The organism is Streptomyces sp. NPDC058579, from assembly GCF_042718575.1.
Classification (GTDB): domain Bacteria; phylum Actinomycetota; class Actinomycetes; order Streptomycetales; family Streptomycetaceae; genus Streptomyces.
Map to the genome: position 1 here is coordinate 115,529 of NZ_JBHXPI010000007.1, position 56,685 is coordinate 172,213.

Below are 56,685 nucleotides of genomic sequence, written 5' to 3' on the forward strand. Positions count from 1 at the left end.
TGCCCCGTACCGCGGTCGCGCACCTGGTGGGGGGCCGCCGGGCCCCGCCGTTGCACCCGCCCCACCCAACGGGGGGGCCCGGGGGGCGGCGGCCCCCGGGGGCCCCTCGCTCTGCCCGTGTCAGTTGCCGGTGAGGTCGGCCACGAGCTGGTCCGCCGCCGCGTACGGGTCCAGTTCGCCCGCCACGATGCGTTCCGCCAGGGCGTCCAGGCGGCGGTCGCCGTGCAGGTCGCCGATGCGTTCGCGCAGGGCCGTGACCGCGATCGTCTCGACCTCGCGCGCCGAGCGCGCCCGGCGGCGCTCCGCGAGGACGCCGTGCTCCTCCATCCACGCGCGGTGCTTCTCCAGCGCCTCGACGACCTCGTCGATGCCCTCGCCGCGCGCCGCGACCGTCTTGACGATCGGCGGCCGCCAGTCGCCGGGACCGCGCGCCTCGCCGAGGCCCAGCATGTGGGTCAGCTCGCGGGCCGTCGCGTCCGCGCCGTCCCGGTCCGCCTTGTTCACCACGTACACGTCGCCGATCTCCAGGATGCCCGCCTTCGCGGCCTGGATCCCGTCGCCCATGCCCGGGGCGAGCAGCACCACCGACGTGTCGGCCTGGGAGGCGATCTCCACCTCCGACTGACCCACACCGACGGTCTCCACGAGGATCACCTCGCAGCCCGCCGCGTCCAGGACGCGGATCGCCTGCGGCGCCGACCAGGCGAGCCCGCCCAGGTGCCCGCGGGTCGCCATCGAGCGGATGTAGACGCCCGGGTCCGAGGCGTGCTCCGACATCCGGACCCGGTCACCGAGCAGCGCGCCCCCGCTGAACGGGGACGAGGGGTCGACGGCCAGGACGCCGACCCGCCTGCCCGCCCGCCGGTACGCCGCGACCAGCCCCGACGTCGAGGTGGACTTGCCCACGCCGGGCGAACCCGTCAGGCCCACCACGTACGCGCCGCCGGTCAGCGGGGCCAGCGCCGCCATCACCTCGCGCAGCTGCGGGGACGCCCCCTCCACGAGCGAGATCAGCCGGGCCACCGCGCGCGGCCGGCCCTCCCGTGCCTGGGCGACCAGTTCGGGGACGTCCACCATGTGCCGTAACTCCTTGCTCGACGGGAACTACTTGCCCGGGACGCTGATGATCAGAGCGTCGCCCTGACCACCGCCGCCGCACAGCGCCGCCACGCCGGTACCGCCGCCGCGCCGCTTCAGCTCCAGGGCCAGGTGCAGCACCACACGGGCGCCGGACATGCCGATGGGGTGGCCCAGCGCGATCGCGCCGCCGTTGACGTTCACCTTTTCCGGGGTCACGCCGAGGTCCTTCATTGACTGCACGGCGACCGCCGCGAAGGCCTCGTTGATCTCGATCAGGTCGAGGTCCTCGACGCCCAGGCCCGCCTTCTTCAGGGCGTGCTTGATCGCGTTGGAGGGCTGCGACTGCAGCGAGTTGTCCGGTCCCGCCACGTTGCCGTGGGCGCCGATCTCGGCGATCCACTCCAGGCCGAGCTCCTCGGCCTTCGCCTTGCTCATCACGACGACGGCGGCGGCGCCGTCCGAGATCTGCGAGGCGGTGCCGGCGGTGATGGTGCCGTCCTTGGCGAAGGCCGGACGCAGCTTGCCGAGGGACTCGACCGTCGTCTCGGGGCGGATGCCCTCGTCCTTGGCGAAGACGACCGGGTCGCCCTTGCGCTGCGGGATCTCGATCGGGGTGATCTCGGCCTCGAAGATGCCGTTCTTCTGCGCGGCGGCGGCGCGCTGGTGCGACAGCGCGCCGATCTCGTCCTGCTCGACGCGCTGGAGGCCGAGGCGGGTGTTGTGCTTCTCCGTCGACTCGCCCATGGCGATCTTCTCGAAGGGGTCGGTCAGACCGTCGTACGCCATCGCGTCGAGCATCTCGATCGCGCCGTACTTGTAGCCCTCGCGGGACTTCGGGAGGAGGTGCGGGGCGTTGGTCATCGACTCCTGGCCGCCGGCGACGACGATGTCGAACTCGCCCGCGCGGATCAGCTGGTCGGCGAGCGCGATGGCGTCCAGGCCGGAGAGGCAGACCTTGTTGACGGTCAGCGCCGGCACGTTCATGGGGATGCCCGCCTTGACGGCGGCCTGGCGCGCGGGGATCTGCCCGGCGCCCGCCTGGAGCACCTGCCCCATGATCACGTACTGCACCTGGTCGCCGCCGATGCCGGCCCGGTCGAGCGCGGCCTTGATGGCGAAACCGCCCAGATCGGCGCCGGAGAAGGAGGAGAGGGAGCCGAGCAGTCGGCCCATGGGCGTGCGGGCGCCCGCGACGATCACTGAGGTGGTACCGGTCGTTCCAGACATGAGGCACGGCCCCTTGGGATGAGGAGTGAACGAGGGTTTACCTTCAATGTACTGAGCGGTCACGCGCACGGTCATCGGCCAGTCGGTGTGACGGCGCGCACGTTGCGTAACCACCTCCGTGGCGCTGCACTGGAGGAATGCTGACGCGAATCGACCACATCGGGATCGCCTGCTTCGACCTCGACAAGACCGTCGAGTTCTACCGTGCGACCTACGGTTTCGAGGTGTTCCACTCCGAGGTCAACGAGGAGCAGGGCGTCCGCGAGGCCATGCTCAAGATCAACGACACCTCCGACGGCGGCGCCTCGTACCTCCAGCTCCTGGAGCCCACCCGGGAGGACTCCGCGGTCGGCAAATGGCTGGCCAAGAACGGTGAGGGCGTGCACCACATCGCCTTCGGCACCGCCGATGTCGACGGCGACGCCGAGGCCATCCGCGGCAAGGGCGTCCGAGTCCTCTACGACCAGCCTAGGACCGGCTCCATGGGCTCCCGTATCACCTTCCTCCACCCCAAGGACTGCCACGGCGTACTGACCGAACTGGTCACGTCCGCCGACCCCTCCTCTGCTGAGCACTGACCTCCGGATTCCTGGCCCGGTAGAGTGGGCGACTCCGGGCCGGGGCCGGTCGACGCCGCATGCCATGCGGCGTCGAAGTCGGGGTATCCGATCTGCCACGATTCCCGGGGGGCCGTTCTCCGGGGAACGGTGCTCGTTGGAGTGTGCGACCAGGGTTGGGGTCTCCCCTGCTCGAACGCGTTGAGAGCTCGGGGAAGGATGGGACCGCGCAGTGCGGGGCTACGAACGCCAGGAGAGCCACCGAGCTGAAGACGACCATCTCTCGCGGTTCGAAGCCGAGATGGACCGGCTGAAGACCGAGCGGGAGAAGGCCGTCCAGCACGCCGAGGACCTCGGTTACCAGGTCGAGGTGTTGCGCGCCAAGCTCCACGAGGCGCGCCGCACCATCGCGACCCGTCCCGCGTACGACAGCGCGGACATCGGCTACCAGGCCGAACAGATGCTGCGCAACGCGCAGGTCCAGGCCGAGCAGCTGCGCCAGGACGCCGAGCGCGAGCTGCGCGACGCCCGCGCCCAGACCCAGCGCATCCTCCAGGAGCACGCCGAGCACCAGGCCCGGCTCCAGGCCGAGCTGCACGCCGAGGCCGTCCAGCGCCGGCAGCGCCTGGACCAGGAGCTCGCCGAGCGCCGCCAGACCGTCGAAGCGCACGTCAACGAGAACGTCGCCTGGGCCGAACAGCTGCGCGCCCGTACGGAGTCGCAGGCCCGCCGCCTCATGGAGGAGTCCCGCGCCGAGGCCGAGCAGTCGCTCGCCGGCGCCCGCGCCGAGGCCACCCGGCTCGCCGAGGAGACCCGCCACCGGGTGGGCACGGACGCCGAGGCGGCCCGTGCCGAGGCCGAAGCGATTCTGCTGCGCGCCCGCAAGGACGCCGAGCGGCTCCTCAACGCCGCGTCCACGCAGGCCCACGAGGCCACCAGCCACGCCGAGCAGCTCCGGTCCTCCACCACGGCCGAGACCGAGCAGGCCCGCCAGCAGGCCACCGAACTGTCCCGCGCCGCCGAGCAGCGGATGCACGAGGCCGAGGACCGGCTCCGCGAGGCCCGCACGGAGGCCGAGAAGGCGCTCACCGAGGCCAAGGACGCGGCGGCCAAGCAGCTGTCGTCCGCGGAGTCCGTCAACGAGCAGCGCACCCGTACGGCGAAGGCCGAGATCGCCCGGCTCGTCTCCGAGGCGACCAAGGAGGCCGAGACCCTCAAGGGGGCGGCCGAGGAGAAGCTCCGCGAGGCCACCGCCGAGGCCGAGAAGCTGCTCTCGGAAGCCTCCGACAAGGCCCGTACGGTCGCGGCCGAGGACTCCGCCGCCGCGCTCGCCAAGGCCGCGCGGACCGCCGAGGAGGTCCTGACCAAGGCGTCCGAGGACGCCCAGGAGACCACCCGCAAGGCCTCAGAGGAGGCCGAGCGCATCCGCCGCGAGGCCGAGACCGAGGCCGACCGGACGCGGACACAGGCCGAGGAGCAGGCCGACGAGCTGCTCGGTTCGGCCAAGGACGACACCAAGGAGTACCGCGCCAAGACCGTCGAGCTCCAGGAGGAGGCGCGCCGGCTGCGCGGCGAGGCCGAGGGGCTGCGGGCCGAGGCGATCGCCGAGGGCGAGAAGATCCGCGGCGAGGCCCGGCGCGAGGCCGTCGGCCAGATCGAGGAGTCGGCCGGCGCCGCCGAGGAGCTGCTGACCAAGGCCCGTACGGACGCCGAGGAGCTGCGCGCGAGCGCGGGCGCCGAGGGCGAGCGGGTCCGCGCCGAGGCCATGGAGCGCGCGCAGACGCTGCGTACGCAGGCCGAGGAGACCCTCGAGCGCACGCGCGCCGAGGCCGAGCGGATGCGGACGGAGGCCGAGGAGCAGGCCGAGGGCGTCAAGGAGGCGGCCGAGCGGGTCGCCGCCGAGCTCCGCGAGGAGGCCGAGCGGGCCGCCGTCGCCCGCCGCGAGGAGGCCGCCGATGAGCTCACCCGGCTGCACACCGAGGCCGAGACCCGGGTCGAGAGCGCCGAGCAGGCGCTGACCGACGCCCGCGCCGAGAGCGAGCGGCTGCGCCGCGAGGCCGCCGAGGAGACCGAGCGGCTGCGCACCGAGGCCGCCGAGCGGATCCGTACGCTCCAGGCGCAGGCCGAGCAGGAGGCCGAGCGGCTGCGCACGGAGGCGGCGCAGGACGCGTCGACCTCGCGCGCCGAGGCGGAGGCCGCGGCCGTACGGCTGCGGACGGAGGCGTCGACGGAGGCCGAGCGGCTGAAGTCGGAGGCCCAGGAGACCGCCGACCGGGTGCGCGCCGAGGCCGCGGCCGCCGCCGAGCGGGTCGCCGCCGAGGCCGCCGAGGCGCTGGCCGCCGCGCAGGAGGAGGCCAACCGGCGGCGCCGGGAGGCCGAGGAGACGCTGGATTCGGCCCGCTCCGAGGCCGACCGGGAGCGCGAGCACGCCCGCGAGCAGTCCGAGGAGCTCCTCGCCTCCGCCCGCAGGCGGGTGGAGGAGGCGCAGACCGAGGCGCAGCGCCTGGTCGAGGAGGCGGACCGGCGGGCCACGGAGATGGTCTCCGCCGCCGAGCAGACCGCCAAGGACGTACGCGACGCCGTCGCCGGGCTGCACGAGCAGGCCGAGGAGGAGATCGCCGGGCTGCGCAGCGCCGCCGAGCACTCCGCGGACCGTACCCGTACCGAAGCACAGGAGGAGGCGGACCGGGTCCGCTCCGACGCGTACGAGGAGCGGGAGCGGGCGACCGAGGACGCCAACCGGGTCCGGGCGCGCGCCCAGGAGGAGACCGACGCCGCGAAGTCGCTGGCCGAGCGGACGGTCGCGGACGCGCTCGCCGAGTCGGAGAAGCTGCGCGCGGACACCGCCGAGTACGCCCAGCGGGTACGGACGGAGGCGTCGGACGCGCTGGGTTCGGCCGAGCAGGACGCGGCCCGTACTCGTGCGGACGCCCGCGAGGACGCCAACCGGATCCGTTCCGAGGCGGCCGCCGAGTCCGAGCGGCTCACAGCCGAGGCGGAGGAGCTGGTCACGCTCGCCCGCACGGAGGGCGAGCAGATCCTGGACGAGGCCCGCAAGTCGGCCGACAAGCGGCGCACGGACGCCGCCGAGCAGGCGGACACCCTCATCACGGAGGCCTCGGGCGAGGCCGAGCGGCTGACCGTCGAGGCGGAGGCGCTGCGCGCCGAGGCCGAGCAGCTGAAGACGGACGGCGAGGCGCACGCCCAGGCGCTGCGGGTCGCCGCGCTCGCCGACAGCGAGCAGGTCCTCGACGAGGCGCGCAAGGCGGCCGACAAGCGGCGTTCCGACGCCGCCGAGCAGGCCGACGCGATCACCGCGGAGGCGGTGGCGCTCCTGGAGTCGACCGAGCAGGACGCGCGGCGGCTGCGCGCCGAGGCCGAGCAGGTCAAGGAGACGGGCGAGGCCGAGGCGGAGGCCCTGCGGGCCGCCGCGCGCGCGGACGGCGAGCAGGTCCTCGACGAGGCCCGCAAGGCCGCCGACAAGCGGCGCGCGGACGCCGCCGAGCAGGCGGACTCGCTCATCACGGAGGCCACGAACGAGGCCGAGCGGATCACCGGCGAGGCGGGCCAGGAGGCGGAGCGGCTGCGGGCCGAGGGCGCGGAGAACGTGGGGCAGGCCCAGCAGGCCGCCGAGCGGATCCGGGTCGAGGCCGAGCGGGTCAGGTCGGACGCCGAGGCGGCGGCGGAGCAGATGCGCTCCGAGGCCCGCGAGGAGGCCGACCGTACGCTCGACGAGGCGCGCGAGGCCGGTGCCAAGCGCCGCTCGGACGCGGCCGAGCAGGCCGACCAGCTGATGGCGAAGGCCCAGGAGGAGGCGCTGCGCGCCACCACCGAGGCCGAGTCGCAGGCCGACACGATGGTCGGCGCGTCCCGTCAGGAGGCCGACCGGATCACGGCCGAGGCGACGGTCGAGGGCAACTCCCTGGTGGAGAAGGCCCGTACGGACGCGGACGAGCTCCTGGTGGGCGCGCGCAGCGACGCGACGGCCATAAGGGAGCGGGCGGAGGAGCTGCGAACCCGTATCGAGGGCGAGATCGAGGAGTTGCACGAGCGGGCGCGGCGCGAGACGGCCGAGCAGATGAAGACGGCGGGCGAGCGGGTCGACAAGCTGGTGAAGGCCGCCGAGGAGCAGCGGGCCGAGGCCGAGGCGAAGGCCAAGGAAATGGTCTCCGAGGCGAGTTCGGAGGCGAGCAAGGTCCGGATCGCCGCGGTCAGGAAGGCCGAGGCGCTCCTGAAGGAGGCCGAGCAGAAGAAGGCCTCCCTGGTCGCGGAGGCGGAGAAGGTCAAGTCGGAGGCCGAGCACGAGGCCGAGACGATGATCTCCGAGGGCAAGCGCGATCTCGATGTGCTGGTGCGCCGTCGCGAGGACATCAATGCCGAGATCTCCCGTGTCCAGGACGTCCTCGAGGCGTTGGAGTCTTTCGAGGCGCCGACCGCGGGGACGAAGGCCGCCGGGGCAAACGGTGAGAAGGCGGGTGTTCCGGCGGGGGCTACACGTTCGAGTGGCAAGTCCTCCGACGGCTAGCCACTCAAAAGGCTGGACATTCTCCAGATCAAACGGGCATCCGCTCGATGACACGCCGCTTCGGCCCCTAGGATTCCCCCTAACACCTCACCGGTCTCATTCGACAGGAACCCCATGAGCGACACTTCCTCCCCCTTCGGCTTCGAGCTCGTGCGGCGTGGTTACGACCGCGGTCAGGTGGATGACCGCATTACCAAGCTCGTCGCCGACCGAGACAGTGCTCTAGGACGCATCACCTCTCTGGAAAAGCGCATCGAGGAGCTCCACCTCGAGACGCAGAACGCCCAGGCCCAGGTCACCGACGCCGAGCCGTCGTACGCCGGCCTCGGCGCGCGTGTCGAGAAGATCCTCCGCCTCGCCGAGGAGGAGGCGAAGGACCTGCGCGAGGAGGCCCGTCGCGCCGCCGAGCAGCACCGCGAGCTGGCCGAGTCGGCCGCCCAGCAGGTGCGCAACGACGCCGAGTCGTTCGCGTCGGAGCGCAAGGCGAAGGCCGAGGACGAGGGCGTTCGGATCGTCGAGAAGGCGCAGGGCGAGGCCAACTCGCTGCGCGGCGAGGCGCAGAAGGACGCGCAGTCCAAGCGCGAGGAGGCGGACGCCCTCTTCGAGGAGACCCGCGCCAAGGCCGCCCAGGCCGCCGCGGACTTCGAGACCAACCTGGCCAAGCGCCGGGAGCAGTCGGAGCGCGATCTGGCCTCGCGTCAGGCGAAGGCCGAGAAGCGTCTCGCCGAGATCGAGCACCGCGCCGAGCAGCTCCGCCTGGAGGCCGAGAAGCTGCGTACGGACGCGGAGCGCCGGGCCCGTCAGACGGTGGAGACCGCGCAGCGCCAGGCCGAGGACATCGTGGCCGACGCGAACGCCAAGGCCGACCGGATCCGCTCGGAATCGGAGCGCGAGCTCGCGGCGCTGACGAACCGCCGCGACTCGATCAACGCCCAGCTGACCAACGTCCGCGAGATGCTGGCCACGCTGACCGGTGCCGCCGTGGCGGCCGCCGGCTCGCCGATCGACGACGAGCCCGCGCCCCGTGGCGTCCCGGCCCAGCAGACCCGCTGAGGCCCCGTGAGCGCCCGCTGAACGCGCGGCGCGCACCCGGTGAAGGGCCCGCTCGGTAACGAGTGGGCGACGCGCCTGAAAACCCTCCGTCATTCCGGTGGCGGAGGGTTTTTCGCGCCCGTAGGTTGTACGCATGATCGAGCTCGAGGCCCTGACGAAACGGTTCGGATCGAAGACCGCGGTCGACCATCTCTCCTTCCAGGTACGGCCTGGCATGATCACCGGCTTCCTCGGGCCCAACGGCGCGGGCAAGTCGACGACCATGCGGATGATGCTCGATCTGGACAACCCGACGAGCGGGACGGTCCGGATCGACGGCAAGCACTACCGGGAGCTCCAGGAGCCGCTGAAGTACATCGGGGCGCTCCTCGACGCGAAGGCGATGCACGGTGGCCGGTCGGCGCAGAACAATCTGCTCTGCCTGGCCCAGTCGAACCGCATTCCGTCGAGCCGGGTCGGCGAGGTCCTCGACCTGGTCGGTCTGACCTCGGTCGCGAAGAAGAAGTCGAAGGGCTTCTCCCTCGGCATGGGCCAACGACTCGGAATCGCCTCCGCGCTGCTCGGTGATCCCGAGATCCTGATGTTCGACGAACCCGTCAATGGTCTGGACCCCGAGGGAATTCACTGGATCCGCAATCTGATGAAGGCGCTCGCGGCCGAGGGCCGGACGATCTTCGTTTCCAGTCACCTGATGAGCGAAATGGCCCTGACGGCCGATCACCTCATCGTGATCGGGCAGGGAAAGCTGCTGGCCGACACGTCGATGGCGGATTTCATCCAGCAGAATTCGCGGAGCTTCGTACGGCTGCGCTCGCCGCAGCAGGAGCGGCTGCGGGACATCCTGCACGAGAGCGGCTTCACGCCCGTCGAGGCGGGCAACGGGACGCTGGAGGTGGACAACGCCACCACCGAGAAGCTCGGTGAGCTGGCGGCCGAACACCGGCTCGTCCTGCACGAGCTGAGCGCGCAGCGCGCCTCCCTGGAGGAAGCGTTCATGCAGATGACCGCCGGCGCGGTGGAGTACCACGCGCACGGCACGAACGTACACGCGGCGGACGCGCCGGGCCCCCGCTGGGGCGAGACCACCAAGGGAGCCTGAACGATGGCAGCGGTATCGGCGGTCCTCCAGTCGGAGTGGACCAAGATCCGGACGGTCTCGTCGACGGTCTGGACCCTGGCGAGCGCGCTCCTGGTGACGGTGGCGATGGGCGCGGCCATCTCCGCGGTGGTGAAGGCGACCTACACCGATCTGAACGAGGCCGAGCAGGCGACCTTCGACCCGACGTTCGTCAGCTTCTCCGGGATGGTCCTCGGGCAGCTGGCGATGGTGGTCTTCGGCGTGCTCGTGGTCGGCACGGAGTACAGCTCGGGGATGATCCGTACCTCGCTCGCCGCCGTGCCGCAGCGGGCGACCTTCCTCTTCTCCAAGATCGCGGTGGCCGGGGGGCTCGCGTTCGGCGTCGGTCTGGTGACCAGCTTCCTGTCGTTCTTCCTCGGGCAGGCCCTCCTCGGCGACCACCACACGACGCTGGGCGCGGACAACGTGCTGCGCGCCGTGGTCGGCGGCGGGCTCTACATGGGTCTGATCGCGCTCTTCTCGATGGGCGTGGCGACGATGCTGCGCTCCTCGATGCTCTCGCTCGGCATCCTGATGCCCTTCTTCTTCCTGGTCTCGCAGATCCTCTCGGCGGTCCCGAAGGCCAAGGAGGTCGCGCGCTACTTCCCCGACCAGGCCGGTTCCAAGATCATGCAGGTCGTTCCGGACGCCCTGAACACGGAGGAGGCGCCGTACGGCCCCTGGGGCGGGCTCGGGATCATGGTGCTCTGGGTGGCGGCCGCGTTGCTGGGCGGCTACCTGGTCATGAAGAAGCGGGATGCCTGAGCCTTCGCGACCCTTGGTCACGATTTCGACTTGGCCGGAACCGTCAACCCCTGGATAAGCTCCTAGCTCATACGGGGGCCCCGGCCGTCGGCCACGGCCCCGACAAGACCTGACCTGTCGATGGGGCTGGAGAATGATCGAGGCAGTCGGCCTGACGAAGCGCTACGGCGCCAAGACGGCCGTGTACAACCTTTCCTTCCAGGTGAGGCCGGGTACCGTCACCGGCTTCCTCGGCCCCAACGGTTCCGGCAAGTCGACCACGATGCGCATGATCCTGGGGCTCGACCGCCCCACCTCGGGCCATGTCACCATCGGCGGCCACCCGTTCCGGCAGCTGCCGAACGCTCCCCGCCAGGTGGGCGCGCTGCTCGACGCCAAGGCCGTGCACGGCGGGCGGAGCGCCCGCAGCCACCTCCTCTCGCTCGCCCAGCTCGCCGGCATCCCGGCGCAGCGGGTCGACGAGGTCCTCGGGGTCGTCGGCCTCCAGGACGTCGCCAAGCGCCGCTCCAAGGGCTTCTCGCTGGGCATGGGGCAGCGCCTCGGCATCGCCGCCGCGCTGCTCGGCGACCCGCAGGTGCTGCTCTTCGACGAGCCGGTCAACGGTCTCGACCCCGAGGGCATCCTCTGGGTCCGCAACCTCATGAAGAAGCTGGCCGCCGAGGGCCGGACCGTCTTCGTCTCCAGCCACCTCATGAGCGAGATGGCGCTGACCGCCGACCACCTGATCGTGATCGGCCGGGGCCAGCTGATGGCCGACATGAGCGTCAAGGACTTCATCTCGGCGAACTCGGCGGACTTCGCCCGGGTCCGCACCCCGCAGGAGGAGCCGCAGCAGCGGGAGAAGCTGACGGCGACGCTGATCGAGGCCGGCGGCCGTGTGATGTCCGAGCCGGACGGCGCGCTGCGGGTGACCGGTCTGGCGCTGCCCAGGATCAGCGACCTGGCGCACGACGCGGACGTCCGGCTCTGGGAGCTCTCCCCGCACCAGGCCTCGCTGGAGGAGGCGTACATGCGGATGACGCAGGGCGCCGTGGACTACCGCTCCACCGACGACCAGCTGGCGCACCTCCAGCAGCCGCAGCCGCACCAGCACCCGCACCTCCAGCCGGCGCAGCCGGTGGTGCAGGACGTGCCGCAGCAGGGCTGGTACGCCCCGCCGCCGCCCGGACAGAACCCGTACGCGACGCAGAGCGAGCCCGCCAAGAACGCCGAGGACGCCCGATGACCGCCCCCGCCCCGCACTCGTACGTCTCCCCCATCCCGGTGCGCCGGGCGCACCTCGGGGACGCGCTCGCCTCGGAGTGGACGAAGATCCGTTCCCTGCGCTCCACGCTGTGGACGCTGGGCGTGATGGTGCTGCTGATGCTGGGCATCGGCCTCGCCGTCGCCGCGGTCGTGGCCACCACGGAAGGGGCCGACGGGCCGCCGGCGAGCGAGTCGGCGCTCACGCTCGGCTTCTTCGGCGTGCTGCTCGGCTCGATCTGCGTGATCACGCTCGGGGTGCTGACGATCGCCTCGGAGTACGGCACCGGCATGATCCGTACGACCCTGACGGCCTGCCCGAGCCGCGGCCGGGTGCTGATGGCCAAGGCCGTTGTCTTCTTCCTGCTCGTCTTCACGATCACCACGGTCACGGCGACGGTGGTGGGCGTGGCACAGGTCGCGATGGTGTCCGCGGCCACGGAGCCCACGTCCGCCGAGTGGCTGCGCGCGACGGTCGGCGTCGGCCTGTTCCTCGCGCTGCTCGGTCTGCTGTCGCTGGCCATCGGCGCGATCATCCGGCACTCGGCGGGCGCGATCACGATCATGATCGGCGTCCTGCTGCTGCCGCTGGTGGCGGCCATGTTCATGTTCTCGGAGTCGCTCGCCAAGGTGCAGCAGTTCCTGCTCGACTACGCGGTCCCGAGCCAGCTCATCGCGCTGTACGCGGGCAAGTCGACGATGGGCCAGTCCGGCCCCTCGGGCTGGGACCCGGTCTGGATCATGGCGGTCCTGGTGGCGGCGGCGTTGGGCGGCGCCTACGCCCTGCTGAACAGCCGGGACGTCTGAGGCCTCCGGCGGAGAGCCGCTAGTACTTCGGCGCGTTGCGGGACCGCTGCACCCTTGAGGTGCGGCGGTCCTTCGCGTTCCAGCAGGCCTTGTGCCAGTGGCGGCGGTCGTCGACCCCGCCGTACTCCGGCCAGGCCACCACGTGGGGGGCGCCGCCCGGGATCTCCTGGTCGCAGCCGGGGCAGCGGTAGCGCTTGCCGGGGGCGCTGGCGCCGGCCACGTGCCGGACGAACCACTCCTCGCCCTGCCAGGACTCACTGCGCTGCGATCCTCCGTACCGCTCGCCGGACTCAGCCTGAGGATCGGGCCTATCGCCGCCCTGGGGGCGGTTGCGACGCGGGGACACCTGATCACCTCACGGGTCCGGGGACACAGAACGTTCTCTCAAGCCTACGGGCCGCGAAAGAGTGACCTTCCCACCCCACAGGCCCAGTTAGCGGAAAATCGCAACAACTTCATCAGAGGCCGTGCCTTTGGCACGTGTCAGACGTTGTTGCCAGTGGAGGGGGAGAACCGCGTCGGCCGCAAGGAGGCAGAAGGCGATGCGCGTGGGTACGTTTGTTCTGGCCGCCCAGTTCCCGGGCCAGGGCCAGGGCGAGGCACTGCACCGGGCGGTGCGGACCGCCGAGGTCGCCGAGGAATCGGGGCTCGACTCCGTCTGGCTGGCCGAGCACCACTTCGTCCCGTACGGAGTCTGTCCGTCCGCCGTGACCCTGGCGGCGGTGTTGCTGGGCAGGACCCGCCGGCTCCGGGTCGGTACGGCGGTCAGTGTGCTGCCGACGGTCCATCCGGTCGCCCTGGGCGAGCAGGCCGCCCTGCTCCACCTGACCTCCGGCGGCCGCTTCACGCTCGGCGTCGGCAGGGGCGGGCCGTGGGTCGACCTGGAGGTGTTCGGCGCGGGCCTGAAGGCGTACGAACAGGGGTTCCCCGAATCCCTCGACCTTCTGCTGCGCTGGCTGACGGAACCCCGGGTCTCCGCCGAGGGAGAACGATTCGCCTTCCGCGAGGTGGCCGTCGTCCCCCGCCCCGGCGAGCTGATCGGCGGGGACGCGTCGCCCGAGGTGGTGGTCGCCTGCACCTCGCCCAAGAGCGTCGAGCTGGCCGCCCGGCGCGGGCTGCCGATGCTGCTCGGGATGCACAGCGGCGACGAGGAGAAGGCCGAGATGGTGGCCGCGTGGGAACGTTTCTCCCGGGACGCGGGGCGCACTCCGGACGAGATCGCGCGGATCGGCGCGAACCATGTCTCGGCGGGCGTCGCCCAGCTCGCCGACCGTACGCGCGAGGCGACCGAGGCACTGGTGAAGGCGATGCCCGGCTGGCTGAAGCAGGGCCTGGACGCCCATGTGACCGTGGACGGCCGGCACCGCGCGATGCGGGACCCCGTCGCGTACACCGAGTTGCTGTGCGGGCTGCACCCCGTGGGCACGCCACGGCGCGCGGCGGACCGGCTCGCGGCGACCTCGGAGCGCACGGGCATCACACGCTTCGCGCTGCTCGCCGAGGGCACGGGCGACCTCGCGGCCACCGAGGAGAACGTACGACGGCTCGGCGCCGAGGTGCTTCCCCTGCTGGTCTGAGGCCATGGACCCGAGTGCATGGTGAGGGGCGGACGTGCTGGGGCTCGTGGCGATGCCGCCGCTCCGCATCTCCCGCATCGTTCGCGTCTCCCGCGATGCGGAGCGGCGGCACCCGCCGTGCCTCAGCAGTCGCGCAGTTCCGGCGACTGGTTGAGCAGCTGACCCCGTACGGAGGTGAAGCGGGCGAGCCGCTCGTCGACCGCGGGGTCGAGCGGGAACACCGCGAGGCGGTGGCAGTTCTGGAAGGCCAGACGCACCCCGAAGTGCCGCTGCAGCGCACCACGGATGGCATCACTCGCGAGTGCACGCAACAGCTGACCACGTGCCTGCTCGTTCGGCGGCGGCGTCTGGTTGTCGGCGAACTCGCCGCCGTCGACCTTCAGCTGAGCCACCAGAGAACTGATCATCTCCCATGCGTAGGGCAGGGAGGTCCGGACGCAGTCGACGAAGTCGGCTTCGTCGACCTCGCCTCGCTCGGCCTGTTCCAACAGCGCCGGTGAGACGTCGAGCGACATGGGTTCTCCTCTCGCGACCCCGACGGACGGGGTCTTACGGGCAGGGATGAAGGAACCCCCGTGCGACACGCTGCGTGCACGGACGGCGACCTCCTGCTTCCACGGTAAGCGCGTCCTTCGGAGCGCACCAGGAGATTGGGAACACAACCGGCCAATAAGTGACCCTCGTCCAGCGGGCGTTAAGAGCCGAATCGCGCGGAAGAGCATGCGTCTTGTAGCGTTGCCGACCATGCGTCTCGTCATCGCCCGCTGTTCCGTGGACTACGCGGGCCGGCTCACGGCCCACCTGCCCTCCGCTCCCCGTCTGATCCTGGTCAAGGCAGACGGCAGCGTCTCCATCCACGCGGACGACCGGGCGTACAAACCGCTCAACTGGATGTCGCCGCCCTGCACCCTCAAGGAGGGGGTCGACGGCGAGGCCGGCATCTGGACCGTGATCAACAAAGCGGGCGAGAAACTGATCATCACGATGGAGGAGATCCTCCACGACTCCTCGCACGAGCTGGGCGTGGACCCGGGCCTCATCAAGGACGGCGTGGAAGCGCACCTCCAGGAGCTGCTCGCGGACCGCATCGAGACCCTCGGCGACGGCCACACGCTGATCCGCCGGGAGTACCCGACCGCGATCGGCCCGGTGGACATCCTGTGCCGGGACGCCGACGGGGCGACGGTCGCGGTGGAGATCAAGCGGCGCGGCGAGATCGACGGCGTGGAGCAGCTGACCCGCTATCTGGAGCTGCTCAACCGCGACCCGCACCTCGCGCCCGTGAAGGGCGTCTTCGCGGCCCAGGAGATCAAGCCGCAGGCACGCGTGCTCGCGACGGACCGCGGCATCGACTGCGTGGTGCTCGACTACAACGCAATGCGCGGTATCGAGGACGACAAGCTGCGGCTGTTCTGACCCTTCGTACGGTCTTACGCGTACGGCCCCGGGTGCGGTGATCGCACCCGGGGCCGTTCGTCGTGTTCGGCGGCCTCGCGTCAGGCCGGGTTGCCGGTCGAGCCGGTGGAGTCGCCCGAGGCTGAGTTACTGGGAGCCTCCGGAGGCACCGTGGTGCTCGGGGTCGATGTCGGGGACTGCGACGGCGTCTGGGACGGCGACGGAGACTGCGAAGTCGACTGCGAAGGCGTCGGCCTCGTCGTCCGCGTCGGGCTCGTCGTCGGGCGCGGGGGCGTCGTCGTCGGGACCGGGGAGCCCGTCGGGGGCGCCGTCGTGGTCGGGGCGCCCGACGGCGTGGTGGACGGACTGCCGGACGTGGTGGGCGTGCCCGGGCTCGTCGAGCCGGACGGGGTGGGCGAGGCGCTGCCCGAGGGGCCGTTCGTCGCGCCGTCGGTCGGCTCGTCGGCGTCCAGGACGGTGTCGCCGGTCTCCTCGTCGGCCGTGCGGTCGGAGGTGACGCGTCCTGTGCCCGGGTCCTCGGAGTCGCCGGAGGTGGCCCCGATGGTCACGACGGTGCCGAGCACGGCGGCCAGGAGCGCTCCCGTGCTGACGGCGACCACGTTGCGCCGGGCCCCGGCGAGGATGCCGGCCCGGCGGCTGCGCTTCGTACCGCCGTCACCCGTGAGGGCGTCCGGGCGCGTGATGAGGGTCGGGCCCTCGTCGGCGAAGTCCGGGAAGGGCGGGACGGCCGCAGGGGCCTTGGCAAACGGAGACGCCGCGGCCGCCGCCCGGGAGGCCGGGAGGGCCGCCTTCGGGATGCCGCGCGGCGGGGAGACGGGCCCCTCGTGGCGCGCGGCGGACGGCTCGTCGCCGTGCGGGACTCCGGCGCGGTCGGCGACCAGGGCGAGCGCCCGGCGGCCCGCGACCGTGCCGCGCTTGTCGGCGAGGACGCCGCGCATGCCGATCGAGGCCTCCAGCTCGGCGCGGGCCCGCTCCAGGTTCCCGGCGCAGAGCGCGAGGACGCCCAACTCGTGGTGGAAGTACGCCTCTTCGGCGACCTCGCCGGCCAGCCGGGCGGCCTCCTGGCCGCCGCGCAGGACCCGCTCCCAGGCGCCCCAGTGGAGGCCGGCCGCGAAGGCGGGCGCGGCGCTGCGGGCAAGCAGGACGGCGGTGGCGGGGTGCTCGGGGTCCGAGCCCGGGACGATCGCGGCCAGGGCCGCGAGGACGGCATCGGCCTCGGCGACGGCGCGGGCGGGCGTGACGGAGGGGTGTCCGGCCCACCAGGCGTAGTGCTGGGCGACGGTGTGGGCGCGCGTGGTGGCGTCCTCGTCGTAGCCGTGGGCGAGGAGCTGGGTGAGGACTCCGGCGGCGAGGCGGTAGCGGGTGCCGACCGGGGAGAGCAGTCCGCAGGCCATGAGTTCGCCGAGGGCGGCGTCCGCGTGGGTGTCGCCGACGAGCGCGGGCAGGTGGGCCTGGTGCGGCACCTCGCCGCCGAGGGCGACGGCGAACCGCAGGGTGTCCTGGGCGGAGCGGCTGAGCCGGGAGGCGAGCAGGGCGGCGGGGGCGGCGCCCTCGCCGAGGCTCGGCAGCGGTATCTCGCGCAGCTCGATGTCGGCGGGGTCCTGCTGGGGCGCGGGGGTCTCGGCGGCCGGGCCGAAGGCGTCGTCGAGGGCGCCGAAGGCGTCGAACTCGTTGGGGACGGTCTCCTCCTGGGCGGCCGCCCCGAAGGCGTCGAACTCGGCCGGGGTGACCCGGAGCCGGTCGCGCTGCCGGAGCAGGGCGCCCGCCTGGACGAAGCGCAGCGGCAGGCCCTCGGACTCGAACCAGAGGTCGCCCGCCCAGTTGGCCTCGTCGTCGGTGAGCGGCCGGTCGACGACGCGCTCCAGGAGTTCGAGGGAGGCGGCGCGGCCGAGGCCGGCGAGCGCGACCTCGTCGAGGTGGGCGTCGGCGGAGGGGGCCTGGACGTCGGGCGTCGCGGCGAGCAGGAAGGCGCACTCGGGCGCGGCGGAGAGGAGCTCGTCCAGGGTCGCGCCGCCGAACTCCAGGTCGTCGACGAGGACGACGGCGCCGATGTCGCGGACCAGGTCGAGCAGGCCCGGGCGGTCGGGGCGGTGGTCGGCGGCGTGCCGGACGGTGCCGAGGAGTTCGTACAGCAGCTCGGCGGGGGTCCGGTGGTGGCCGGAGAGCCGGACGACGCCGTCGGGCGCGAGGTCGGCGCAGTCGGCGGCGACCGCGTCGAGGAGGGCGGTGCGGCCGGAGCCGGCGGGTCCTGTGACGCGGACGGAGCGGCCGCGGGCGAGGAGCTGGACGAGGCGCTCGTGCTCCTCCTGCCGTTCGAGCAGGGGCAGCCGGGGGGAGGCGGGTCCGGCCGGTACGGGCGGGGTGGCCGCGCGGGCGGCCTCGGCGCGCTCCTGGGCGGTACGCCGGCGCGAGGGCGCGGGCTGCTCGCCGGGCGGGCAGGCCTCGATCTCGCTGCCGTCGACGGGGTTGACGGTGAGCAGCAGGTCGCCGGAGACGACGCGGGCGGTGCGGGCACGGGTGGCGGCGGCGGCCGGTCCGCGGTCGCCCGCGGGGCCGCCGCGTCCGTCGCGGGCGTCGTCACCCTCGGTGTCGTGGCCGTAGTCTTCCGGCCCCCGGTTCATCGGGTCCATGGTCAAAGCCCCCCAAAAGCGGCGCGTGCGGAAGCCCCTCCGGCCGATCTGCACGCTCGCTGTCGCTTCTGGTCCGGTGCCCGCCGGGTGGGTTCGTCAATGGGCGGGCGACCGAACCCTAGACCTTCTTCGGGATTCCCGGAACATCCGGGGTGCTGCCCCGACCAAGACGTCACGGTCCGTCGAGATTGGGACGGGTCGCCGGTTTCGCACAACAGCTTCACAACCGCCGTGCCGACGTTCAGACATGCCGACATGCCGACGTGTCGACGGTTCAGACGCACTGACCGTTCAGACGTGCCGCCGGTTCAGACGCGCGGCAGCGACTCCGCGGCGAGCCCGCCCTCGATGGCGAGGATCCGGTGCAGCCGGGTCGCCACGAGGAGACGCTGCATCTGGGGCGGCACCCCGCGCAGCACGAGCCGCCGTCCGCAGCGGCCCGCCCGCCGGTGTGCGCCCATGATGACCCCGAGTCCGGTGGCGTCCCAGGAGTCGAGACCGGTCAGGTCGAGCACCAGATCGCCGACTCCGTCGTCGACGGCCGAGTGCAGGACCGTACGGGCGTCCGCCGCGCTACGGACGTCGAGGCGGCCCCCGACGACCAGCTCGACATGGTCGCCCCTGATGTGCATATGCGCTCCCCGGGAGTGCTCCGTCTTTGCAACAACTGACTGTCGTTGGCGCAGAAGCGTTGCGCCTTGTAAGCGAACTGATACCGAATTCACCCGATGGGGTGTGGGCCGAACACCCGTCGGTGATCAGTGTTCGTAGAAGCCCTGCCCGCTCTTGCGGCCGATGTCACCGGCGTCCACCATCCGGCGCATCAGCTCCGGGGGCGCGAACTTCTCGTCCTGCGTCTCCGTGTAGATGTTGGAGGTGGCGTTCACGAGGATGTCGATGCCGGTGAGGTCCGCGGTGGCAAGGGGCCCCATGGCGTGGCCGAAGCCCAGCTTGCAGGCGATGTCGATGTCCTCGGCGGAGGCGACGCCCGACTCGTAGAGCTTGGCGGCCTCGACGACGAGCGCGGAGATGAGGCGGGTCGTGACGAAGCCGGCGACGTCGCGGTTGACGACGATGCAGGTCTTGCCGACCGACTCGGCGAACTCCCGCGCGGCGGCGAGGGTGGCGTCGCTGGTCTTGTAGCCGCGGACGAGCTCGCAGAGCTGCATCATCGGGACCGGCGAGAAGAAGTGGGCGCCGACGACGGCCTCCGGCCGCTCCGTGACCGCGGCGATCTTGGTGATCGGGATCGCGGAGGTGTTGGAGGCGAGGACCGCGCCGTCCTTGGCGATCTTGTCGAGGGAGCGGAAGATCTCGTGCTTGACCTCCAGCTTCTCGAAGACGGCCTCCACGACGACGTCGGCGTCGGCCACGGCTTCGAGTTCGGTGGTGGCGGTGATCCGGCCGAGGGCGGCCTCGGCGTCCTCCGCGGTCAGCTTGCCCTTGGCAACGAAGCGGTCGTACGACGCCTTGATGCCGTCGGTGCCGCGGGTCAGCGCGGCGTCGGTGACGTCACGCAGCACGACGTCCCAGCCCGCCTGGGCCGAGACCTGTGCGATTCCCGACCCCATGAGTCCGGCTCCGATGACGGCAAGCTTCCTGGCCACGTCTTCCACCCCTCAACGCCTGTTCACATCTGGCTCTCCGGCGGAGATTAGCGGTCGGGGAGCGCGAAGTGACCGTGAAGTAACGCGCGTCACGCCCGGTTTGACGGACGTCACACTCACGACAGGCCGGTTACCCCCGTACGGCGTACGTGAGGACCCGTTCGCTCAGCAGCTCCTCGATCTCGTCGAGGAGGACGAGCGCTTCGCGGGAGACCCGGGTCGCCTTGCCGCCGGCCGACATCTGGCGGGTGATGTAGCCGACGACCGTGTTCTCGATCCAGGCGAGCTGACCGCCGACGAGCAGGGGCAGCGGGTCGTCTTCGGCCGCGCCGGTCTCCTCGCGCAGGGTGGCGACGACGGCGTCGTGGACCTGCTGCTGGAGGTAGAAGAGCCGGGCCTTGAGGGTGGGGGCGTGCTCGATGACGTTCATGAAGGCGTCGAAGCCGTCCATGAGTCCGTACGCGGGTGAGACGGCGCCGATCTGCTGGCGCAGCTCGCGCAGGACGGCGTCGGCCGCGGACTCGCCCGTGTCGCGGCCGCGGATCATCCGGGCGACGCGGAGGGTGACGCCTTCCATCCGGTCGAGGAAGAGGTCCTCCTTGGCGGGGAAGTAGTTGTACACCGTGTTGACGGAGACGTCCGCGGCCTCCGCGATCTCCGCGATGGTCACGGTCACGAAGCCGTGCTCCAGGAAGAGCCCGGTCGCGATGTCGGAGATCCGCTGCTTCGTCTGGCGCTTCTTGCGCTCCCTCAGCCCCTCTGCCATGGCGTCATTCTAGGTCCGCCTGAAATTTTGGAGGCGTTGCAAAATTTCAGTGACTCTGTTTTTGTAGTCACCATGCCCATCATCAGTACGGCCGGGCTCACCCGGACCTTCTCGACCAAGAACGGCCCCGTGGAGGCGGTCCGCGGGATCGACCTCACCGTTCGGCGCGGCGAGATCCTCGGCCTCCTCGGCCCCAACGGCGCGGGGAAGACCACGACCCTGCGCATGCTCACCACGCTGCTCCCGCCCACCGGCGGCGCGGCCACCATCGCCGGCCACGACCTGCTCACGGACCCGGCGTCCGTACGGAGCCGGATCGGGTACGTCGCCCAGTCCGGCGGGGTCGACCCGCAGGAGACCGTCCGCTCCGAACTCGTCATGCAGGGACGCCTGTACCGGCTCTCCAAGGCGGACGCCGTCGCCCGCGCCGCGGAGCTGGCGGAGGAGCTCGGCCTCACCGAGGTCCTCGACCGCTCCCCGTCCGCGCTCTCCGGCGGTCAGCGCCGCCGCCTCGACATCGCGCTCGGCCTCGCCCACCGCCCCGACGTGCTCTTCCTCGACGAGCCGACGACCGGGCTCGACCCCGGCAGCCGCGCCGACCTGTGGGCGCTGGTGCGCCGGCTGCGCGACGAGCACGGCACGACCGTCGTGCTCACCACGCACTACCTCGACGAGGCCGACGCCCTCTCCGACCGGCTGGTCATCGTCGACCGGGGCGTCGTCATCGCCGAGGGCACCCCCGCCGGGCTCAAGGCCGAGCACGGCGTGACCACCCTCCAGGACGCCTTCCTCGCAATCACCGGGCGCGGCCCGGCCCCCGTCGACCCCACACCCGTAACCGTCTAGGACCCAGGACTCGCCTTGCTGCTCCACGACACCGCGCTCGTCTTCGGGCGCTACGCCCGCCAGACCCTGCGCTCGAAGTTCCAGATCTTCTTCGGCGCCCTGATGCCGCTGCTGTACCTGCTCTTCTTCGGACCGCTGCTCAGCGATCTGCCGCTCGGCCGCGAGGGCGACTCCTGGCAGATCCTCGTCCCCGGCCTGCTGCTCCAACTCGGCCTGTTCGGCGCCTCGTTCGCCGGGTTCTCGCTCATCATGGAGAAGAACTGGGGCGTGGTGGAGCGGATGCGCGTCACCCCGGTCAGCCGGCTCGCGCTGCTCCTCGGCCGGCTCCTGCGCGACGCCTCGCTCTTCGTCTTCCAGGCCGTGCTCCTGGTCCTCGCCGCGCTGGCGATGGGGCTGCGCGCCCCGCTCGCCGGGGTCCTCATCGGCTTCGTCTTCGTCGCCCTGCTGACCTTCTCCCTCGCCGCGCTCTCGTACGCGCTGGCGCTGAAGGTGAACACGCCGACGGAGTTCGGCCCCGCCGTCAACGCGCTCACGCTGCCGGCGATGCTGCTGTCCGGTCTCATGCTGCCGATGGCGCTCGCGCCGACCTGGCTGAACGTGCTCTCGCACCTCATGCCGTTCCGCTATCTGGTGGACGCGGTACGGGACGCGTACGTCGGGCAGTACGCGACGGCGACCATGCTGTACGGCGTCCTGGTGGCCGTCGGGTTCACGCTGGTCTCCGTGACGGTGGGCACACGGACCTACCTGAGGGCCGGAGCGTAACTACGCTGGACCCATGGTCAATCTGACGCGCATCTACACCCGTACCGGCGACCAGGGCACCACCGCGCTGGGCGACATGAGCCGGACCGCCAAGACCGATCTGCGGATCTCGGCGTACGCCGACGCCAACGAGGCCAATGCCGTCGTCGGTACGGCCATCGCCCTCGGGCAGCTGGACGAGGAGGTCGTGACGGTCCTCGTCCGGGTCCAGAACGACCTGTTCGACGTCGGCGCAGACCTCTCGACGCCGGTCGTGGAGGACCCGAAGTACCCGCCGCTGCGGGTCGAGCAGTCCTACGTCGACAAGCTGGAGGCGGACTGCGACCGCTTCCTGGAGCGGCTCGACAAGCTGCGCTCCTTCATCCTGCCGGGCGGCACGCCCGGTGCGGCCCTGCTGCACCAGGCGTGCACGGTGGTCCGCCGTGCGGAGCGCTCCACGTGGGCGGCCCTGGAGGTCCACGGCGAGGCCATGAACCCCCTGACGGCGACCTACCTGAACCGCCTGTCGGATCTGCTCTTCATCCTCGCCAGGACGGCGAACAAGGACGTCGGCGACGTGCTCTGGGTCCCGGGCGGGGACCGCTAGACGCGGTCCCGGTCCGGGTCCCGGGCGGGGAGTTTCCCGGCCTCGCCCTCCGGCGCCTTCTTCGGCCAGATCGTGTAGCTGAGCGCGATCAGGCCGTGGATGCCGGCCGTCCGCCAGGCGATGTAGATCCAGCTCTTCAGCGAGTCCGTGTCGCCGTCGTCGCCGACGTACCAGGTGGCGAGGAGCAGCAGCCCGGACGCCACGGCCGCGGCCGTCACCGAGCCCAGCCAGACCTTGCCCTCGTGGCGGGCGCGCGCCATGCCGTACCGGGGCGGCTTCACCGGCGGCGGCCCGCCGCCGAGGCGGTGGGCGGCGTGGCCGTCGAGCCACTTCACGGTGCGGTGGCCGTGGCCGACGGTGTAGCCGATGTAGACGGCGGCGAGCCCGTGGCGCCAGCTCGGCTCGGCCCCGTTCTTGAGGTCGATCGCGGTGACGACGAGCAGCAGGACTTCCAGGAGCGGCTCGCACAGCAGCAGCGCGAGACCCGTCCGGGGCATCTTCAGCAGATAGCGGGTGGCGAGACCGGCGGCCAGCAGAACCCAGAAGCCGACCTCGCAGATCACGATCAGCGTGACGATCACGGCGGTACTCCTTTTCGTACGTCCCCCTCAGCGTCGCCCGGCGCCGGGCGCGGATCGTCGTCGCCAGTGACGAAGTGCGACTACATCCTTCGACGGAGGGGCGGATCGGCCCGGACGTCGAGGCCCGGCGGCCGGGCTGCGTGTTGGATGGACACGTGACACTCCCCCGCCCGCACCGGGACGACCTGCTGATCGCCGCCGGCGGCCTCGCCATAGGGCTGCTGATGTGGTCCTTCGGCCTGCACATCCAGACCGGCCGCCTGATCGAGGAGCGGTGGGCGACCCTCGTCCCGCTCTTCGTGATGGCCGCCATGGAGACCCTGCGCCGCGCGATGCCCCAGACCGCCCTGGTCGTCGGCACGCTCGCGCTGGTGGCGGACCAGTTCACCTACGGCAGCCTCGTGACCGCGCTGATGTTCACGGACCTGGTCTACGCGGCGGTGGTGTACGGCTCCCCCGCCGCCGCCCGCCGCATCCCGTACACGACCGGGCTCATCACCATCGGCGTGACGATCGGCTTCCTCGTCTGGTGGCAGAACGCCGTCGCGATCCTGGTCGGCGTGATCACGGGCATGGTGTCGTTCCTGCCCGCGATGACCGGAGCGGTCGTACGCAACCACCGCCAGGCCGCCGATGCCGCGCGGCTGCGCGCCGAACAGACCGCGCTGCTCGCCGAGATGGACCGTACGCACGCGGTGGTGGCCGAGCGGGCCCGGATGGCGCGCGAGCTGCACGACATGGTCGCCAACCATCTCTCCGCCATCGCGATCCACTCCACGGCCGCGCTCTCCCTGGACGACGCGGCCACCACCCGGCAGGCGCTGACCGTGATCCGGGAGAACAGCGTGGAGGGGCTCGCGGAGATGCGGCGCCTCATCGGGCTCCTCCGGGACAGCAGCGGGGACGCCGAACCGGCGGCCGCGCCGACCCTCGACGGCCTGGACGCGCTTGTGCGCCAGGCCGGGGCCAGCGGGGAGCCGAGCGGGCTCACGTTCACGCTTGACGACGCCCGGTCGGGCAAGGACGCCCCGCTGCCGGCGCCGGTCGAGCTGGCCGCGTACCGGATCGTGCAGGAGTCGCTGACCAACGCCCTCAAGCACGCGGCGCCGGGCGAGGTGCGGGTGGAGCTCGGCCGTCGGCCGGACGGGGCGCTGACCGTCCTGGTGACCAGCGCGCTCGGCGGGGAGCGGCCCGGGCCGCGCGCGCCCGGCTCGGGGGCGGGTCTGGTGGGGATGGAGGAGCGGGTGGCGCTGCTCTCCGGGGAGTTCGAGTCCGGTCCCGTGACGGCGGACGACGGCCGGAAAGAATGGCGGGTACGGGCGGTCCTGCCCGTGGGGACGAGCGACAAGGAGCCGCAGGCATGGTTCGGGTGATCGTGGCCGAGGACCAGAGCGCGGTCCGGGCGGGACTGGTCCTCATCCTGGGCAGCGCGCCGGACATCGAGGTGGTCGGGGAGGCGGCGGACGGCGAGCGCGCGGTGGAACTGGCGCGCGAGCTGCGCCCCGACCTGGTCCTGATGGACATTCAGATGCCCCGGATGGACGGGGTGACGGCGACCCGGCACGTGGTGTCCGAGGGACTCGCCGACGTGCTCGTGCTGACCACCTTCGATCTGGACGAGTACGTCTTCGGGGCCCTGCGGGCCGGGGCCGCGGGCTTCATGCTGAAGAACGCCGAGGCGAAGGACCTGATCGAGGCGGTACGGACGGTGGCGCGCGGCGAGGGCCTGATCGCCCCGGCGGTGACCCGGCGGCTGATCGCCGAGTTCGCCTCCCCGCGCGGCCCTCGGCGCGCGCCGAGCGGTGCGGACCGGTCCGTACTGGACGTGTTGACGCCCCGCGAGCGGGAGGTGCTCGGGGCGCTGGCGCAGGGCTTGTCGAACGCGGAGATCGCCGCCCGCCTGGACATGGCTGAGGCGACGGTGAAGACCCATGTCTCCAAGGTGCTGGGGAAACTGGAGGTACGGAGCAGGGCTCAAGCGGCTGTTCTGGCACGGGAGTTGGGTGTCTGAACCACCCATTGCCAACGTTGGTCTGGACCTCTTGACGATTGGTCCAGACCTTCCTACGCTCGCGGGGCGCGCGCACCTTCACGGACCACCCCCATCTCTCGTTCGTCCGTCCGCAACTTGAGGAGCACCGTTGAGCACTCAAGCACCGACGCGCAGAACAGGGTTCAGACACCGGGCCGCCGCCGGACTGACCGCCCTGATCCTGCCCCTGGCCGCCATGGTCGGCCTCGCAGCACCCGCGGAGGCCGCGGCCGCGGCCACCGCCTCGTACACCAAGGTCTCCGACTGGGGCACCGGCTTCGAGGGCAAGTGGACGGTGAAGAACACCGGCACCACCACGCTCTCCTCCTGGACCGTCGAGTGGGACTACCCCGCCGGCACCGCCGTCACCTCCGCCTGGGACGCCACGGTCACCAGCTCCGGCACCCACTGGACCGCCAAGAACGTCGGCTGGAACGGCACCCTCACCCCCGGCGCCTCCGTCTCCTTCGGCTTCAACGGCAGCGGCTCCGGCGCCCCGAGCGGCTGCAAGGTCAACGGCGGCACGTGCGACGGGACCACCCAGCCCGGCGACAACGCGCCCTCCGCCCCCGGCACCCCGGTCGCCTCCGACATCACCAACACCTCGGTCAAGCTGACCTGGACCGCCGCGACCGACGACAAGGGCATCAAGAACTACGACGTCAAGCGCGACGGCACCACCGTCGCCACGGTCACCGGGCTCACGTACACCAACAGCGGTCTCACCGCGGGCACCAACTACAGCTACACGGTCGTCGCCCGCGACACCATCGACCAGACCGGCCCGGCCAGCGGCGCGGCGAACGTCCGCACCACGGGCGGCGGCGACCCGCCGGTCGGCAACACGGTGAAGCTCGGCTACTTCACCAACTGGGGCGTCTACGGCCGCAACTACCACGTCAAGAACCTGGTGACGTCGGGCTCCGCGGCCAAGATCACCCACATCAACTACGCCTTCGGCAACGTCCAGGGCGGCCGGTGCACCATCGGTGACGCCTACGCCGACTACGACAAGGCGTACACCGCCGACCAGTCCGTCGACGGCAAGGCCGACACCTGGGACCAGCCGCTGCGCGGCAACTTCAACCAGCTGCGCAAGCTCAAGGCCCAGTACCCGCACATCAAGGTGCTGTGGTCGTTCGGCGGCTGGACCTGGTCCGGCGGCTTCGGCCAGGCCGTGCAGAACCCGACGGCCTTCGCGCAGTCCTGCTACGACCTGGTGGAGGACCCGCGCTGGGCCGATGTCTTCGACGGCATCGACCTGGACTGGGAGTACCCGAACGCCTGCGGTCTGAGCTGTGACACCAGCGGCCCGGCCTCCTTCAAGAACATGATGCAGGCCATGCGCGCCAAGTTCGGCACCGGCAACCTGGTCACCGCGGCCGTCACCGCCGACGCCTCGACCGGCGGCAAGATCGACGCCGCCGACTACGCGGGCGCCGCGCAGTACATGAACTGGTTCAACGTGATGACGTACGACTTCTTCGGCGCCTGGGCGGCGCAGGGCCCGACGGCCCCGCACTCCCCGCTCACCTCGTACCCCGGCATCCCGCAGGCGGGCTTCAACTCCGCCGAGGCGATCGCCAAGTTCAAGGCGAAGGGCGTCCCGGCCAACAAGCTGCTGCTCGGCATCGGCTTCTACGGCCGCGGCTGGACCGGCGTCACCCAGTCCGCCCCCGGCGGCACGGCGACGGGCCCGGCGGCCGGCACGTACGAGCAGGGCATCGAGGACTACAAGGTCCTGAAGAACTCCTGCCCGGCCAACGGCACGGTAGCCGGTACGGCGTACGCGCACTGCGGCAGCAACTGGTGGAGCTACGACACCCCGGCCACGGTGACGTCCAAGATGAGCTGGGCGAAGAACCAGGGTCTGGGCGGCGCGTTCTTCTGGGAGTTCAGCGGCGACACCAGCAACGGCGAGCTGGTCGGCGCCATCAACAGCGGGCTGAACTAGCGGTCTGAGTCGGCCCACGAAAACGCGGCGGGGACGGTGCAGCACACCGTCCCCGCCGTCGTACGTCCACAGAGTTACGCCACATTCACTCGCTGGCCGGGAGGCGCCGCCTCCAGCCACGCGAGGAAGCCGGTGAGAGCGTCCTCGCTCATCGCCAGCTCCAGCCGGATCCCCCGGTGCATACAGCCCTGGATCACGGCGTCGGAAAGGAGCGCGAGCTCCTCCTCGCCCTCCGGCATCCGGCGGTCCACGACCTCGATGGCCGAGCGCTCCAGGACGCGGCGGGGGCGGGGAGCGTACGAGAAGACCCGGAACCAGGCGATCTCGTCACCGCTGTAGCGGGCGACTCCGTACACCCAGCCCTTGCCGGACGGGTCCGGCTCCTCGGGCACGTTCCAGCGCAGGGAGCAGTCGAAGGTGCCGCCGGCACGCTGGATCAGCCTGCGCCGCAAGCCGAAGACGAAGAGCCCGATCACCACCAGTGCGACGACCAGGCCGCCCAGGAGCAGAGCGAGGAACATCTTCACCGACCTCCTCGCTGCGTCCCGTGACCGGCTTCGCCGGCGTAACCGAATACAACCTGCATCTGCATCGCCTCAGCCGCGACACGGTCTGGATAATTCCAGCCGTGCCGCGGCTGAGGGCACAACTCTCGGCGCGGTCCGCTAGCGAACCGCTACCGCGCGCAACCGGACATCGGCGCGACGCTCGGCGCCGGCGTCCGAATCCGACTTGGCGCGCTCCAGCGCACGCTCGGCGCGCTGGGCGTCGATCTCGTCCGCCAGCTCGGCGATCTCCGCGAGCAGAGACAGCTTGTCGTCGGCGAACGAGATGAATCCACCGTGGACGGCGGCGACGACGGTCGCGCCCTCACTCGTACGGATGGTCACCGGGCCCGACTCCAGCACACCGAGCAGCGGCTGGTGGCCGGGCATGACGCCGATGTCGCCGGAGGTGGTACGCGCGATGACCAAGGTGGCCTCGCCGGACCAGACACTCCGGTCCGCGGCGACCAGCTCGACGTGCAGCTCAGCAGCCAAGGGTGGCTCCTCGGGTCACCACCCGGCGGTACTGCCGGGTGTTGGGGTCAATTCTAATGGGCGTGAAGAGAGGGGCGGGACCGGCCCGCCCCTCTCAGGAGCACGAGGCTCAGGAGACGCCGAGCTCCTTGGCGTTCTTCTTGAGGTCCTCGACGCCACCACACATGAAGAAGGCCTGCTCGGGGAAGTGGTCGTACTCACCGTCGCAGATCGCGTTGAACGCGGCGATCGACTCGTCGAGCGGAACGTCCGAACCGTCCACACCGGTGAACTGCTTCGCCGCGTGGGTGTTCTGGGACAGGAAGCGCTCGACACGCCGGGCGCGGTGGACAACGAGCTTGTCCTCCTCGCTCAGCTCGTCGATACCGAGAATCGCGATGATGTCCTGGAGGTCCTTGTACTTCTGCAGGATTCCCTTGACGCGCGTGGCGGCGTCGTAGTGGTCCTGCGCGATGTAGCGCGGGTCCAGGATCCGGGACGTGGAGTCCAGCGGGTCCACGGCCGGGTAGATGCCCTTCTCGGAGATCGGACGGGAGAGAACCGTCGTCGCGTCGAGGTGGGCGAAGGTGGTGGCCGGGGCCGGGTCGGTCAGGTCGTCCGCGGGGACGTAGATCGCCTGCATCGAGGTGATCGAGTGACCACGGGTCGACGTGATGCGCTCCTGGAGGAGACCCATCTCGTCGGCCAGGTTCGGCTGGTAACCCACCGCGGAGGGCATACGGCCGAGCAGCGTGGAGACCTCGGAACCGGCCTGGGTGAAGCGGAAGATGTTGTCGATGAAGAACAGCACGTCCTGCTTCTGCACATCGCGGAAGTACTCCGCCATGGTCAGACCGGCCAGGGCCACGCGCAGACGCGTGCCCGGGGGCTCGTCCATCTGGCCGAAGACCAGCGCGGTCTTGTCCAGAACGCCGGCTTCTTCCATCTCGACCATGAGGTCGTTGCCCTCACGGGTGCGCTCGCCGACGCCCGCGAAGACCGAAACACCGTCGTGCAGCTTGGCCACACGGACGATCATTTCCTGGATCAGAACGGTCTTGCCGACACCGGCGCCACCGAACAGACCGATCTTTCCACCCTTGACGTACGGGGTGAGAAGGTCGACGACCTTCAGGCCGGTCTCGAACATCTCGGTCTTCGACTCGAGCTGGTCGAACGCCGGGGCCTTGCGGTGGATGGTCCAGCGCGGGGCGTCGGCGACGGTGGAGGCGTCGTCGTTCAGCACCTGACCGAGCGTGTTGAACACGCGGCCCTTGGTGACATCGCCGACCGGCACGGTGATGCCGGTGCCGGTGTTCACCACGGGGGCCTGGCGGACCAGGCCGTCGGTGGGCTGCATCGAGATGGTACGGACGATGCCGTCACCGAGGTGCTGGGCGACCTCGAGGGTCAGCGTCTTGGTCGCGCCCTCCTCGGCCGGGTCCGGAACCTCGACGTTCAGCGCGTTGTAGATCTCCGGCATCGCGTCGACGGGGAACTCCACGTCGACGACCGGGCCGATGACCCGGGCGACGCGGCCCGTGGCGGCGGCCGTCTCAACAGTGGTCGTCATTACTTGTCACTCCCCGCGGTCGCGTCGGCCAGGGCTGCGGTGCCACCGACGATCTCGCTGATTTCCTGGGTGATTTCGGCCTGGCGGGCCGCGTTGGCAAGTCGGGAGAGGTTGTTGATCAAGTCTCCCGCGTTGTCGGTCGCCGACTTCATCGCGCGGCGCGTGGCGGCGTGCTTGGAAGCAGCCGACTGGAGCAGCGCGTTGTAGATACGGCTCTCGACGTAGCGCGGCAGGAGGGCGTCGAGGACGTCCTCCGCCGACGGCTCGAAGTCGTACAGCGGACGGAGCGTGTTCGGCTCGCCCGCCTCCTTCGCCACCTCGTCGAGGCTGAGGGGCAGCAGCCGGGCCTCGACCGCCGTCTGCGTCATCATCGAGATGAACTCGGTGTAGACGATGTGGAGTTCGTCCACACCACCGTCGGCCGTGTTCTTCTCGATCGTCTCGATCAGCGGTGCCGCGATCTTCTTGGCGTCCGCGTACTCCGGCTGATCCGTGAAACCGGTCCACGAGTCGGCCAGCTTGCGCTCACGGAAGTTGTAGTGCGCGATGCCACGACGGCCGACGACATAGATGTCGACCTCGCGTCCCTCGCTCTCCAGCTTCTTCGTGAGCCGCTCCGCCGCCTTGATCGCGTTGGAGTTGAAGGCGCCGGCCAGACCGCGGTCGCTCGACAGGAGCAGGACCGCGGCGCGGGTCGGGTTCTCCACCTCGGTGGTCAGCGAGTGCTTGTCGTTCGCACCCGTGGCGACCGCGGTGACCGCGCGGGTCAGCTCGATCGCGTACGGGGTCGACGCCTGCACCTTGCGCTGCGCCTTGACGACGCGCGAGGCGGCGATCATCTCCATCGCCTTGGTGATCTTCTTCGTCGCGGTGACGGATTTGATGCGACGCTTGTAGACCCGGAGCTGCGCTCCCATGAGTCAGGTCCCTTCCGTCGTCACTTCGAGACGTTGACGGCAGCGGAAGCGTCGTCGCCCAGCAGCTTCCCGTCAGAAGTCTCGAACTGCTTCTTGAACTCCGAGATGGCGTCGGCCACGGACTGCAGGGTGTCGTCCGACATCTTGCCGCCCTCACGGATGGAGCTCATGAGACCGGAGTGGCTCTGGCGAAGGTACGCCAGCATCTCGGCCTCGAAGCGGCGGATGTCGGCCACCGGGACGTCGTCCATCTTGCCGGTGGTGCCGGCCCAGACGGAGACGACCTGGTTCTCGGTGGGCATCGGCTGGTACTGAGCCTGCTTGAGCAGCTCGACCATGCGCTGTCCACGCTCCAGCTGCGCCTTCGACGCGGCGTCCAGGTCGGAACCGAAGGCGGCGAACGCCTCCAGCTCACGGAACTGGGCCAGGTCCACACGGAGGCGACCGGAGATCTGCTTCATCGCCTTGTGCTGGGCGGAGCCACCGACACGCGAGACCGAGATGCCGACGTTCAGAGCCGGACGCTGGCCGGCGTTGAACAGGTCGGACTCCAGGAAGCACTGGCCGTCGGTGATGGAGATGACGTTGGTCGGGATGAACGCCGACACGTCGTTCGCCTTGGTCTCGACGATCGGAAGACCGGTCATCGAACCGGCACCCAGCTCGTCCGAGAGCTTCGCGCAGCGCTCGAGGAGACGCGAGTGCAGGTAGAAGACGTCACCCGGGTAGGCCTCACGGCCCGGCGGGCGGCGCAGCAGCAGGGACACGGCGCGGTAGGCGTCGGCCTGCTTCGAGAGGTCATCGAAGACGATCAGGACGTGCTTGCCCTGGTACATCCAGTGCTGACCGATGGCGGAACCGGTGTACGGCGCCAGGTACTTGAAGCCGGCCGGGTCGGACGCCGGGGCGGCGACGATCGTCGTGTACTCGAGCGCACCGGCCTCTTCCAGGGCGCCGCGAACGGACGCGATGGTCGAGCCCTTCTGGCCGACGGCGACGTAGATGCAGCGAACCTGCTTGTTCACGTCGCCCGAGCGCCAGTTGTCACGCTGGTTGATGATCGTGTCGACGCACAGCGCGGTCTTGCCGGTCTGACGGTCGCCGATGATCAGCTGACGCTGGCCGCGGCCGACCGGCGTCATGGCGTCGACGGCCTTGTAGCCGGTCTCCATCGGCTCGTGCACCGACTTACGGGCCATAACGCCCGGGGCCTGCAGCTCGAGGGCGCGGCGGCCCTCGGTCGCGATCTCGCCGAGGCCGTCGATCGGGTTGCCGAGCGGGTCGACGACGCGGCCGAGGTAGCCCTCGCCGACACCTACGGAGAGAACCTCACCGGTGCGCTGCACCGGCTGGCCCTCCTCGATACCGCTGAACTCGCCGAGGACGATCGCACCGATCTCGCGCTCCTCGAGGTTGAGGGCGAGACCGAGGGTGCCGTCCTCGAACTTCAGCAGCTCGTTCGCCATGGCCGAGGGAAGACCCTCCACCTTGGCGATGCCGTCGCCGGCCAGGCTGACCGTTCCGACCTCCTCGCGCGAGGCCGCGTCCGGCTGGTACGACTGGACGAAGTTCTCCAGCGCGTCCCGGATCTCCTCCGGCCGGATCGTGAGCTCCGCCATCTGGGTTCCCTGCTCTCCTTGTTGGGCCCGAAGTTTTCTTGGGGGTCTGGGGGCCGACCCCCAGGAATCTTCTGCGAATAGCACGGCCCAACCGGGCCGCTGATCATGCTTTTGTGTGGGTGGCAGCTGTCGTCAGCCGGCCAGTCGCCGGGACGCCTCGTCGAGACGCTCCGCGATGGTCCCGTTGATGACCTCGTCGCCGACCTGCACCGAGATCCCGCCGAGGACCGAGGGGTCCACGTCCAGGTTCAGGTGCATCTGGCGGCCGTACAGCTTGGCCAGAACGGCACCGAGGCGCTGCTTCTGCTGGTCGGACAGCGGCACCGCCGTGGTGACGACGGCGACCATCCGGTCCCGGCGCGCCGCGGCGAGCTTGGAGAGGGACTCCAGTCCCGATTCCAGGCTACGTCCCCGGGGCTGGGTGACGAGACGGATGATCAGGCGCTCGGTGGCCGCGTTGGCCTTGCCGCCGAGCAGGCTGCGCAGCAGCTCGCTCTTGGCGGTCGCCGTGGCGGCCTTGTCCGTCAGCGCCGAGCGGAGCTCGGTGCTGGAGGAGACGATCCGGCCGAACCGGAACAGCTCGTCCTCGACGTCGTCCAGTGCGCCGGCCTGCTGCGCCGCGGTGAGGTCGGCGGTGTTCGCCAGCTCCTCGGCGGAGTCGACCAGGTCACGCGACTGCGACCAGCGGGATCGCACCATGCCCGAGACCACGTCGACGGTCTCGCCGCCCACCTGACCGCCGAGCAGTCGCCCGGCGAGCTCGGCCTTGGCCTCGCCCGCCTGCGCCGGGTCGGTCAGGACCCGACGCAGCGAGACCTCGCGGTCGAGCAGCGCGGTGACGGAGGCCAGCTCGCCCGCGAGCTTCGCCGTGTCGACCGAGGTGTTGTCGGTCAGCGCGTCGAGGGACTCACGTGCGGCGGCCAGTGCCTCACGGCTCGCTCCGTTCATCGGACGGCCTCGGCCTTCTCCTCGAGCTCATCGAGGAAACGGTCGATCGTGCGGCTCTGGCGGGCGTGGTCCTCGAGGGACTCGCCGACCAGCTTGCCGGCCAGGTCGGTGGCGAGCTTGCCCACGTCCTGGCGCAGCGAGGTCGCCGCGGACTTGCGGTCGGCCTCGATCTGCGTGTGACCGGCCGCGATGATCTCCTCGCGCTGGCGCTGGCCTTCCGCCTTCATCTCCTGGATGATCGCGGTGCCCTGCTCCGTCGCCTCCTGGCGAAGACGCGCGGCCTCGTGGCGGGCCTCGGCGAGCTGGGCCTTGTACTGCTCCAGCACACTCTGAGCCTCGACCTGGGCCGCATCGGCCGCCTCGATGCCACCTTCGATGGCCGCCCGACGCTCGTCCAGAACCTTGTTGATGTTCGGGAGGAGCTTCTTGGCGAGGAAGCCGAAGACGATGACGAAGGCGATCAGGCCGATGACGAGCTCGTCAAGATGCGGGATCAGAGGAGGCTGGGGCTCCTCCGCCGCAAGAAGCAGAGCGTTCACATCAGTGCCTTCCGTAAAAAGGTGTGGGCTGTCGGTCCGATTTACTGGTAGACGAAGCCCATGACGATGCCGATGAGGGCGAGCGCCTCACAGAACGCGAAGCCCATGATCTGGTTGGTGCGGATCAGACCGGCGGCTTCGGGCTGGCGGGCGAGGGCCTGCGTACCGTTACCGAAGATGATGCCGACGCCGACGCCGGGGCCGATCGCGGCAAGGCCGTAACCGATCGAGGCGACGTTGCCGACGACGTTGGTCTTGGCGCTGCCACCTTCGGCGGCGAGGTTGATCATGTCGAGAGCAGCGGACATGCCGTTACTTCCTTCTCTTTCAATGACCCGATGGGGGTTGGCCACCGGACGACTGATGGATTGGGGGGTGCAGCTGAGCCCCTTGCGGGGCGGGGTCACTCAGTGGTGCTCGGCGAGCGCGCCCTGGATGTAGCTGCAGGCCAGGAGGACGAAGACGTACGCCTGGACGGCCTGGATGAAGAGCTCGAAGGCCGTCATCACGAGGACCATCACGAACGAGGCGCCGGCGTAGACGAAGCCCAGGCCGTTCATGAGGTACCAGGTGGCCAGCGAGAACATCACGATCAGCAGGTGACCGGCGAACATGTTCGCGAACAGTCGGACCGCGTGCGTGAAGGGCCGGATGATCAGGTTCGAGAAGAACTCGAGGACGACGACCATCGGGAGGATCGCACCGAGGGACTTGTCGTAGCCGACGATGTTCTTCCAGCCGCCGACGAAGCCGTGCTTCTTGAACGTCAGCGAGATCCACATGACGTAGACGATCAGCGCGAGACCGGCCGGGAAGGCGATCAGCGAGGTGACCGGGAACTGGGCGAGCGGAATGATCGACCAGAGGTTCATGATCCAGACGAAGAAGAACAACGACACCATGAAGGGGACGTACTTCTCGCCGTCCTTCCGGCCGATGATCTCGTAGACGATGCCGCGGCGGACGAAGTCGTAACCGGCCTCGCCGACCATCTGCATCTTGCCGGGGATCAGCTTGGGCTTGGCGAAGGCGGCCCAGAAGAACCCGACGACCACGATGGAGCCGAGGACGGCGAGCAGCATCGGCTTGGTGAGTTCGATGCCCCCCACCGTGGCGATGGGCTCGTACATGAACGTGTGCAGGCCCGGCGCCGGGAAGCCGCATCCACTGAAGATGTGGCAATCCGGGTCGAAGGCAAGCGTCTGGTCAGCACTCACCGCGGGCTCCTTCAGCGTGGCGCATAGGTACGGCAACCTCGTTGTGTCGGCGCGGCACACAGCCGCGGGTCGGCACTGGACTGGTCTTACGGATAAGGGGGCGGCGGTTCGGCGTCGAGCCTCGCGCTGGGACAGGCGTCAGCTCGGATGCCCGCGCCCGCAGTGCCGCAGTTGGCACCGGACGATAGCAGGAAGCCGAATGTGCCTTTATCCCGGCCCTACCCCTCACGTCGAAGACCCCGGCTTCTTGGGGTCGTCGATGTACATGATCTTGGCCTTCATGTAGGCACGCGCCTGCGCGGCGATCCAGACGAGGGTCGACGCGAGCGTGGTGAAGGCGAAGGCCTTGAAGTCGAAGAACGTCGTGTCCTTCAGCAAGAACATCAAGAGGAAGAGGAACAGCAGTTGGGTCGTGTAGAGCAGGAGACCCATGGCCTGGAACAGGTGCGGGTACGACTTCGCCGTCCGCTGGAGCACCACGAGCCCGATCCCCATGAAGGCGATCACGACCGCGCAGCCGATGACGGCGCCGATCGCGCCCTTGCCGCCGGCGACCACGCCGCTGATGACCGCGGCGACGGCGCCGGTGGCTGCAGCGGGAATGGCAGCTGACAGAAGGATGCGTGCGTCGTTCGACGGCATGGCGGTGTCTCCGCTTTTGCTGGTGGGGGCGATGGTGTCGTCAGGGACGAGCGTAAGCCCGGTCCGAGGTGTGTCTCGGGGCCAACGGACCGTCGCACTACGGTCTTTCGGCTCTGTCGCCGGGTCTCGTGAACGGTATCACAAACTATTTGAGTAGTTCTTTACCCGTGAGGTGTGCTGACTGTCACACATGAGAGTTACAGCGCGCGTGTGTGCAGGACACGAGGTGGTCTTGTCTGGTATTGCGAGCCGATGCGGCTTTCGTCAACTCGGCGTTCCGGCCTTCCGCCGGTCGGTGAAGCGCGAACGGTGGCCGATGGCGGTGGCTCCGTTGACCCCCGCCGGCACCGGGACGCGCTCCTCGACCGGCTCGGCGGACCCTGCCACCGAGGCGGCGGCCGGAGCGGACGTCTCCGGGAGGACGGTCTTGCGGCGGCGGTAGCGCGGCGGGACGAAGGACTCCGCCCAGCGGGGCGCCCGCGGCGTGAAGCGCGGCAGCAGGAGCAGCACCAGACCGATGGCGCTGAGGAAGACCACCACGAGCACGATCCACATCGACGTCGAGTGCACCGAGTACGCCAGCGTCCCGAACGCGATCAGCGCCGACCAGAAGTACATGATCAGGACGGCCCGGCTGTGCGAGTGCCCGATCTCCAGGAGCCGGTGGTGCAGGTGCCCGCGGTCCGCTGCGAACGGCGACTGGCCGTTCCAGGTGCGGCGCAGGATCGCCAGGATCAGGTCCGCCATCGGGATCGCGATGATCGTGAGCGGCAGCAGCAGCGGGATGAAGACCGGCAGGGCGGCGTGCGTCGCCTCACGCGTCGAGCCCTCGAAGATCCGCAGCACGTCGGCGTCGACCTGGCCGGTGATCGAGATCGCCGAGGCGGCCAGGATCAGACCGATCAGCATCGATCCCGAGTCGCCCATGAAGATTCTCGCCGGATGCATGTTGTGCGGCAGGAAGCCCAGGCACATGCCCATGAGGATCGCGGTGAACAGCGTCGCGGGGGCGGCGGCCTCGATCGTGTAGCCGTACCAGAGCCGGTACGCGTACAGGAAGAAGGCGGCGGCCGCGATGCAGACCATGCCGGCCGCCAGGCCGTCCAGCCCGTCGACGAAGTTGACCGCGTTGATGGTGAGGACCACGAGCGCCACCGTCAGCAGCGTGCCCTGGCCCTTGGTGAGCGCGACCACCCCGACACCGGGGATCGGCAGCCACAGGATCGTCAGACCCTGGATCACCATCACACCGGCCGAGATCATCTGCGCGCCCAGCTTGATCAGCGCGTCCAGCTCGAACTTGTCGTCCAGGACACCGACCAGCCAGATCAGCGCGGCGCCCGAGAGCAGCGCGCGGGGCTCGTTGGAGAGCTCGAAGACGCTGTTGAGGTTCTGCAGGTGGTCCGCGACCAGCAGGCCCGTGCACAGCCCGAAGAACATGGCGATGCCACCGAGCCGCGGAGTCGGTTCTCGGTGTACGTCGCGGGCACGGATCTCCGGCATCGCCCCGGTCGCGATGGCGAACTTCCGCACCGGACCGGTCAGCAGATAGGTCACCGCGGCCGTGACACAGAGCGTCAGCAGGTAATCACGCACGGGCTGCCCCACAGGAATCGCTGGCCATCTCAGCCCCACACCCTAGCCGTGCTGTCCATGTGCTTGAGGACATACGGGCCGCCCGGATGGTTGCGGTCCGGCTTCTTCAGCGGCCGTACGGGGGAAAACGCCCTGCAAGATCGCGTACTTCCGCGCGTACCCGGGCCGTCTCCTCGGCGTCATCCCGTAGCGCGATCGTGAACAAAGCGGCGATCCGCGCCATCTCTCCGGGCCCCATCCCCTGGGTGGTCACGGCGGCGGTGCCGAGCCGGATGCCGCGCCCGTCCCCGTACGGCAGGGCGCAGGTGTCCAGGACCATCCCGGCGGCCGCGAGCCGGGTCCGCGCGGTGCGGCCGTCGATGCCGAGAGGAGCCGGATCCGCCGTGATGAGGTGGGTGTCGGTGCCGCCCGTGGTGACGGCGAAGCCCTCGGCGGCGAGCGCGTCCGCGAGGAGCCGGGCGTGCGCGACCACTCGATGGGCGTACGTGCTGAAGGCCGGCGTCGCGGCCTCGCCGAACGCGACGGCCTTGGCGGCGATCGTGTGCATCTGGGCGCCGCCCTGGGTGAACGGGAAGACCGCCCGGTCGACGCGGCCCGCGAGGTCGGCGCCGCAGAGGATCATCCCGCCGCGCGGGCCGCGCAGCACCTTGTGCGTGGTGGCGCAGACCACATCGGCGTACGGGACGGGGTTCGGGGCCGCTCCCCCGGCGACGAGGCCGATGGGGTGCGCGGCGTCGGCGATCAGATAGGCGCCCACCTCGTCGGCGATCTCGCGGAAGATCGCGTAGTCGAGGTGGCGGGGGTAGGAGATCGAGCCGCAGACGATCGCCTTCGGGCGGTGGTGCCGGGCGAGGGCGGCGACCTGCTCGTAGTCGACGAGTCCGGTCTCGGCGTCGACGCCGTAGGGCACGAAGTCGAACCAGCGGCCGGAGAAGTTGGCGGGCGAACCGTGCGTGAGGTGGCCGCCGTGGGCGAGGCCCATGGCCAGGACGGTGTCCCCGGGCCTCAGGAGCGCCGCGTACGCGGCCAGGACGGCCGAGGAGCCGGAATGGGCCTGGACGTTCGCGTGCTCGGCTCCGAAGAGCGCGGTGGCCCGTTCCACGGCGATCCGCTCGGCGGCGTCGGCGAACTCGCAGCCGCCGTGGTGGCGGGCGCCGGGATAGCCCTCGGCGTACTTGTTGGCGAGCGGGGAGCCGAGGGCGGCCAGGACGGCGGACGAGGTGAAGTTCTCGGCGGCGATCAGCTGCAGGCTGTCGCTCTGCCGGCGCGCCTCGCCGAGCAGCACGTCGGCGATCTCCGGGTCCTGCCGGCGCAGGACGTCGAGTTCCGATTCGGGTGGAGCGGTGACCGGCATGGGTGGCTCCCGGCGCGAGGGGCGGGCCTTCAGCTCCAATGTAGGCGCGCGGGAAGCGGTTTGCCTGATGTTCATCGACGCCCTGAGCCGTCTGGCCGTAGGGCGCTCCGGCCTCAACGGCGCGTGGGGACTCCGGTCAGGGCCGTCACCACGGGGTCGAGCGCGCTGTTGATCTCCTCGCCGATCGAGCGGAAGAACGTGATCGGGGCGCCGTACGGGTCGTTGACCTCGTCGGCCTCCGCGTTCGGGGCCAAGAGCCACCCGCGTAGAGCCGCCGCGGCGCGGACCAGCGCACGCGCGCGTTCCACCATGCCCTCGCCCAGCGGGTCCGGCAGCGTCGCGGGGTCTATGGCCCTCACGAGCCGGGTGAACTCCTTCAGGGTGAAGGTGCGCAGGCCCGCCGAGTGGCCCATCGAGATGACCTGCGCCCGGTGGTCGCGGGTCGCCGTCAGGACCAGGTCCGCGCGGATGACGTGCTCGTCGAGGAGCTCGCGGCCGACGAAGCCGCTGTAGTCCGCGCCGAAGTCGGCGAGGACCAGCTCCGCGTTGGCCTCCATCGGGGCGCCCTCGTGCCCCCACGTGCCCGCGCTCTCCACGATCAGGCCGCCGCCCCGGGGGTCGCCCAGGCGGTCGCTCAGGGCATGGCGAGTCAGCCGCTCGGTGATCGGCGAGCGGCAGACGTTGCCGGTGCTGACGTGGAGGATGCGGAAGGAACTGCTCTCGTGCCCCGCTATGCCACGCCCCTCAGGGGCGGTCAATTGGCCACCTCGAGGTCGGGTACGACCTTCCGGAGCTCCTCCGGGGAGAGCGCGCCCTCACGCAGCAGGACCGGCACCTTGCCGGTGACGTCCACGATCGAGGACGGCACGATGCCGGGGGTCGGGCCGCCGTCGAGGTACACGGAGACGGAGTCACCGAGCATGCCCTGGGCCGCGTCGCAGTCCTCCGGCGACGGGTGGCCGGTGAGGTTGGCGGAGGAGACCGCCATCGGGCCGACCTCGGTCAGCAGCTCGATCGCGACCGGGTGCAGCGGCATCCGGATCGCCACCGTGCCCCGGGTGTCCCCGAGGTCCCACTGGAGCGAGGGCTGGTGCTTGGCGACCAGCGTGAGCGCGCCCGGCCAGAACGCGTCGACGAGCTCCCAGGCCTGCTCGGAGAAGTCCGTGACGAGCCCGTGCAGCGTGTTCGGGGAGCCGATGAGGACGGGCGTGGGCATGTTGCGGCCCCGGCCCTTGGCGTCGAGCAGGTCCGCGACCGCTTCCGAGCTGAAGGCGTCCGCACCGATCCCGTAGACGGTGTCGGTGGGCAGCACGACCAGCTCGCCGCGGCGCACGGCGGACGCGGCCTCGCGCAGGCCGGTCACGCGGTCGGTCGCCTCGTTGCAGTCGTATCGCCGAGCCATCAGCGGGCCTCCTCGTACACAGGGTTGGTCAGGGCAGCGGCGCGGATCACGGCATCGCCTTGCGGGCGGTCGCGAAGCGCGGGCGTTTGTTCAGGTCCGGGTGGTCGGCGGCGTCCGCCCAGCCGGCCTCCTCGTTGAAGATCCACGGCACCTGACCGCCCTGGGTGTCCGCGTGCTCGATCACGACGAGGCCGCCCGGACGAAGCAGCCGGTGCGCGGTGCGCTCGATGCCGCGGATGGTGTCGAGGCCGTCCTCGCCGGAGAACAGCGCCATGTCCGGGTCGTGGTCGCGTGCCTCGGGCGCGACGTACTCCCACTCGGTGAGCGGGATGTACGGCGGGTTGGAGATGACCAGGTCGACCTGGCCGTCGAGCTCCGGGAGCGCGGTCAGCGCGTCGCCCTGGTGGACGGTGACCCGCGAGCCCTCCGCGTTCTTGCGGGTCCACACCAGGGCGTCGTCGGAGAGCTCCACCGCGTGCACGCGCGAGCGCGGCACCTCCTGCGCCATGGCGAGCGCGATCGCGCCCGAGCCGGTGCACAGGTCGACGATCAGGGGCTCGACGACGTCCATGGCCCGTACGGCGTCTATGGCCCAGCCGACCACGGACTCCGTCTCGGGCCGGGGCACGAAGACGCCGGGACCGACCTGGAGCTCCAGATAGCGGAAGAACGCCCGGCCGGTGATGTGCTGGAGCGGCTCGCGGGCCTCGCGGCGGGCCACCGTCTCCCAGTAGCGGGCGTCGAAGTCCGCGTCCTTGACGTTGTGCAGCTCCCCCCGCTTGACGCCGTGCACGAACGCGGCGAGCTCCTCCGCGTCGAAACGCGGAGAGGGAACGCCGGCGTCGGCCAGCCGCTGGGTGGCCTGGGCCACCTCGGCAAGCAGCAGGTTCACGCTGGTCCTCCGTGGTACGGGGTGGGGCTACGGGGAACTTACGCCGCGGCGAGCTTGGCCGCCGAGTCGGCGTCGACACAGGCCTGGATCATCGGGTCCAGATCGCCGTCGAGCACCTGGTCCAAGTTGTACGCCTTGAACCCGACGCGGTGGTCCGAGATGCGGTTTTCCGGGAAGTTGTACGTCCGGATCTTCTCGGACCTGTCGACGGTACGGACCTGGCTGCGCCGCGCGTCGGCGGCCTTGGCCTCGGCCTCCTCCTGCGCGGCGGCGAGCAGCCGGGACCGCAGGATACGCATGGCCTGCTCCTTGTTCTGGAGCTGGCTCTTCTCGTTCTGGCAGGAGGCGACGATGCCGGTCGGCAGGTGCGTGATGCGGACCGCGGAGTCGGTCGTGTTGACGGACTGGCCGCCGGGACCCGACGAGCGGTACACGTCGATGCGCAGGTCGTTGGCGTGGACCTCGACCTCGACCTCCTCGGCCTCGGGGGTCACGAGGACACCGGCGGCAGAGGTGTGGATCCGGCCGGCCGACTCGGTCGCGGGCACGCGCTGTACGCGGTGCACCCCGCCCTCGTACTTCAGCCGCGCCCAGACGCCCTGGCCGGGCTCGGTCGCGCCGTTGCCGCCCTTGGTCTTCACGGCGACCTGGACGTCCTTGTAGCCGCCGAGCTCGGACTCGGTGGAGTCGATGATCTCGGTCTTCCAGCCGACGCGCTCGGCGTAGCGCAGGTACATCCGGAGCAGGTCGCCGGCGAACAGGGCGGACTCGTCGCCGCCCGCGCCGGCCTTGATCTCCAGGATGACGTCCTTGTCGTCGCTGGGGTCGCGCGGGACGAGCAGCAGCCGCAGCTTGTCGGTCAGCTCCTCGCGCTGCTTCTCCAGCTCCTTGACCTCGGCCGCGAAGTCGGGGTCGTCGTGCATCAGCTCGCGGGCGGTCTCGATGTCGTCACCGTGCTGCTTCCACGAACGGTAGACGGCGATGATCGGGGTCAGCTCGGCGTAACGCTTGTTCAGCTTGCGCGCGTTGGCCTGGTCCGTGTGGACCGAAGGGTCAGCGAGCTTCTTCTCCAGATCGGCGTGCTCGCCGATCAGTTCCTCGACCGCCTCGAACATCGATGGCTCCTGGTTTTCGTACGAAAGGACTGCGGGGACGGCAAAGCGCCGGTCCGGGTGCCCCCAGCGGGAGCGACCAAGGACCGGCGCAGTGACGTGCTACTTCTTGGCCGCAGCCTTGCCGAAGCGGGCCTCGAAGCGGGCGACGCGGCCGCCGGTGTCGAGGATCTTCTGCTTGCCCGTGTAGAACGGGTGGCACTCGGAGCAGACCTCGGCACGGATGGTGCCCTCGGTCAGGGTGCTACGAGTGGTGAACGACGCGCCACAGGTGCAGCTGACCTGGGTGTCGACGTACTGGGGGTGGATCTCGCGCTTCAAGGTGTCTCCTAGTTTCGGGAGGGCGCCCGGGTCGCTGTGCGGGATGCACGTGCGTGAACCGGGGCCGACGTACCAGTCTGCCAGGACCGGCCGTATCTCCCAAAACCGGGTCCCGCGTGAAACTATTCCGGGCTATTTCACCAGGCCGTCGGCCTTGCCCGTGGCGGTGTCCTTCGTCGCGGAGGCGGGGATGGGCCTGTCGGCCTTGAGCGCCTGCCAGACCTGCCGGGACTGGGCTTCCAGGGGTATGACCCGGTTCGGGTCCGCGGGGTCGTACTCGACCGGCATGGTGACCATGTGGACGTCGTCGGCGCCGAGCCCCGCGAGTCCCTCGGCGAAGCCCATCAGCTCGTTGACCGAGTCGAGCTCGGAGTCGGGGGTGATGGCCTTGGTGGCGGTGTCGGCGATGTCGAGGAGCTTCTTCGGGTTCGAGAAGACGCCGACGTCCTTGACCTGGTCGATGAAGGCCTTCATGAACGCCTGCTGGAGCTGGATGCGGCCGAGGTCGCTGCCGTCGCCGACGCTCTTGCGGGTACGGACCAGGCCGAGGGACTGCTCGCCGTTCAGGGTGTGCGTGCCCGGGGCGAGGTTCAGGTGGCTCTTGGAGTCCTTGATGGCCTCGGTGGTGGTGATCTCGACGCCGCCGAGCTTGTCGATCAGCTTCTTGAAGCCGGTGAAGTCGACCTCGATGTAGTGGTCCATGCGGATGCCGGACATCGACTCGACGGTCTTCACGGCGCAGGCCGGCCCGCCGACCTCGTACGCGGTGTTGAACATGGCCCGCTCGGCGCTCGGGACGCGGGTGCCCCGCTCGTCGACGCACGCGGGGCGGTCGATCAGGGTGTCGCGGGGGATGGAGACGACGCTGGCCTTCTTGTGGCCCTCGTAGACGTGCACGACCATCGCGGTGTCGGAGCGGGCACCGCCCTCGTCCTTGCCGTACGCGCCGTTGTCACCGGAGCGGGAGTCGGAGCCGAGGACGAGGATGTCCATGGAGCCGTTGTCGACGTTCTTGGGGCGGTCGGTGCCGAGCTTGGCGTTGATGTCGACGCCCTGGAGGTTGCCGTTGAGCTTGAAGTAGACGTAACCGAGTCCGGAGCCGCCGACCACGATGAGCGCGGCCGTGCTCCAGGCGGCGACGGTCACCGCGCGGCGGCCCTTGGCGGGCTGTTTGCGGCGGCGGCCGTTGGGCCGTATTCGTCCGCTCTTGCTCTGCTCGGTCATTTCCTACCTCAGGTCCTAGTTTCACCTTCTGTGACGGACATGCGCCCGGAAGGGTTGCACGGGAACCTGTGAGGTTTCGTAGAGCGACGGCCCGCAACGCACCGCGCCCACCGTGCGGGGCACGGTGGGCGCGGACGTCGATCCAGGTCACGGCGGGGTTACGGCCCTGGGGCCGGCCCCCGTCGTGTGACGGAGGTCATACCTCAGTCGTTGTTCCCGCCAGGAGTCGTCTTCTGGATCTGGAGCAGGAACTCGCCGTTCGACTTCGTCTGCTTGAGCTTGTCGAGCAGCAGCTCGATCGCCTGCTGCTGGTCGAGCGCGTGGAGCACGCGACGCAGCTTCCAGGTGACGGCCAGCTCGTCGCTGCCGAGCAGGATCTCTTCCTTACGCGTACCCGAGGCGTCGACGTCGACGGCCGGGAAGATGCGCTTGTCGGCGAGCTTCCGGTCGAGCTTGAGCTCCATGTTGCCGGTGCCCTTGAACTCCTCGAAGATCACTTCGTCCATGCGCGAGCCGGTGTCGACCAGCGCGGTGGCCAGGATGGTCAGCGAGCCGCCGTCCTCGATGTTGCGCGCGGCACCGAAGAAGCGCTTCGGCGGGTAGAGCGCGGTCGAGTCGACACCACCGGACAGGATGCGGCCGGAGGCCGGGGCGGCGAGGTTGTACGCACGTCCCAGGCGGGTGATCGAGTCGAGCAGGACGACCACGTCGTGACCCAGCTCCACGAGACGCTTGGCGCGCTCGATGGCCAGCTCGGCGACCGTGGTGTGGTCCTCGGCCGGGCGGTCGAAGGTCGAGGAGATGACCTCGCCCTTGACCGACCGCTGCATGTCGGTGACCTCTTCCGGACGCTCGTCGACCAGGACGACCATCAGGTGGCACTCGGGGTTGTTGATGGTGATCGCGTTGGCGATCGCCTGCATGATCATGGTCTTGCCGGTCTTCGGCGGGGCCACGATCAGGCCTCGCTGGCCCTTGCCGATCGGCGCCACGAGGTCGATGATCCGCGTGGTCAGCACGCCCGGGTCGGTCTCCAGACGGAGCCGGTCCTGCGGGTAGAGCGGGGTCAGCTTGTTGAACTCGGGGCGACCGCGACCGGAGTCGGCGGCCATGCCGTTCGAGGAGTCCAGGCGGACCAGCGCGTTGAACTTCTCGCGGCGCTCGCCCTCCTTCGGCTGACGCACGGCGCCGGTGACGTGGTCACCCTTGCGCAGGCCGTTCTTGCGGACCTGGGCGAGGGAGACGTACACGTCGTTCGGGCCGGGCAGGTAGCCGGAGGTCCGGATGAACGCGTAGTTGTCGAGGATGTCCAGGATGCCCGCGACGGGGATCAGGACGTCGTCGTCGGCGACCTGCGGCTCGTTCGGCGCGAACTCGTCACGCCCGCGACGGCCACGGCGGTCGCGGTAGCGTCCGCGACGGCCACGACGGCCGCCCTCGTCGTCGAAGTCGTCCTGCGGGCCGGTGTTCTGCTGCTGGCCGCCGCCCTGACGCTGCTGGCGCTGGCCGCCCTGGCCACCGCCCTGCTGCTCGTCGGCCTTGCCACCGCGGTCACGGCGGTCGCGCTGGCGGTCGCCACGCTCGCCGCGCTCGCCACGGTCACGGCGCTCGCCACGATCGCCGCGGTCACGGCGGCCGCGGCCCTCGGCGGTGTCGACGGCGGTCTCGGCCTTGGCCTCGGCGGACGCGTCCGTACGGGACTCGGTTCGGGAGTCCGTCCGGGTGTCGGCCTTGGTCTCGGTCTTGACGGCCTGCGCGGACTCGGCCTCCGGGCTGCCGGCGGGCGCGGTGGCCCGACGGCGGCGGCGCTCGCCGGCCGGCTGGTCCTCGGAGGCAGGCTGCCCCGGGATGTCGATCTGCTGCTGGGCGACGGCCTTCTCGGCCTTCTCCGCCTGCGCGGGGGCGGGCTCGGCGGCGGCGTCGACCGTACGGGCCTTGGAGGTGGCGCGGCGCTTCGGCTTGGTCTCAGCCGTGTCGGCGGCGGCCTTGGCGGGGGCGGAAGAACCGCCACCGGCCTGCGCCTCCTTGATGACCTCGATCAGCTGGCTCTTGCGCATCCGCGCGGTGCCCCTGATGCCGAGGCCGGACGCGACCTGCTGCAGCTCGGCCAGGACCATGCCGTCAAGGCCGGTGCCGGAGCGGCGGCGCCGTGCGGTGGTGCCAGTGGCAGCACCTGCGGCGGGCGCGGAAGTGTCGACCGTGTTGTCGGCAGTCACGCCCATCAGATCGGTGGTGTCGCTCACGAAGGGTCCTTCCCTGGAGCGGACGTCGGCCATCTGGCTCGGCGACCGGTTGTGCTGTCCGACAACGGTCCTGGCTTGTGGACCGTGTCGGGGCGGTGGTCCCGCCGGGTACGGCGGAAGAGAAAAAACGTGCTTGGGTCCGGCCCGAGGCCCCCTAGCTCGGCCCTCACACAGGATGAGCGAGGGGTGTCGTGCCGGTTCCGGAGCGTGCTCGAAACTGCTCAGGCGGGCTGCTCAGGCAGTTGGGGAGGCTCCCGGAAGAATCGGTGGTCCCTGATAGGGACACTCAGCACCGCGCCACAAAGGCGCCGGGTGCTGACTTGAGGTTAACACTACCGGCTCCAACAAACATTCCCCCTCTCCCTCACCGGCAATCACGTGTCCCTAGGGCGCGAGCGGCAGAACACTCGCTCCGGACACATCGAGGTCGAGCCGGTTCGCGGCCCATCCCTCGCCCGCCAGTCGGGCGACCTTGTCGGCCGTCCCGTGTTCGGCCAGCGCGAGCACCGTGGGGCCCGCGCCGGAGATGACGGCGGGGACTCCGTCCGCCCGCAGCCGGTTCACAAGGGCGATGCTCTCCGGCATCGCGGGGGCCCGGTACTCCTGGTGCAGCCGGTCCTCGGTGGCCGAGAGCAGCAGCTCGGGGCGGCGGGTGAGCGCCTCGACCAGGAGCGCGGCGCGGCCGGCGTTGGCCGCGGCGTCGACGTGCGGGACGGTGCGCGGCAGCAGACCGCGCGCGGTCTCGGTCAGGACGGCCTTCCCGGGGACGAAAACCACCGGAACGATGGAATCCGAGGGATCCATCCTGATCGCCCGCGCGGCACCGGACTCGGTCCAGGCGAGCGTGAAGCCGCCGAGCAGACAGGCGGCGACGTTGTCGGGATGTCCCTCGATCTCGGTGGCGAGTTCGAGGAGGGCCGCCTCGTCGAGGCGGCTGTCGCCGCCTATGGTCACGGCGCGGGCGGCGACGATGCCGGCGCAGATGGCGGCGGAGGAGGAGCCGAGGCCGCGGCCGTGCGGAATGCGGTTGGCGCAGACGACTTCGAGGCCGCGCGGCTGTCCGCCGAGCAGGTCGAAGGCGGTACGCAGGGAGCGTACGAGCAGGTGGCTCTCGTCGCGCGGGAGCGTGTCGGCGCCTTCGCCGGCGATGTCGATGTGCAGCCCGGAGTCGGCGACCCGGACGACGACGTCGTCGTAGAGACCCAGCGAAAGGCCGAAGGCGTCGAAGCCCGGGCCGAGGTTGGCGCTGGTGGCGGGAACGCGCACCCGTACGGCGGCGGCGCGGAAGGCGGGACCGGCCATCGCTCGATGACTCTCCTTGACTTGCGACTACGGGATTTCAAGAGAAGTACACGGAAACCCGGGGGCCGTTTCTGCCTCGGGGGCGACAACGGCAACGACACCGCGCATATGCAACGGGGCGGGTTCGGTACAGCCTATCGAAGGAAGGTTCTGTGGCGACATAGGGCGCACAGGAGGCGCACGATGCGTGTCGCAAGCCTTGCTGTGCGCCTATGTACGTTCCTGGTCGGGTTTGCCTCTCCGGGGACTCCCGGAGAGGCGTTTCCGGCCAGACTTCAGGGACTTACGACCTTCTTGCGCGGGGTCGCGCGGGGTCTGCGCGGGTCCAACGCGGGGTTGCGCGTGGCCTGCGCGGGGTTTACGCACGGCCCGCGACGGGGTTACGCGAGGCCGAGGCGCTCGGCTGCCGCGGCGGCGTCGACCGGGACGGTGACCGGCTGGGGCGCGCCGGCGACGGCCCAGTCGGGGTCCTTCAGGCCGTTGCCGGTCACGGTGCAGACGATCCGCTGCCCCGGGTCGACCTTGCCCTGCTCGGCGGCCTTCAGCAGACCGGCGACGGAGGCGGCGGAGGCGGGCTCGACGAAGACGCCCTCCTGCGCGGCCAACAGCCGGTACGCGCGCAGGATCTCACGGTCCGTCACCTCGTCGATGAAGCCACCGGACTCGTCGCGCGCGGCGATCGCGTAGTCCCACGAGGCGGGGTTGCCGATCCGGATCGCGGTGGCGATCGTCGACGGGTCCTTGACGACCTCACCGCGCACGAGCGGCGCGGAGCCGGAGGCCTGGAAGCCCCACATGCGCGGGCGGTGGGTGGCGAGGCCGTCGGCGGCGTACTCGCGGTACCCCTTCCAGTACGCCGTGATGTTGCCGGCGTTGCCCACGGGCAGGACGTGGATGTCGGGCGCGTCGCCCAGCATGTCCACGATCTCGAAGGCGGCGGTCTTCTGCCCCTCGATACGGACCGGGTTGACGGAATTGACCAGCGCGACCGGGTAGTTGTCCGACAGCGCGCGGGCCAGGTCGAGGCAGTCGTCGAAGTTGCCGTCGACCTGGAGGATCTTCGCGCCGTGCACGAGGGCCTGGCCCATCTTGCCGAGCGCGATCTTGCCCTGCGGCACGAGGACGGCGGACACCATGCCGGCGCGCACCGCGTAAGCCGCGGCGGACGCCGAGGTGTTGCCGGTGGACGCGCAGATGACGGCCTGCGCGCCCTCCTCCTTGGCCTTGGAGATGGCCATGGTCATGCCGCGGTCCTTGAAGGAACCGGTGGGGTTGGCGCCCTCGACCTTGAGGTGCACCTCGCAGCCCGTGCGCTCGGAGAGGACCTGAGCGGGAACGAGCGGCGTACCGCCCTCACGGAGCGTGACGACCGGCGTCGTGTCCGTGACCGGAAGGCGGTCCCGGTACTCCTCGATGATGCCGCGCCACTGGTGGGTGCCCTTGCTGGTCATGGGTCCTTACTCCCCTTCAACACGCATGATGCTGGCGACACCGCGCACGGTGTCGAGCTTGCGCAGCGCCTCGACGGTCCCGGAGAGGGCGGCGTCGGGCGCGCGGTGGGTGACGACGACGAGGGAGGCCTCGCCGTCCTTGCCCTGCTGACGGACGGTGTCGATCGACACGCCGTGCTCGGCGAAGACCGTCGCGACCTGGGCGAGGACACCCGGCTTGTCGGCCACGTCGAGGCTGATGTGGTACCGCGTCACCACGTCGCCCATGGGGCTCACGGGCAGCTGGGTGTACGCGGACTCCCCGGGGCCGGTGGCCCCGTCGAGCTTGTTGCGGCACACGGCGACGAGGTCGCCGAGGACGGCGGAGGCGGTCGGAGCGCCGCCGGCGCCGGGGCCGTAGAACATGAGCTGCCCGGCGGCCTCTGCCTCGACGAAGACCGCGTTGTAGGCCTCGCGGACGGAGGCGAGCGGGTGGCTCAGCGGGATCATCGCCGGGTGCACGCGCGCGGTGACGGACTCGCCGTCGGCGGCCCGCTCGCAGATCGCGAGCAGCTTGATGGTGCAGCCCATCTGCCTGGCGGAGGCGAAGTCGCCGGCGGTGACCTCGGTCATGCCCTCGCGGTACACGTCGTCGAGACGCACGCGCGTGTGGAAGGCGATCCCTGCGAGGATGGCAGCCTTGGCGGCGGCGTCGAACCCTTCGACGTCGGCGGTGGGGTCGGCCTCGGCGTACCCGAGGGCGGTGGCCTCGTCGAGCGCCTCGCTGTACCCGGCCCCCGACGTGTCCATCTTGTCGAGGATGAAGTTGGTGGTCCCGTTGACGATGCCCATGACGCGGTTGATCTTGTCGCCGGCGAGGGACTCGCGCAGCGGCCGGATCAGCGGGATGGCACCGGCGACGGCGGCCTCGTAGTAGAGGTCCTGGCCGTGCTCCTCGGCGGAGGCGTACAGGCTCGCGCCGTCCTGGGCGAGGAGCGCCTTGTTGGCCGAGACGACGGAGGCGCCGTGCTCGAAGGCGGTGGTGATCAGCGTGCGGGCGGGCTCGACACCGCCGATGACCTCGACGACGACGTCGATGTCGCCCCGTTTGACCAGGGCGGTGGCGTCGGTGGTGATCAGCTCGGCGGGAATGCCGGCCCGGACCTTGTCCGGGCGGCGGACCGCGACGCCGGCGAGCTCGACCGGGGCGCCGATGCGCGCGGCGAGGTCGTCGGCGTGCGTCGTCATGATGCGCGCCACCTCTGAGCCGACCACTCCACAGCCCAGCAGCGCCACCTTCAGCGGACGCGTACGCATCATCCGACCTCGTTTCCTTCGTACTGCTTCGTATCTCTACGGTTGGACCAGTCTCACTCACCGGACGAGGGTTTCTGCCCCTCGTCCGGATCCTGAGACATCTATTTCATCACCCGACGTCGAGGCGCAGGAGATCTTCCTCCGTCTCACGCCGAACGATCACGCGCGCCTCGCCGTCGCGGACGGCGACGACGGGCGGGCGGAGTGCGTGGTTGTAGTTGCTGGCCATGGACCGGCAGTAGGCGCCGGTGGCCGGTACGGCGAGGAGATCGCCGGGCGCGACGTCGGCGGGCAGGAACGCGTCCCGTACGACGATGTCGCCGCTCTCGCAGTGCTTGCCGACGACACGGGCGAGCATGGGCGCGGCGTCACTCGTCCGGGAGACGAGAGCGACGCTGTACTCGGCGTCGTACAGCGCGGTACGGATGTTGTCCGACATACCGCCGTCGACGCTCACATACGTCCGCAGCCCCTCGAGCGGCTTGACGGTCCCGACCTCGTACAGCGTGAAGGCGGTGGGCCCGACGATGGCACGCCCGGGCTCGACGGAGATGCGCGGCGTGGCGAGGCGGGCGGCCTCGCACTCCCGCGTGACGATCTCCTTGAGGGCCTTGGCGATGTCGTGCGGCTCGCGGGGGTCGTCGTCGGAGGTGTAGGCGATGCCGAGGCCGCCGCCGAGGTCGATCTCGGGGAGCTCGACGCCGTGCTCGTCGCGCACCTCGGCGAGGAGCTGGACGACGCGCCGCGCGGAGACCTCGAAGCCGGCCATGTCGAAGATCTGGGACCCGATGTGGGAGTGGATCCCGATGAGCTCGAGCCCGTCGAGGGAGAGGGCACGCCGGACGGCTTCGGCCGCCTGTCCCCCGGCGAGGGCGATGCCGAACTTCTGGTCCTCGTGGGCGGTGGCGATGAACTCGTGGGTGTGCGCCTCGACGCCGACGGTCACACGGATCTGGACGCGCTGCCGCTTGCCGAGGGACTGGGCGATGTGGGCGACGCGAACGATCTCCTGGAAGGAGTCGAGAACGATCCGCCCGACACCGACGGAGATGGCGCGCTGGATCTCTTCTTCGCTCTTGTTGTTGCCGTGGAAGGCGATGCGCTCGGCGGGCATACCGGCGGAGAGGGCGGTGGACAGCTCCCCTCCGGAGCACACATCCAGATTCAGCCCCTCCTCGGTGAGCCACCGGACGACGGCGCGGGAGAGGAAGGCCTTGCCGGCGTAGAAGACGTCGGCGTCGGACCCGAAGGCGTCGGCCCAGGCGCGGCAGCGGGCGCGGAAGTCGGCCTCGTCGAGGAAGTAGGCGGGAGTGCCGAACTCCTCGGCGAGCTCGGTGACGGAGAGCCCGGCGACGGTGGCCTGCCCTTCCGCGTTACGACTGACGGTCCGAGCCCACACCTTGGGGTCGAGGGCATTGAGGTCGGCGGGCGGCGCCGTGTAGTGCCCTTCGGGGAGGACGTCGGCGTGGCGGGGCCCGGCGGGGTGGGCGGAACGGCTCATGTCTGCATCTTTCAAATCTGGTCGGGTGCGCTGATGCCGAGCAGGGAGAGGCCACCGGCGAGCACCACCCCGGCGGCTTCGGCGAGCGCGAGCCGGGAGCGGTGGGCGGCCGAGGGTTTCTCGTCGCCGAGGGGCAGGACGGTGTGCTGGAAGTCGAGCAGCGCGTCGGCGACGACTTCGAGATGCCGGGCGACCCGATCGGGGGCGCGATGGCGGGCGGCGGCCGCGAGGACGGCGGGGTGGTCGCCGAGGACGCGGGTGAGGAGGAGGTCGTCGATGTGACGGCCGGGCTCGCTGTGGAACCCGAGCTGTTCGGCGTTCCTCGTCAGGGCGCGGGCACGGGAGTGGGCGTACCGGACGCGGAAGAGGGGGTTGTCCTCGTGCTGCCGGAGCAGCTCGTCACCGACCCGGGCGTGGTCATGGCCGACGACGGAGAGAAGCCCCCACCGGGCGGCGTCGACACCGAGGGTATGGACGAGCTCGCGGGGGCTGAGGGGAACGGGAAGAGGGGCGATGTCGGTGGCCAGGTACCCCCGCGCGCCCTGAGCCTCGATGCGTACCCCCAACAGGGCCCAGTCGGGGTCGGCGGCGTCCTCGCAGGCGGTGCGGACGAGGTACCCCTGGGAGACGAGGATCCGCCGTGCGGCATCGGCGGTGACGGCGGCCCGGACGTCGGCACGGTGGACGGGCTGCGCGACCTGCCCGCTGGGCTGGAGCCACCCGTACCGCGAACGGAGCCTGAGGATCTCCCGCACGAGCTCCTGCTGGGCACTGGCGTCGAGGCTGAAGTTGAGGAAGCCGGGCCCGGTGATCTCGACGGCGGCGATGCCGGGGCTCGAGTGGAGCCGGTCGCGGAGGATCGCGGCGACATCGAGGGGCGGGCGGTGGGCGGCGCGGGCGAGGGTGAGGGCGACGTTACTGGCGTAGTCGCCACGCCCCCCGGGCCGGGGCCGCTCGACGGTGACGCGCTGGGGGACCTCGACGTGGAGCACACCGTCGTCGACCGCACGGCGCACGGCGTGCAGCACGGTGAGGGAGAGGTCCGCGGGGGTCACGGGACAAGCGTATGGGAGAAGGGGGGTCGGAACGCGAACCGGTTTCGCGATGCGGTCACCAAGACCACTAGGGACAGCTACTACCGGCACGCCCTGCGCCACGACGGCCACCGTCGGGGCGGGTGTCGGACCGGGTGTCGCAACGACCGTCGTCGTGGGTGTCGCCGGGGGGTCTTCCGTCGCCGTGGGTCCCGTCGACGTGTCTACCCTCGACCGGTCTACCTTCGACGTGTCTTCCCTCGACCCCCGACGGCCCCTCCTGTCCGCCACGCCGCTGTCCGGGCTGCCGCCCGTCGCGGTGCATGAGCTTGCGTACGACGCGTACGAGCTCGGCGGGTTCGAAGGGCTTGGCGAGGAAGGCGTCGACGCCGACGGCGACACCGCTGTCCATCTCGTACTGGGTGCAGGCACTGACGATGGCGACCGGCAGATGACTGGTTCGCGGATCGGACCGCAGTCTCTCGGCGGTACGCAACCCGTCCAACCGGGGCATGACGACGTCGAGGGTGACGACATCAGGCTGCACCTGATGCACGACATCCAGACACTCGGCACCATCGGCCGCGGTCACGACCTCGAAGCCCTCAAGCTCGAGATTGACCCTGATCAACTGCCGGATCACCCGGTTGTCATCGACAACGAGCACCCGACCGGACATGCCTGACACACGACGAGAGTAGGTCGCCGGAAGTGGCTGCGTCCGGGTTTTGCCCACTTCCGACCCGTGAGGGGGAACGGGGGGTCGGTGACTCGACGGAAATACCTGTTCACAGGCACGGCTCGGATGCTGGTAGGGTTCTACCCGTCGCCGCCGAACGCGACGAACGCCCCCGTAGCTCAGGGGATAGAGCAACGGCCTCCGGAGCCGTGTGCGCAGGTTCGAATCCTGCCGGGGGCACAGAAGCCGGAACAGCGTGATCAAGCCGCTGACCTGTGGAAGTGCCAGACATTGAGAGCCGGACCCAGTCCTACTGGGTCCGGCTCTTTGTCGTTGTCTATCACTGGTTGTGTGTGAGTAGCGTGTGAGCTCTCGCGGCCCTCACTGGGCGTCCGGCGCCCACCCCATGGCCTTTTCGATCTTCTTGTTGTTCAGCTCCTCATGGCCGTCGATGCAGCCTTCGTACCGGCGATGGATGACCTCGGGCGAGTTGCCCGCGCGGCGGGCCACTTCGGCGACGGGGACCCCCGCGTTCAGCCAGTTCGTGATGCAGGTGTGCCGTAGGTCGTACGGCCTGTGGGCGAGCGGGGAATCCACCTTCTCCGGCGGGAGGGCGATCGGCCGGGCCTCCTGCCAGACCCTCCAGTAGCTGGACGTGCCGAGCACGGCGCCGCGCTCGTTGGCGAAGAGCCGGCCGTCCTTCGCCGTTCCGAACTCCGCTATGTGCGCGGAGAGCAAGGCGACCAGTGGCGGAGGGATCGGGACCGGCCGGTCCGCCTTGGGCTCCCGGGACTTGAGCCCGCGCTTGTCGTGGCGCTGCCCCGAGTCCGTCCACCTCTTGCCGGACACCGGCCGGGTCTCCTTAAGGGTGAGCGTCCCCCATCCCTTCTCCGGGAGGTAGCAGTCCTTCTTCCGCAGCCCCACCGCCTCGGCCGGCCGCATCGCCGCGTACAGCTGGCAGGCGAAGAAGGCTACGAGTCGACGCCCGCGGTTCCGGTGAACGGACCCCACGTACGAGACGGCCGTGAGGAGCTGCTCGCCCTGCACAGCGTTGACCACGACCCGGGGGTCCACTACATCGCCCTTGGTGGACCCCTTGCGCTTCACTCCCAAGAGAGGGTTCTCCCCCAGGTACCCGCACTCAATGGCGTACTCCATGGCCGTGTTGAAGCCACGGCGCCGGCGCTTGTACGTCTCCCCCGCTGCCGGGGTGTCGTCCAGCTTGAACGAGAGCCGGTACTGGACATCCCGCACCACTTTGGGATCGGCAAGGGACGACAGAGGAAGCGAGCGGCTCTGGAGCCACGCCCAGGCAGCCGCCAGCTCCTCCGGAGGGCCCTCGCCCTTGTGTGCGGGTACGACAGCCCAGCGCATCGCCAGCCGCGTCTCCTCTGGCGTAGGCGCCTTCTTCCCCTCCTCCACCATGGCGAGTGCCACCGTGGCCAGGCTGTCGGCCAGGCCCTCGCGGGTTTTGGCCGCTGCCGTACGCCACCGGAGAGCCATGTACTCACGGCTGAAGTCACACCACGACGGATCAGGCCGGGCGTTCTCTTTCGCGGCAGCTGCCCGGAGTTCAGACTCCGGCAGGCCGAACTCCACGTCGAATGCCTCGCCCTTCTGCATGGCCTGCCACAGCTGGGAGCGGCGGCTGTCCGCCAGGGTCACTGTGGCGAAGGAGGCATGGCAAACCTTGCCGGCCACCACCCAACGGAGTTGGTAGGGAGCCTTCTTGCTGGAGATCTTGCTGATCTTCCAAATGCGTACGTCGGTGGAGAGGGTCGGCTCGTCGGCGGCGGGCGGGCGCCCGCTGTTGCGGGCGCCCGGGGACTCGCTGGTCTTGCGGTAGGTCACGCGGCTTCCTCTCGGGTTGCGATCCAGCGGTCCAGTTCTGAGCGCCGGATTCGCACCGTGCCGTTCGGGAGCTTGATGGCCTTCGGGCCCTTCCTGAGCTGCCGCCAGCGGTAGAACGTCGCTCGCGGTACTCCGATCTCTTCGATGACTTGAGGGATGGACAACATCTCGTCGCGCGGCTTGGCCACGACTCCTCCTCGGGCGAGAGGGCAAGGGCAGTTCGGGAGCAGAGCGTCTGGGAGCCGCCACAGAAACCACGAAATACACAGAAACCCCGAGCAGATGATCTGACCTGCGCGAACGCCAGGCGGGGTGGGCTGCCACAGAAACGACAGGAAGTCCGACAGAAATAGACGGGCCGGATTGGGCTCGTATTTGTGTGGCTCTTCTGTGGGTTTCCGTGGCAGTCGCCTGTCCACCCTCGCGTGGGACGTTTGTGCACGTCAGGGGTGGGGCTGGGCTATTTCTGTGATTCCGTGGTTTCTGTGGCGGGGGCTCAGATGGCGGGGTCGCTCAACTGGGGGTGGATGAGGTAGCGCGGGGACGGCGGCCGGCCCCTGCCTCCGGTGCGTAGAACGGGCTGGCAGCGGATGTACCCGTGGTCTTCCAGCAGGTTCAGCGCGGGGTCGAGGTCCGCGACGGTGGGGAACTCCGAGCGGGAGAGCTTGACCATGAGGTCGCGCTTGCTGACCTCGCTCCACTGCTGGGTGCGCAACAGCTCCAGCACGGCGTGGGCGCGGTTGGCGGTGTGGTCGGCGCCCATGAGGTCGAAGACGGCGAGGGCGTGGCCGGTGAAGTAGTCCGAGAGCTTGACCGCGTTGCGCATGGTGTCGGCGGTGATGGGCTGGGTGTGTCCGTTCTCGGTGTGCGTGGCGAGGTGGAGCAGTGCCGCGAGGCGGCAGGTCGCGCCGCCCAATTTCGCGGCCCAGTTCCGGATATGCCCGAGGTCCCCGCCGCGCTTGCGGAGCCGGGGCTCCTGTCGTGCCTCGTAGGCGGCGAGCGTCTCGTTTGCCTCCGACGTGAGCTGGAGAACGGCGGGGTCCGTCCAGCCTGCGAGGGACATGGTCAGCGCGGTGATGCGTTGCTCATAGACATCGGCCACGTCCTCCGGCAAGGGCTGTGGGAGGACTTCCCGATAGCCCACAAGGTCTTCGGGCAGGGAGTAGAGGAACCTGCCCAGCAGTCCCCTGTCTCCTGCTCCCTTGATGCGGCTGATGTCCTCCAGGACGGAGGGCTGAACTGTCTGGCCCATCGTGAGGGCGGGGGAATCGATGAACTCCTCACGTCCTCGGCGGTCGACGCGCAGCCGGTCGCCCGCCTGCCCCTTGAGGAAGACCTCCATGTTGGGGGTGCCGGAGTAGCGTCCGGCGATGATGTCGAAGATGCCGCCTTCGGCAGACATGACGGAGAGCCTGCCGCCCTGTTCGGCCAGCAGCGAGGCGATGACCTCCGGGGTCGCGTCGTCGGCCAGCAAGCGAGGCTTGGTGGGCACGGTGATGGACTCGGCAGCCTGCGCAAGGCTGATGGCCTCCGCTACGAGCAGATCGCGCTTGTCGGCCTCGGCACGGGCCGCTTTGGCGGCTGCGTTGTCCGCGACCTCCTTGGCGAGTTTCGCCGTGAGTTCGGCTTCGATGATGGCTCCGGCCGCAGCTGATACCAGCAGTTTTTCGCACTTGTACAGCGGATCAGTCATCAGGCCGAAGACCGCTGACTTGCGGCTGCCCGGGGGTAGCGCCATGACCACGAAGACGTTGGTGGGCTCTCGCCATCGGCCACGGACCTGCACGACGGCACGGCCTCCGGCAGCGGTCGACAAGACC

At 70.3% G+C, this 56,685-nt stretch carries 51 protein-coding genes, 1 tRNA gene and 1 pseudogene (1 of these 53 running past the window's edge); 16 read left to right on the forward strand and 37 right to left on the reverse strand.

Going from position 1 to position 56,685, the window contains the following annotated elements; genetic code table 11:
- Positions 1-120: 120 nt before the first annotated feature.
- A complete protein-coding gene (gene meaB, locus ACFWRO_RS12230; protein ID WP_384508202.1) occupies positions 121-1,077 on the reverse strand; it encodes a methylmalonyl Co-A mutase-associated GTPase MeaB in 957 nt (318 codons plus the stop codon).
- A 27-nt stretch (positions 1,078-1,104) separates the two neighbouring features.
- Positions 1,105-2,307 carry an acetyl-CoA C-acetyltransferase gene (locus ACFWRO_RS12235; protein ID WP_384508204.1) on the reverse strand — a complete coding sequence of 401 codons (1,203 nt, stop codon included), beginning with the start codon at positions 2,305-2,307 and terminating at the stop codon, positions 1,105-1,107.
- A gap of 137 nt (positions 2,308-2,444) precedes the next feature.
- On the opposite strand from ACFWRO_RS12235, the gene mce reads away from it, so the two are divergent.
- From mce to ACFWRO_RS12270, 7 genes are all read left to right on the forward strand, one after another.
- The gene (gene mce / locus ACFWRO_RS12240; protein WP_384508207.1) at positions 2,445-2,885 is read left to right on the forward strand and encodes a methylmalonyl-CoA epimerase; all 441 of its coding nucleotides are present in this window, start codon (positions 2,445-2,447) and stop codon (positions 2,883-2,885) included.
- Between the two features lie 211 nt (positions 2,886-3,096).
- Positions 3,097-7,389 carry a polarized growth protein Scy gene (gene scy / locus ACFWRO_RS12245; protein ID WP_384508209.1) on the forward strand — a complete coding sequence of 1,431 codons (4,293 nt, stop codon included), beginning with the start codon at positions 3,097-3,099 and terminating at the stop codon, positions 7,387-7,389.
- 114 nt (positions 7,390-7,503) lie between these two features.
- Entirely contained in the window at positions 7,504-8,442 is a 939-nt protein-coding gene (locus ACFWRO_RS12250) for a cellulose-binding protein (protein WP_384508211.1), read from the forward strand.
- Positions 8,443-8,575: 133 nt separating this feature from the next.
- A complete protein-coding gene (locus tag ACFWRO_RS12255; protein ID WP_384508213.1) occupies positions 8,576-9,541 on the forward strand; it encodes an ABC transporter ATP-binding protein in 966 nt (321 codons plus the stop codon).
- A 3-nt stretch (positions 9,542-9,544) separates the two neighbouring features.
- Positions 9,545-10,324, forward strand: coding sequence for an ABC transporter permease (locus tag ACFWRO_RS12260; RefSeq protein ID WP_384508215.1), 780 nt, complete (start codon positions 9,545-9,547; stop codon positions 10,322-10,324).
- A 133-nt stretch (positions 10,325-10,457) separates the two neighbouring features.
- Positions 10,458-11,549, forward strand: a complete 1,092-nt coding sequence (locus tag ACFWRO_RS12265; RefSeq protein ID WP_384508217.1) for an ABC transporter ATP-binding protein — start codon at positions 10,458-10,460, stop codon at positions 11,547-11,549.
- Positions 11,546-12,373, forward strand: a complete 828-nt coding sequence (locus ACFWRO_RS12270; RefSeq protein WP_384508220.1) for an ABC transporter permease subunit — start codon at positions 11,546-11,548, stop codon at positions 12,371-12,373. The genes ACFWRO_RS12265 and ACFWRO_RS12270 overlap by 4 nt, the downstream gene beginning before the upstream one ends.
- 19 nt (positions 12,374-12,392) lie before the next feature.
- On the opposite strand, the gene ACFWRO_RS12275 is transcribed toward ACFWRO_RS12270, so the two are convergent.
- Complete coding sequence (locus tag ACFWRO_RS12275; protein ID WP_384508222.1) at positions 12,393-12,719, reverse strand: ATP/GTP-binding protein; 327 nt, start codon at positions 12,717-12,719, stop codon at positions 12,393-12,395.
- Positions 12,720-12,915: 196 nt separating this feature from the next.
- Between ACFWRO_RS12275 and ACFWRO_RS12280 the strand changes: the two genes are divergently transcribed.
- Positions 12,916-13,950 carry an LLM class flavin-dependent oxidoreductase gene (locus ACFWRO_RS12280; protein WP_384508225.1) on the forward strand — a complete coding sequence of 345 codons (1,035 nt, stop codon included), beginning with the start codon at positions 12,916-12,918 and terminating at the stop codon, positions 13,948-13,950.
- Between the two features lie 122 nt (positions 13,951-14,072).
- On the opposite strand, the gene ACFWRO_RS12285 is transcribed toward ACFWRO_RS12280, so the two are convergent.
- Positions 14,073-14,465 (reverse strand): SCO5389 family protein, encoded by a 393-nt coding sequence (locus ACFWRO_RS12285; RefSeq protein ID WP_384508227.1) that lies wholly within the window; start codon positions 14,463-14,465, stop codon positions 14,073-14,075.
- 229 nt (positions 14,466-14,694) lie between these two features.
- On the opposite strand from ACFWRO_RS12285, the gene nucS reads away from it, so the two are divergent.
- Positions 14,695-15,366, forward strand: coding sequence for an endonuclease NucS (nucS, locus tag ACFWRO_RS12290; RefSeq protein WP_384508230.1), 672 nt, complete (start codon positions 14,695-14,697; stop codon positions 15,364-15,366).
- A gap of 80 nt (positions 15,367-15,446) precedes the next feature.
- On the opposite strand, the gene ACFWRO_RS12295 is transcribed toward nucS, so the two are convergent.
- From ACFWRO_RS12295 to ACFWRO_RS12310, 4 genes are all read right to left on the reverse strand, one after another.
- On the reverse strand, positions 15,447-17,996 hold the full coding sequence (locus ACFWRO_RS12295) for an ATP-binding protein (protein ID WP_384508233.1): 2,550 nt from the start codon (positions 17,994-17,996) through the stop codon (positions 15,447-15,449).
- Positions 17,997-18,304: 308 nt separating this feature from the next.
- Complete coding sequence (locus tag ACFWRO_RS12300) at positions 18,305-18,628, reverse strand: STAS domain-containing protein (protein WP_024761898.1); 324 nt, start codon at positions 18,626-18,628, stop codon at positions 18,305-18,307.
- 126 nt (positions 18,629-18,754) lie between these two features.
- On the reverse strand, positions 18,755-19,603 hold the full coding sequence (locus tag ACFWRO_RS12305; RefSeq protein WP_384508236.1) for a 3-hydroxyacyl-CoA dehydrogenase family protein: 849 nt from the start codon (positions 19,601-19,603) through the stop codon (positions 18,755-18,757).
- 130 nt (positions 19,604-19,733) lie between these two features.
- Positions 19,734-20,369, reverse strand: coding sequence for a TetR/AcrR family transcriptional regulator (locus tag ACFWRO_RS12310; protein WP_384508238.1), 636 nt, complete (start codon positions 20,367-20,369; stop codon positions 19,734-19,736).
- A 72-nt stretch (positions 20,370-20,441) separates the two neighbouring features.
- On the opposite strand from ACFWRO_RS12310, the gene ACFWRO_RS12315 reads away from it, so the two are divergent.
- Genes ACFWRO_RS12315 through ACFWRO_RS12325 form a run of 3 tightly spaced genes read left to right on the forward strand, consistent with a single transcriptional unit; the run spans position 20,442 to position 22,566 of the window.
- Positions 20,442-21,215, forward strand: a complete 774-nt coding sequence (locus ACFWRO_RS12315) for an ABC transporter ATP-binding protein (RefSeq protein WP_384508241.1) — start codon at positions 20,442-20,444, stop codon at positions 21,213-21,215.
- 15 nt (positions 21,216-21,230) lie between these two features.
- The gene (locus ACFWRO_RS12320; protein WP_384508244.1) at positions 21,231-21,980 is read left to right on the forward strand and encodes an ABC transporter permease; all 750 of its coding nucleotides are present in this window, start codon (positions 21,231-21,233) and stop codon (positions 21,978-21,980) included.
- A gap of 13 nt (positions 21,981-21,993) precedes the next feature.
- Complete coding sequence (locus ACFWRO_RS12325) at positions 21,994-22,566, forward strand: cob(I)yrinic acid a,c-diamide adenosyltransferase (RefSeq protein ID WP_361959586.1); 573 nt, start codon at positions 21,994-21,996, stop codon at positions 22,564-22,566.
- Here the strand turns inward: ACFWRO_RS12325 and ACFWRO_RS12330 are convergent.
- Complete coding sequence (locus ACFWRO_RS12330) at positions 22,563-23,147, reverse strand: hypothetical protein (RefSeq protein ID WP_384508247.1); 585 nt, start codon at positions 23,145-23,147, stop codon at positions 22,563-22,565. The two genes, ACFWRO_RS12325 and ACFWRO_RS12330, sit on opposite strands and share 4 nt — an antisense overlap.
- Positions 23,148-23,302: 155 nt before the next feature.
- Here ACFWRO_RS12330 and ACFWRO_RS12335 point away from each other — a divergent pair, with 155 nt between their 5' ends.
- The 3 genes from ACFWRO_RS12335 to ACFWRO_RS12345 all read left to right on the forward strand — a co-directional run bounded on the left by ACFWRO_RS12335 (position 23,303) and on the right by ACFWRO_RS12345 (position 27,133).
- On the forward strand, positions 23,303-24,520 hold the full coding sequence (locus ACFWRO_RS12335) for a sensor histidine kinase (RefSeq protein WP_384508250.1): 1,218 nt from the start codon (positions 23,303-23,305) through the stop codon (positions 24,518-24,520).
- Positions 24,508-25,158, forward strand: a complete 651-nt coding sequence (locus tag ACFWRO_RS12340) for a response regulator (RefSeq protein ID WP_384508253.1) — start codon at positions 24,508-24,510, stop codon at positions 25,156-25,158. The genes ACFWRO_RS12335 and ACFWRO_RS12340 overlap by 13 nt, the downstream gene beginning before the upstream one ends.
- Positions 25,159-25,288: 130 nt before the next feature.
- Entirely contained in the window at positions 25,289-27,133 is a 1,845-nt protein-coding gene (locus ACFWRO_RS12345) for a glycosyl hydrolase family 18 protein (protein ID WP_384508256.1), read from the forward strand.
- Positions 27,134-27,207: 74 nt separating this feature from the next.
- Here the strand turns inward: ACFWRO_RS12345 and ACFWRO_RS12350 are convergent, their stop codons facing one another.
- The 25 genes and pseudogenes from ACFWRO_RS12350 to ACFWRO_RS12470 all read right to left on the reverse strand — a co-directional run.
- Entirely contained in the window at positions 27,208-27,654 is a 447-nt protein-coding gene (locus ACFWRO_RS12350; protein WP_384508258.1) for a DUF2550 domain-containing protein, read from the reverse strand.
- A 144-nt stretch (positions 27,655-27,798) separates the two neighbouring features.
- Complete coding sequence (locus tag ACFWRO_RS12355) at positions 27,799-28,173, reverse strand: F0F1 ATP synthase subunit epsilon (protein WP_362003799.1); 375 nt, start codon at positions 28,171-28,173, stop codon at positions 27,799-27,801.
- A gap of 109 nt (positions 28,174-28,282) precedes the next feature.
- Entirely contained in the window at positions 28,283-29,725 is a 1,443-nt protein-coding gene (gene atpD, locus ACFWRO_RS12360; RefSeq protein ID WP_384508260.1) for a F0F1 ATP synthase subunit beta, read from the reverse strand.
- Positions 29,725-30,642, reverse strand: a complete 918-nt coding sequence (locus tag ACFWRO_RS12365; protein ID WP_384508263.1) for a F0F1 ATP synthase subunit gamma — start codon at positions 30,640-30,642, stop codon at positions 29,725-29,727. Before ACFWRO_RS12365 ends, atpD begins: the two co-directional genes overlap by 1 nt.
- A gap of 20 nt (positions 30,643-30,662) precedes the next feature.
- Entirely contained in the window at positions 30,663-32,261 is a 1,599-nt protein-coding gene (gene atpA / locus ACFWRO_RS12370; protein WP_384508266.1) for a F0F1 ATP synthase subunit alpha, read from the reverse strand.
- A 132-nt stretch (positions 32,262-32,393) separates the two neighbouring features.
- Positions 32,394-33,209: a F0F1 ATP synthase subunit delta gene (locus tag ACFWRO_RS12375; RefSeq protein ID WP_384508268.1), complete on the reverse strand. Its 816-nt coding sequence runs from the start codon at positions 33,207-33,209 to the stop codon at positions 32,394-32,396.
- Complete coding sequence (locus ACFWRO_RS12380; protein ID WP_384508271.1) at positions 33,206-33,748, reverse strand: F0F1 ATP synthase subunit B; 543 nt, start codon at positions 33,746-33,748, stop codon at positions 33,206-33,208. The genes ACFWRO_RS12375 and ACFWRO_RS12380 overlap by 4 nt, the downstream gene beginning before the upstream one ends.
- A gap of 41 nt (positions 33,749-33,789) precedes the next feature.
- Positions 33,790-34,056 (reverse strand): ATP synthase F0 subunit C, encoded by a 267-nt coding sequence (gene atpE / locus ACFWRO_RS12385; RefSeq protein ID WP_024761915.1) that lies wholly within the window; start codon positions 34,054-34,056, stop codon positions 33,790-33,792.
- Between the two features lie 99 nt (positions 34,057-34,155).
- Entirely contained in the window at positions 34,156-34,965 is an 810-nt protein-coding gene (gene atpB, locus ACFWRO_RS12390; RefSeq protein ID WP_384508275.1) for a F0F1 ATP synthase subunit A, read from the reverse strand.
- A gap of 225 nt (positions 34,966-35,190) precedes the next feature.
- Positions 35,191-35,607: a hypothetical protein gene (locus ACFWRO_RS12395; RefSeq protein ID WP_384508278.1), complete on the reverse strand. Its 417-nt coding sequence runs from the start codon at positions 35,605-35,607 to the stop codon at positions 35,191-35,193.
- A 264-nt stretch (positions 35,608-35,871) separates the two neighbouring features.
- On the reverse strand, positions 35,872-37,203 hold the full coding sequence (locus tag ACFWRO_RS12400; RefSeq protein ID WP_384508281.1) for an MraY family glycosyltransferase: 1,332 nt from the start codon (positions 37,201-37,203) through the stop codon (positions 35,872-35,874).
- Positions 37,204-37,309: 106 nt separating this feature from the next.
- Positions 37,310-38,557: a serine hydroxymethyltransferase gene (gene glyA, locus ACFWRO_RS12405; RefSeq protein WP_384508284.1), complete on the reverse strand. Its 1,248-nt coding sequence runs from the start codon at positions 38,555-38,557 to the stop codon at positions 37,310-37,312.
- A 113-nt stretch (positions 38,558-38,670) separates the two neighbouring features.
- Complete coding sequence (locus tag ACFWRO_RS12410; RefSeq protein WP_384508286.1) at positions 38,671-39,315, reverse strand: protein-tyrosine-phosphatase; 645 nt, start codon at positions 39,313-39,315, stop codon at positions 38,671-38,673.
- Positions 39,312-39,959, reverse strand: a complete 648-nt coding sequence (locus ACFWRO_RS12415) for an L-threonylcarbamoyladenylate synthase (protein WP_329115876.1) — start codon at positions 39,957-39,959, stop codon at positions 39,312-39,314. The genes ACFWRO_RS12410 and ACFWRO_RS12415 overlap by 4 nt, the downstream gene beginning before the upstream one ends.
- A gap of 46 nt (positions 39,960-40,005) precedes the next feature.
- Positions 40,006-40,851 (reverse strand): peptide chain release factor N(5)-glutamine methyltransferase, encoded by an 846-nt coding sequence (prmC, locus tag ACFWRO_RS12420; protein WP_384508289.1) that lies wholly within the window; start codon positions 40,849-40,851, stop codon positions 40,006-40,008.
- A 38-nt stretch (positions 40,852-40,889) separates the two neighbouring features.
- On the reverse strand, positions 40,890-41,966 hold the full coding sequence (gene prfA, locus ACFWRO_RS12425; protein WP_384508292.1) for a peptide chain release factor 1: 1,077 nt from the start codon (positions 41,964-41,966) through the stop codon (positions 40,890-40,892).
- 99 nt (positions 41,967-42,065) lie between these two features.
- Entirely contained in the window at positions 42,066-42,284 is a 219-nt protein-coding gene (rpmE, locus tag ACFWRO_RS12430; RefSeq protein WP_384508295.1) for a 50S ribosomal protein L31, read from the reverse strand.
- 132 nt (positions 42,285-42,416) lie between these two features.
- Positions 42,417-43,508, reverse strand: coding sequence for an LCP family protein (locus ACFWRO_RS12435; protein ID WP_384508298.1), 1,092 nt, complete (start codon positions 43,506-43,508; stop codon positions 42,417-42,419).
- A gap of 203 nt (positions 43,509-43,711) precedes the next feature.
- Positions 43,712-45,751 carry a transcription termination factor Rho gene (gene rho, locus ACFWRO_RS12440; RefSeq protein WP_384508300.1) on the reverse strand — a complete coding sequence of 680 codons (2,040 nt, stop codon included), beginning with the start codon at positions 45,749-45,751 and terminating at the stop codon, positions 43,712-43,714.
- A gap of 384 nt (positions 45,752-46,135) precedes the next feature.
- Positions 46,136-47,053 carry a homoserine kinase gene (gene thrB / locus ACFWRO_RS12445; protein WP_384508303.1) on the reverse strand — a complete coding sequence of 306 codons (918 nt, stop codon included), beginning with the start codon at positions 47,051-47,053 and terminating at the stop codon, positions 46,136-46,138.
- 380 nt (positions 47,054-47,433) lie between these two features.
- Positions 47,434-48,504 carry a threonine synthase gene (gene thrC / locus ACFWRO_RS12450; protein ID WP_384508306.1) on the reverse strand — a complete coding sequence of 357 codons (1,071 nt, stop codon included), beginning with the start codon at positions 48,502-48,504 and terminating at the stop codon, positions 47,434-47,436.
- Positions 48,505-48,510: 6 nt separating this feature from the next.
- The gene (locus ACFWRO_RS12455; protein WP_384508308.1) at positions 48,511-49,803 is read right to left on the reverse strand and encodes a homoserine dehydrogenase; all 1,293 of its coding nucleotides are present in this window, start codon (positions 49,801-49,803) and stop codon (positions 48,511-48,513) included.
- A gap of 106 nt (positions 49,804-49,909) precedes the next feature.
- The gene (gene lysA, locus ACFWRO_RS12460; protein ID WP_384508311.1) at positions 49,910-51,301 is read right to left on the reverse strand and encodes a diaminopimelate decarboxylase; all 1,392 of its coding nucleotides are present in this window, start codon (positions 51,299-51,301) and stop codon (positions 49,910-49,912) included.
- Positions 51,302-51,312: 11 nt separating this feature from the next.
- Positions 51,313-52,356: an ArgS-related anticodon-binding protein NrtL gene (gene nrtL, locus ACFWRO_RS12465; protein ID WP_384508314.1), complete on the reverse strand. Its 1,044-nt coding sequence runs from the start codon at positions 52,354-52,356 to the stop codon at positions 51,313-51,315.
- Between the two features lie 253 nt (positions 52,357-52,609).
- Positions 52,610-53,014 (reverse strand): annotated as a pseudogene (locus ACFWRO_RS12470) (response regulator); the annotation flags it as partial.
- Positions 53,015-53,182: 168 nt separating this feature from the next.
- On the opposite strand from ACFWRO_RS12470, the gene ACFWRO_RS12475 reads away from it, so the two are divergent.
- Positions 53,183-53,254, forward strand: a tRNA-Arg gene (locus ACFWRO_RS12475).
- 141 nt (positions 53,255-53,395) lie between these two features.
- Here the strand turns inward: ACFWRO_RS12475 and ACFWRO_RS12480 are convergent.
- From ACFWRO_RS12480 to ACFWRO_RS12490, 3 genes are all read right to left on the reverse strand, one after another.
- Positions 53,396-54,865 (reverse strand): tyrosine-type recombinase/integrase, encoded by a 1,470-nt coding sequence (locus tag ACFWRO_RS12480; RefSeq protein WP_384508317.1) that lies wholly within the window; start codon positions 54,863-54,865, stop codon positions 53,396-53,398.
- Positions 54,862-55,053 (reverse strand): helix-turn-helix transcriptional regulator, encoded by a 192-nt coding sequence (locus tag ACFWRO_RS12485; protein ID WP_384508320.1) that lies wholly within the window; start codon positions 55,051-55,053, stop codon positions 54,862-54,864. The genes ACFWRO_RS12480 and ACFWRO_RS12485 overlap by 4 nt, the downstream gene beginning before the upstream one ends.
- Before the next feature lie 308 nt (positions 55,054-55,361).
- A protein-coding gene (locus ACFWRO_RS12490; RefSeq protein ID WP_384508323.1) for a YfjI family protein crosses the window boundary here: on the reverse strand, positions 55,362-56,685 show its 3' portion. 227 nt of this gene lie beyond the right edge of the window; 1,324 of the gene's 1,551 nt are visible here — the last part of the coding sequence; the start codon falls outside the window, past its right edge — the gene reads right to left on this strand; its stop codon occupies positions 55,362-55,364.

What these genes read in the sequence shown, in the direction of transcription:
- ACFWRO_RS12365 (WP_384508263.1), bottom strand. Translation starts at nt 30,642, where the DNA reads ATGGGAGCGCAGCTCCGGGTCTACAAGCGTCGCATCAAATCCGTCACC.
- ACFWRO_RS12350 (WP_384508258.1), bottom strand. Translation starts at nt 27,654, where the DNA reads ATGTTCCTCGCTCTGCTCCTGGGCGGCCTGGTCGTCGCACTGGTGGTG.
- ACFWRO_RS12395 (WP_384508278.1), bottom strand. Translation starts at nt 35,607, where the DNA reads ATGCCGTCGAACGACGCACGCATCCTTCTGTCAGCTGCCATTCCCGCT.
- thrB (WP_384508303.1), bottom strand. Translation starts at nt 47,053, where the DNA reads ATGGCCGGTCCCGCCTTCCGCGCCGCCGCCGTACGGGTGCGCGTTCCC.
- ACFWRO_RS12415 (WP_329115876.1), bottom strand. Translation starts at nt 39,959, where the DNA reads ATGGCTCGGCGATACGACTGCAACGAGGCGACCGACCGCGTGACCGGC.
- ACFWRO_RS12315 (WP_384508241.1), top strand. Translation starts at nt 20,442, where the DNA reads ATGCCCATCATCAGTACGGCCGGGCTCACCCGGACCTTCTCGACCAAG.
- ACFWRO_RS12280 (WP_384508225.1), top strand. Translation starts at nt 12,916, where the DNA reads ATGCGCGTGGGTACGTTTGTTCTGGCCGCCCAGTTCCCGGGCCAGGGC.
- ACFWRO_RS12265 (WP_384508217.1), top strand. Translation starts at nt 10,458, where the DNA reads ATGATCGAGGCAGTCGGCCTGACGAAGCGCTACGGCGCCAAGACGGCC.
- mce (WP_384508207.1), top strand. Translation starts at nt 2,445, where the DNA reads ATGCTGACGCGAATCGACCACATCGGGATCGCCTGCTTCGACCTCGAC.
- prfA (WP_384508292.1), bottom strand. Translation starts at nt 41,966, where the DNA reads ATGTTCGAGGCGGTCGAGGAACTGATCGGCGAGCACGCCGATCTGGAG.
- glyA (WP_384508284.1), bottom strand. Translation starts at nt 38,557, where the DNA reads ATGCCGGTCACCGCTCCACCCGAATCGGAACTCGACGTCCTGCGCCGG.
- atpD (WP_384508260.1), bottom strand. Translation starts at nt 29,725, where the DNA reads ATGACGACCACTGTTGAGACGGCCGCCGCCACGGGCCGCGTCGCCCGG.
- meaB (WP_384508202.1), bottom strand. Translation starts at nt 1,077, where the DNA reads ATGGTGGACGTCCCCGAACTGGTCGCCCAGGCACGGGAGGGCCGGCCG.
- ACFWRO_RS12310 (WP_384508238.1), bottom strand. Translation starts at nt 20,369, where the DNA reads ATGGCAGAGGGGCTGAGGGAGCGCAAGAAGCGCCAGACGAAGCAGCGG.
- ACFWRO_RS12295 (WP_384508233.1), bottom strand. Translation starts at nt 17,996, where the DNA reads ATGGACCCGATGAACCGGGGGCCGGAAGACTACGGCCACGACACCGAG.
- ACFWRO_RS12270 (WP_384508220.1), top strand. Translation starts at nt 11,546, where the DNA reads ATGACCGCCCCCGCCCCGCACTCGTACGTCTCCCCCATCCCGGTGCGC.
- atpE (WP_024761915.1), bottom strand. Translation starts at nt 34,056, where the DNA reads ATGTCCGCTGCTCTCGACATGATCAACCTCGCCGCCGAAGGTGGCAGC.
- ACFWRO_RS12260 (WP_384508215.1), top strand. Translation starts at nt 9,545, where the DNA reads ATGGCAGCGGTATCGGCGGTCCTCCAGTCGGAGTGGACCAAGATCCGG.
- thrC (WP_384508306.1), bottom strand. Translation starts at nt 48,504, where the DNA reads ATGACCAGCAAGGGCACCCACCAGTGGCGCGGCATCATCGAGGAGTAC.
- atpA (WP_384508266.1), bottom strand. Translation starts at nt 32,261, where the DNA reads ATGGCGGAGCTCACGATCCGGCCGGAGGAGATCCGGGACGCGCTGGAG.
- ACFWRO_RS12300 (WP_024761898.1), bottom strand. Translation starts at nt 18,628, where the DNA reads ATGCACATCAGGGGCGACCATGTCGAGCTGGTCGTCGGGGGCCGCCTC.
- ACFWRO_RS12340 (WP_384508253.1), top strand. Translation starts at nt 24,508, where the DNA reads ATGGTTCGGGTGATCGTGGCCGAGGACCAGAGCGCGGTCCGGGCGGGA.
- nucS (WP_384508230.1), top strand. Translation starts at nt 14,695, where the DNA reads ATGCGTCTCGTCATCGCCCGCTGTTCCGTGGACTACGCGGGCCGGCTC.
- lysA (WP_384508311.1), bottom strand. Translation starts at nt 51,301, where the DNA reads ATGAGCCGTTCCGCCCACCCCGCCGGGCCCCGCCACGCCGACGTCCTC.
- ACFWRO_RS12455 (WP_384508308.1), bottom strand. Translation starts at nt 49,803, where the DNA reads ATGATGCGTACGCGTCCGCTGAAGGTGGCGCTGCTGGGCTGTGGAGTG.
- ACFWRO_RS12250 (WP_384508211.1), top strand. Translation starts at nt 7,504, where the DNA reads ATGAGCGACACTTCCTCCCCCTTCGGCTTCGAGCTCGTGCGGCGTGGT.
- ACFWRO_RS12375 (WP_384508268.1), bottom strand. Translation starts at nt 33,209, where the DNA reads ATGAACGGAGCGAGCCGTGAGGCACTGGCCGCCGCACGTGAGTCCCTC.
- ACFWRO_RS12435 (WP_384508298.1), bottom strand. Translation starts at nt 43,508, where the DNA reads ATGACCGAGCAGAGCAAGAGCGGACGAATACGGCCCAACGGCCGCCGC.
- ACFWRO_RS12325 (WP_361959586.1), top strand. Translation starts at nt 21,994, where the DNA reads ATGGTCAATCTGACGCGCATCTACACCCGTACCGGCGACCAGGGCACC.
- ACFWRO_RS12255 (WP_384508213.1), top strand. Translation starts at nt 8,576, where the DNA reads ATGATCGAGCTCGAGGCCCTGACGAAACGGTTCGGATCGAAGACCGCG.
- ACFWRO_RS12285 (WP_384508227.1), bottom strand. Translation starts at nt 14,465, where the DNA reads ATGTCGCTCGACGTCTCACCGGCGCTGTTGGAACAGGCCGAGCGAGGC.
- ACFWRO_RS12235 (WP_384508204.1), bottom strand. Translation starts at nt 2,307, where the DNA reads ATGTCTGGAACGACCGGTACCACCTCAGTGATCGTCGCGGGCGCCCGC.